The sequence below is a fragment of the Streptacidiphilus fuscans genome (genome assembly GCF_015690355.1).
Lineage (GTDB): Bacteria > Actinomycetota > Actinomycetes > Streptomycetales > Streptomycetaceae > Streptacidiphilus > Streptacidiphilus fuscans.
Genome location: NZ_JADPRT010000005.1, coordinates 371,771 through 427,636 on the forward strand (window position 1 = coordinate 371,771; position 55,866 = coordinate 427,636).

Here is a 55,866-nt window from a genome sequence, read left to right on the forward strand (position 1 = left end):
TGCTCGCGCAGAGCACCGGGTGCGGCGTGCTGGTCAACCTCGGTGGCGACCTGGCCGCCGCCGGTCCCGCGCCCGAGGGCGGCTGGCGGGTCGCCGTCGCCGACGACCACCGAGCACCGCGGCCCGACTCCCCCATCGTGGCCGTGGAGAGCGGCGGACTGGCCACCTCCGGCACCGCCGTCCGTGCCTGGACGCGCGACGGCCGCCGGACGCACCACATCGTCGATCCGCGTACCGGCCGCAACCCGCAGCCGTGCTGGCGGACCGTCACGGTCGCGGCCCGGTCCTGCGTCGCCGCCAACACCGCCGCCACCGCGGCGCTGATCCTCGGCCGCGTGGCCCCCGAGAGGCTGCGTGAGGCCATGCTCCCCGCCCGTCTCGCCCACGAGAACGGCGACGTCGTCCGCGTCTGCGGCTGGCCCGCGGACGCGCCCGCTCCCCGGCGAGGTGCCGCATGAACCCCGCGCTGACCCTCGGACTCCACTCCGCTGGGCTCCACCAGGCGCTGCTGGCCGCGTCGTCGACCGCGCCGAGCCCGCTCTGGTACGCCACCCGCGCGGGCGGCACCATCGCGCTGGTGCTGCTGACGGCGACGCTGGCCCTCGGCATCGCCGTCGGTGGACGCCACGAGCCGCGCACCCTCGCCCGGTTCGAGGTGACCTCGCTGCACCGCAACCTGTCGGTGCTGACGCTGGTCTTCCTGGCGATCCACATCGTCACGGCGATCCTGGACAGCTTCGTCCACCTCGGCTGGTGGATCGCGCTGGTGCCGTTCACCTCCGGGTACCGCACGCTCTGGCTCGGGCTCGGCACGGTCGCGTTCGACCTGATGCTCGCGGTCGCGATCACCAGCGCGACCAGCGGCATCCGGCTGAAGATGGGCCAGCGGCGCTGGAAGGCCGTGCACTGGCTCGCCTACGGCTCCTGGCCGATCGCGGTGTTCCACGCCGCCGGAACGGGTACCGACACCACGGCCACGCTCCAACTCGCCCTCTACGCCGTGTGCCTGGCCGTCGTCATCGCCGCCGTCTGGTGGCGGCTGCACCGCGCCGGGCCCGCCCACCGCGCGCTGCGCCTGTGGACGGGCGTGGCCACGCTGGCGGTCCCGGTCGCCCTGGCCGCCTTCCTCCACGTCGGCCCGCTGGCACCCGGCTGGTCCCACCGCGCCGACGCGCCCGCACGTCCCGTCGCCACCACGCCTGCCGCCTCCGTAACGGAAGGAGCCGTGACCCGATGACCGCCGAAGCCACCTACGGCGCGTACGACTCCCCCGACGCCTACGACGAGACCCGCGCCCTACCGCTCGCCGACGGCTCCCGGCCCGGCCCGCACGGCACCAGGCTCCTCTCCGGCTGGTTCACCGACGGCCGCCCGGCCGACCTGACGGACCATCTGGACCGCTACGGTCCCCCGCCGATCGAGCGCGCCGCCGCCCGCAACGGGCACGAGTCCGCGCTGGTCCGCGCCGTCGAAGCGGCGGGCCTGACCGGACGCGGCGGCGCCGCGTTCCCCACCGCGATCAAGATGCGCGGCGTCGCGTCCGGGCGCGGCCCGGCCGTGGTCGTGGCCAACGGCATGGAGAGCGAGCCGGCCAGCTCCAAGGACCGGACGCTGCTCCAACTCGCCCCGCACCTCGTGCTGGACGGGATCGCGCTGGCCGCCCAGGCGGTCGGCGCGAACGAGGCCCACCTCTGCGTGGCCCGTCCCCGTACCGAGCAGATCCGCGAGCTGCGCGCCGCCCTCGCCGAACGCGAGCGGCGCGGCCTGGACCGGATCCCGGTGCAGCTGCACGAACTGCCGCACCACTACGTCTCCAGCGAGGAGACGTCCCTGGTCAACTGGCTGAACGGCGGCGACGCCCGGCCGATGTCCACCCCGCCGCGCCCGTTCGAGAAGGGCGTCGACAAGCGCCCCACGCTGATCGACAACGTGGAGACCCTCGCCCACCTGGCCCTGATCGCCCGCTACGGCGGCGACTGGTACCGGGAGGCGGGCGCGCCCGACGCGCCCGGCACCACCCTGGTCAGCCTCTCCGGCGCGGTCCGCCACCCCGGTGTCTACGAGGCCCCGATGGGATCCACCATCGGCCATCTGCTCAACCACGGCGGCGGCCCGAGCGGACCCCTGTCCGCGATCCTGGTCGGCGGCTTCTTCGGCAGCTGGCTCCCGGCCCGGACCGCCGCCGAGACCCGGTTCACCAAGGAAGACCTGGCCGCCCTCGGCGCAGGCCCCGGCGCTGGAATCCTGGTCGCGCTGCCGCACCAGTCCTGCGGGCTGGCCGAGACCGCCTCGATCCTCGCCTTCCTGGCCAACAACAGCGCCCAGCAGTGCGGCCCCTGCCGCTTCGGGATGCCCGCCGTCGCCGACGACTTCGCGACCCTGGCCTTCGGCCAGGCCGACCCGTCGGTGCTGATGCGGCTGGAGCAGCGCACCGGCCTGCTCGCCGGACGCGGCGCCTGCCGCCACCCCGACGGGGCCGCCCGCCTCGCCGCCACGGCGCTGTCGACCTTCGCCGCCGACGTGCAGAACCACCTGCGCTACGGCCCCTGCCCCGGAGCTGACCTGCCCCCGGTGCTCGACGTCCCGGACAGCCCGGTCCCCGACCCGGAGGAGTGGAAGTGAGCGTCATGCCGTTCACCCGGTCCCGTGAGCTGACCCTGCGGATCGACCGGATCGCCTGCGAGGGCCACGGCGCCTGCGCCGAACTGCTGCCGGAGCTGCTGTCGCTGGACGAGTGGGGCTACCCGATCGTCCACTCCGCAACGGTCCCTGCGGAGCTGTCGGCGCACGCCAAGCGGGCCGTCGCCGCCTGCCCGGTGCTAGCCCTGCGGATGGACCGCCCGACACGGTGATCAGGCTCGTCCGATAACCTGCCCGCGGCCGTCGGCAGGTGTGCCGCCGTCCGGCGGGACCCTGAACGAGTTCTTAGTCATCGATCATGCAGACTCTCCCCGGCAGGTCCGCCTCAGGCCCGTCCGGAAGGAACAACCGGTGACCACTGCAAGCGTCGCGCCGTCCCGCCAGGAGCAGCGGCAGTCACACGGCCCCGAGGGCAACGCCCGGCTGACCGGTGCCGTCGGGACCGTGCTGCTGGTGCTCTTCGCCGTGCAGGGCGTCACGATCCTGTCGCTGACGCAGCTGCTGCCGGTGCACTTCTTCTTCGGCATGCTGATCATCGGCCCCGTGCTGCTGAAGATCGGTACGACGGTCTACCGCGCCTTCCGCTACTACACCGGCGCTCCCGCGTTCCGCCGCCACGGCGCCCCGCACATCGCGCTGCGCCTGCTCGGCCCGCTGCAGATCCTGATGTCCGTGTCGCTGCTGACGACCGGCATGACGCTGGCACTGGTCGGTCCGGGCACGCTGGCCCAGCAGGTGCTCTTCCTGCACAAGGCCTCGTTCTGGCTCTGGGTCGGACTGACCTCGATCCACGTGCTGACCCACCTGTGGCGGCTGCCCCGCCTGGTCGGCTCGGAGCTGCGCCGCGACGCCGTCCCCGGCCGGGGCCTGCGCTGGACGCTGCTGGCCTCCTCGCTGGCCACCGGCGCCCTGATCGCCCTCTGGGGCCAGCACCTGGTCACCAACTGGGGTCGCTGAGCTCTTACTGACGAAGGCCGCCCCCGCTCGACGCGGGGGCGGCCTTCGTGCGTCACCTGAATTCTGATGTCACCTGCTCAGGAGACCGTCAGCGGTGCCGACAGCGCGACGTCGTACGGCGTCGTGTCGTCGTTGTCGATCTGCACCTGGTAGGCGCCCGGCTGGACGGTCGGCGCGGCGGCCGAGTCGATGTCGCCCTGGCTCACCGCCAACTGCCGCAGGTCGAAGGTGATCTGGACGGTCTTCGACTGCCCGGCCGCCAGGTCGACCCGGGTGAAGCCGACCAGGCGCTGCGGCGGGGCGATGGTCTGGTCGCTGACCGGCTGCGCCACGTAGAGCGGCACGATGTCGGTCCCGTCCCGGCTGCCCGTGTTGCTCACCGTCACCGTGGCGGTGACCTGGCCGCCGCGCGCGGACGCCGTCGGCGTCACGTTCAGGCCCTTGACCGCGAAGCTGGTGTAGGAGAGGCCGTAGCCGAACGGGTAGAGCGGGTTGTAGGCGTGACCCGCACCCGAACCGGTGCCCGGGAGTTGGTCGAAGAACTTCGGCTCGTCACCGAGCGGCGAGGGCGCGGTGCCGTTGAAGTCGCCGCCCACGGTGGTCGCGTCCGAGGCCCAGGTGATCGGCAGCTTGCCGCTCGGGTCGATCGTGCCGAACAGCGCCTGCGCGACGGCCTGACCGGCCTCGGTGCTGCCCTGGAAGTCCATCAGCACGGCGTTGGCGTTCTCCGCCGGGCCGAGGCCCAGCGGGCGTCCGGCGATGACGACGACGATGACCGGCTTGCCGGTAGCCTCCAGCGCCGAGATCAGCGCCTTCTGGTCGTCGGCCAGCGCCGGGGCCGGGTTGTCGCCGAGCCCTTCGGCGTAGGCCTTCTCGCCGACGGCGACCACGTACGCGCTGGTGCTCGACGCGTCGGCGACGGCGGTCGCCTGGTCGGGGGCGTAGACGGCGTTCGGGTCCATCGACTTGATGCCGCCCAGCACGGTCGTCCCGGGCGGGATCTGGTTCGGGTCGCCCATGCAGCAGACGTGCCCGGCCCCGGCGACGCCCTGCCAGCTGACGCTCCATCCGCCGAGCTGGTTGGTCATCGAGTCGGCGCTGGGTCCGGTGACCACGATGTGGCTGCCGGAGGCCAGCGGCAGCGCGTTGTTCTGGTTGCGCAGCAGGACCAGCGACTCCTGGGCCGCCTTGAGTGTCTGGTCACGCCCGGAGGTCACGGCGGCATCGGCGGCCGACGCGTCCACGCAGGGGGCGTTCGCGTTGGTCAGACAGGGCAGGTCGAAGAGGCCCAGCTTGAACTTGAGCGTGAGGATCCGGCCGACGGCCTGGTCGATCCGCTGGTGGGAGATCCGACCGGTCTGCACGTCCTGGAGGATCGCCTGCTGCCACGTGGCCGGGTCGTTCACCTGCATGCTCATGTCCACACCGGCGTTGACCGCGTCGGCGATGGCGCCGGGCAGGTCGGCCGCGATGTGGTAGGTCGTCTGCAACGCGGTGACGTCCTGGTAGTCGCTGATCACCACCCCGCCGAAGTGCATCTGGCTCCGCAGGATGTCGGTGAGCAGGTAGTGCGAGGAGGTGGCCGGGACGCCGTTGATCGAACCCGAGTCGACCATCACGGTGTCCGCGCCCGCGTCGATGCCCGCCTGGTAGGAGGGCAGGATGGTGGACTGGAGGTAGTTCAGCGGCAGCAGCGCCTCGTCGCGGTCATGGCCGTTGATCGACTGCGAGTAGCCCGCGAAGTGCTTGACGGTCGCGCTGACCGGCAGCGATCCCTTCGGGCCGGGGGCCTGCATGCCGGTGATGTCCGCGGCGCCCATCGCCTCGGCCAGCGCCGGCTCCTCGGACCAGGTCTCGTACGTGCGGCCCCAGCGGGGGTCGCGGGCCAGGTCCTGGACGGGTGCGAAGTCCCAGTTCCAGCCGGTGGCCCGGAGCGCGTCCGCGGTGACCTGACCGCCCGCCTGGGCGAGCGAGGGGTCCCAGGTCGCGCCCATGCCGAGCGACTGCGGGAAGAGCGGCGCCTGGTACGGGTGCCCGAAGCCGTGCACCGCGTCGACCCCGAAGAGCAGCGGCAGGTGCAGCCGCGAGTGCTGGATCGCGTAACTCTGGATGATGTTGTACTCGTTGGCCCAGTCGTAGCCGGTGTTGCCGGTTCCGCCCTTGCCGGTGGTGTCGACCGGGTCGTTGGTGCCGCCCGCCAGCACGGAGCCGACGTTCTGGCCGACCAGGATCTTCTGCATGCAGGACGGGTTGGGCACGTTGAACCCGTTATCGGAGCAGGTGGCGCTGTTCGGGTCGGTCAGCGTCGTGACCAGCTGCTGGTCCATCTGCCCGACCTTCTCCGGCAGCGTCATGGCGTGCAGCAGCGCGTTCACGCGGGTGGCGACCGGCAGGGACCGGTCCAGCCACGCGGAGCCCGACGCCGAACCGGCCGCACCCGCGGCGGCGGAACTGGCGGACGCGGCGGACGCGTTGCCTCCTGCGGTGAGCAGCGGGACGGCCAGCGCGACCGCGGCGGTCGCCGTGGCAGCCGCCAGCAGTCGGGGATGTCGGGTGGCGCTGAACAGTTGGGCACTGAAGACGGAGGATCTGGTGATCGTCACGAGGACTCCTGGTTCGGGCCGTTCGGCTTCGATCGGAAGGGAGCGCTCACTCGCAGGCCGGCAGGCATGCCTCGTCACCGCGCGATGCGGGCATGCGTTCAACTGATGACGCCTCACATGGAGCCACTGATGCAGCACGAGCGTCAAGACTGCTTACTGCGTTGACTTCTTGAACGCATGCGCCGCCCCGGGCACAGCCGTCGTCATCTCGTCAAACACAGCGACGGCTCAGCCAAGCGCGTGTGCACGCCGCGCGATGCCGGGTGACCCGAGGTAGGGTCGCTTGCTTCCGTTTCCGCGAAAGGCCCGCAGGTGTCCGCAACCGCCCAGCCGCGTTCCGCTCCGGAGTCCTCCGCGCGGCTCCGCCCACGCACCGCGACCGACCTCGACGCCTGCGTGCGCGTCCTTTCGGAGGTCCACCGGCAGGACGGCTACCCGCAGGACTGGCCCGACCTCCCGGCGGCCTGGCTGACGCCACGTCGGATGCTGGCGGCCTGGGTGGCGACCGTCGAGCGCGATGCCGTCGAGCCCGGTACCGTCGAGCGCGGTGCCGTCGCGAGCAGCGCCGTCAACGGCGTTGGTGGCCTTGAGATCGCGGGACATGTCGCCCTCTCCGCGAGCGGGCCGGGCGACTCCGCACCCGCGCTGTGGAGCAGGGCGACCGGCCGTCCCGAGGCCGAGGCGGCCCTGGTCAAGCGACTCTTCGTCGGCCCCGCCGGGCGCGGACTCGGCGCGGGCGCGCTGCTGTTGGCGCAGGCCACCGACGAGGCGCGCCGTCGTGGTCTCCACCCGGTCCTCGACGTGGTGACCACCGGCACGTCCGCCGTCGCCCTGTACGAGCGCGCGGGCTGGTCGCTGCTCGGGACGGTCGAGCAGCAGTGGGAGCCGGGCCGGTACGTCCCGGTCCACTGCTACGCGGCACCGAGCCCCTGAAACAACTCCGCGATGCGCGCTGCCTCAGCCGCTGAACCCCAGGCGCTTCGCCGCCAGTGCGGTCAGGATCTCGTCCGCGCCGCCGCCGATGGCCAGGATGCGGACGTCGCGGTAGTGGCGCTCGATCTCCGACTCCCGCATGTAGCCCATGCCGCCGTGGAGCTGGAGCGCCTCGTGGACCACCCACTCCGCCGTCTCCACCGCCGTGTTCTTCGCGAAGCACGCCTCGGTCACCACGTCCTCGCCCCGGACATGACGTTCCGCCACATGGTGGGTGTAGACGCGGGCGACGTCGGTCCGCCGCGCCATCTCGGCGAGCGTGTGCTGGACGACCTGACGGGAGATCAGCGGACGGCCGAAGGTGTGCCGCATCCGGCACCAGTCGACGGCCAGGTCGAGCGCACGCCGGGCGTGCCCGTACGCCTGCGCCGCGAGCGCGAGCCGCTCGGTGACGAACTGCGTCGCGATCTGCACGAACCCGCTGTTCTCCGCCCCGACCAGGTTGGCCACGGGCACCCGCGCGTCGGCGAACGACAGCTCGGCCGTGTCCGAGCAACGCCAACCCATCTTGTCCAGCCGCCGGGTCACGGTGAAGCCGGGCGTACCGCGCTCCACCACCAGCAGCGAGATCCCGTGCGCGCCCGTTCCTCCGGTGCGGACCGCGGTGGTGACGAAGTCCGCCCGGCAGCCGGAGGTGATGAAGGTCTTGGCGCCGTTCACGACGTAGTGGTCGCCCTCGCGGCGCGCGGTGGTGCGGATCGACGCGACGTCGGACCCGGCGTCGGGCTCGGTGACGCCCAGCGACCCGATCGCCTCCCCCGCGAGCACCGGCCGTACCCAGCGGTCGAGTTGGGCCGGATCGCCCGCCGCGACGATGTGCGGCAGCGCGATGCCCCCGGTCAGCAACGAGGCCACCAGCCCGCCCGAACCGCCCGCGTGGAGCAGCTCCTCGGTGACGGCGAGGGCGTCGAGCAGGTCCCCGCCTCCACCGCCGAGCTCGACCGGCAACGCGACGCCGAGCAGCCCGAGCGCGGCGGCCTTGCGGTGGAGCTCGCGCGGGAGTTCGCCGTCCTGCTCCCAGCGGTCGAGCTCGGGCAGGACCTCGGTCTTGACGAAGCTCCGTACCAGCGCCCGCAGTTCGGTCCGCTCGACGGTCTCGCTCACGCGTCCTCCCCGGTTCCTGCGGCTGTGCCTGCTGGGCCGCCGCGTCCTGAGCTGCCGTGTCCTGAGCCGCCGCGTCCTGACCTGCCGTGTCCTGAGCTGCCGCGCCCGGCTCCGGGCGGTCCGGCGAACGCCTGGGCGATCCGTAGCCAGGTGGCGGCGTCCGGACCGACGGCGTGCAGATCGGTGTCGGCGAGCGCCCGGCGCTGGGTGACCAGCAGGCAGAAGTACAGCGCGCTGCCGCTCACCTGCTGGTCGGCGTCGTCCGGCCCGTAGCCCCAGACGCCCTCTCCGCCGCCCGGCGCGCGCAGCTCCACCCGGAACTCGGCGGCCGGCGGAGTCAACCCGTGCACGGCGAAGGCGAAGTCCCGCGTCCGGACGCCGAGCCGGGCGATGTGGCGCAGCCGGTTGGTCGGTTCGCGGACCAGGCCCAGTGCGTCATGCACGTCCTGGCTGTGCGCCCAGGTCTCCATCAGCCGCGCCGTGGCCATGGACGCCGCGCTCATCGGCGGCCCGTACCAGGGCAGTCGCAACTCCGGCGCGGCGGCGGACAGCGCCTGCGCAAGCTCCTCGCGCCCGGCACGCCATTGCGCCAGCAGCCGCTCGCGTGGCCGGGCGGCCCACTCCCGCGCACACGCGTCGACATACGCGTCACCGGCCTCCAACGCGCGGACGCGCTCCTCGGCGAAGGCCTCCGGGGTCCGGACGGCGAGCAGCGCCTTGGCGTCCGTCCAGGCCAGGTGGGCGATCTGGTGCGCGACGGTCCAGCCCTCGGCCGGGGTGGGCGTGGCCCAGTCGGTCTTCTCGTCGGCCACCACGGCGTCGAGGAGCCGCGACTCGGTGTCAAGATCGGCCAGGATCGGCCGTGGGTCCGCCATGGATCGTCTCCCATGCTGCGTTCCGGACAGCTCGCGGGTCGACCATGACACGGCGTCAGAAAAGAATCAATGATGCCTGATTGTTTTCAGCAGACCGGGCGAGTGCACACCGACACGATGGACGAGGTATCCGCCGTCCGAGTGGTTGCCGGAGCGCACCCGGCTCGTTGATCCGGGTATGAACACGGAAGCACTGGAAGCCGGGCCCGCAGTCGCAGGCGAAGAAACGTTCCAGCAGCCGCGACTGCAAGGCCGTGAACCGAAACCGGAGCTGGAGCCGGAGCTGGAGGCTGATCCCGAGCCGGAGGAGCCCATCTACGCCGACCTGTCCCGCGTCTGGGTGCGTGAGGGCCGGACCGTGCCCGGGGTCCCCGACCAGGAGTGGCACCACCTCGCCCGCGCCGCACCGCGCTTCTTCACCCCACCGCTCTCCTCGTCGGGCCTGCTTCCCGGCCCGCGCGGCGGGGCCTCCGGCCGCCATCGGCGCGATCCGGACAGCGCCGAGCAGCACGCGCGAAGCGAGCGAGAGGGTGATTGACGGTACGTCAACTCACCCGCCGAGCCCGCCACGCACCCGCCTCACGCACCGCCCTCCCCCGGCACCGCTCCCCACAGCGACGCGACAACCGCGCGCGTGGTCGCCCGGAAGAGCCGGTCCACGTCCGGTGGATCGGCGAAGGCCTGGGCCAGGCCGGGGTCCTGTTCGGCGGTCGCGTCGTCCCAGAGGTCCGGCTCGCCGGGATGCTGTGCCGGCGCGCGCTCTCGGTTGCGCTCCACCAGCACGAAGCCGACGACGTGGAACTGAACCGCCCGCACCGCCTCCGCCGCGGCGGCCCCGCGCAGCCCGGCCGCGTGCGCCTCGTGGGCCAGGGCGCGCTGCGCGGGGAGCATCATCCGCTCGGTGAGCCCGCGCTCGTGCACCAGCGCGATCAGGTGCGGGCGGGCGCGCAGCTTGCGGCGCAGCTCCAGGGCGACGGACTCGGCGCGCGCGGCGGGCGTGGCGCCCTCGGCGCGGATCCGGCCCATCTCCCGCACGGTCCGAGCGACCAACTCGTCCAGCAGCGCCTCGCGGTTGCCGACATGCCAGTAGATCGCGGTGACGGCGCAGCCGAGTTCGCCGGCGAGCCGGCGCATGGTGAGCGCCGCGGGCCCCTGGGCGCGGACGAGGTCCGCCGCGGCGTCCAGGACCGCGTCCTTGCTGAGCCTGCTGCCCCGATCGTTCACCACCACGCGCCCCACCCTCACTCTCGCCCCGATTGTGACGGACCATCACCTGATGCGCCATCAATTCTGCTGCTGCTCCAGCACCGCCGTGGCCGCCCTGCCCGCCTCGGCGACCCGCTCCAGGAACTCCGCGATCACGCGCAACTGCTCGGCGTCGTAGTCGGAGCAGATCTCGCGCACCGCGCCGTTCATGCCCGCGAACTGCTGGAACACCTCCCCGCCGCGCTGCGGCAAGGCCCGGACCAGCACGGCTCGCCGGTCCTCCGGCGCACGCTCCCGCACGATCCAGCCGTCCCGCTCCAGCCGGTCCAGGATCCCGGTGACGGTGGCCGGATGCAGGCCCGCCGTCCGGGCCAGTACGCCGGGGCCGATCGGTCCGAGGCGATTGATCAGGTCCAGGCAGTCCATGTCGACGTCGCGCAGCCCGAGCCGCCCGCTGACCCGGCGGTTCAGCTGTGCCAGCTGGATCCCGAGCTCGCGCAGGCTCTCGGTCACGTCACGACGGGCCACGCCGCGCCCTTCCGATCGAGATGTTTTGGAATCCATATGATATCGTCTCCATAGAGTACGGCGTACAAAGTAGACCCTACCCACGCTCACCCCAGGGAAGACGCCATGAAGCTCGTCATCGTCGCGGCGACCGGCGGCATCGGCCGCCAACTGCTCGCCCAGGCCCTCGCCGCCGGACACCAGGTCACCGCCGTGGTCCGCACCCCGTCCAAGCTCGACGCCGACGTCCCTGCGGTGGCCGTCGACCTGTCCCACCCGGATCCCGAGGCCCTGCGCACCGCCGTGACCGGCGCGGACGCGGTGCTCTCCGGGCTCGGCGCGCGCACCAAGGCCGACCACGGCGTCGCCACCCGTGGCACGGCGGCGCTGGTCGACGCGATGCAGACCGTCGGTACGCAGCGCCTGGTCCTGGTCAGCGCCGCCCCGATCGGCACGGTCCCGTCCCCGGCCCGGCCGAACCCGCCGCGCCACGACCCGGGCGACGGCTTCTTCATGCGGCATCTGCTCAACCCCCTGGTCAAGCAGGCGCTCAAGGGCCACTACGCCGACCTGGCCACCATGGAGGACGCCGTCCGCGCCTGCCCGCTCGACTGGACCGTCGTCCGGCCGCCGCAACTCACCGACGGCCCTCGCACCGGTGACTACCGCACCGCCCTCGGCCGCAACCTCAAGGGCGGCACCAAGATCTCCCGCGCCGACGTCGCCGACCTGATGCTCCGCACCCTCACACAGCCGGGGTTCGAGAGGCAGGTTGTCGGAATCGCCTACTGAGGCACCGTCATCCGGCCGTAGCATCGCCGGATGACCGACTCCCCCGACACCCGCACCCCGATGACTCAGGCCCCCGGCACCCCGAGCCCGGTCACCCGCGATGTGCTGATGACCCTGGACGAGGCCCGCGGCCGTCTGCTGGCCCGCCTCGACGGGCTGAGCGACGCCGAGTACCTCTGGCAGCCCGTCCCCGACTGTCTGACCGTCCGCCCCTCCGGCGACGACGGCCGCTTCCGCGCGGATCCGCGTCCGGGCCGGGACGTCTCGCCCGCGCCGTTCAGCACCGTCGCCTGGCGCATCTGGCACATCGGCGCGGACTGCCTGCGCGGCTACGACCGGTTCTTCGAGGGCGGCGTCGTGGACAGCGCCGTGGACGACAGCCGCTGGGACTGGCCCGGCACGGCCGCCGAGGGCGTCGCCCTGATGACCGAGGACTGGGCCCGGTTCCGGGCCCGCGTCGCCGCCGTGGGCGACGCGAGGCTGGTCGAGCCGATAGGGCCGATCGCGGGCCCCTACGGCACAGAGAGCTACCTCGCTCTCGCCCTGCACGCACTGGACGAGGTCGCGCACCACGGCGCCGAAGTGGCCGTGCTGCGCGACCTCTACCTCCACGGGATGCGCTGATCCTTACTGGTCACATCGCCTGACTGCCCGTCAGCGATGCGAGGTGTACTGCACCACCTGCTGGTAGGTCGGGCGGTTCTGCCACCCCATGTTGGGGTCGGTGACGCCGCCCAGCGGGCGCTGGACGATGGAGTCGGCGCACCACTGGTCGCCCGCCGCACAGGTGCTGTCGCCGGGGTAGACCTGGGAGGCCGGCTCCGCCGCCGCCTGCTGCAGCGTCATCAGCAGCAGCTGCCGGCACTGGGCCAGGTCGCCGCCGCCGCAGTACGGGCGGGCCAGCGCGTCGGCCGGGTGCTGGCCGAGGACGGTGCGCAGGTCCAGGTCGACGTAGGACCACCAGCCGAACTGGAACGACGAACCCTTGTGCGGGATCGACTCGTTGGCGTCCACCGGACCGTCGGACGGGCCGGTCTGGCCGCCCGAGGGCGACTCGTTGATCTGCAGCGCAACGATCATCGCGTTGAACAGGTCCTGGCCCATGTCGGGCTGGAACTCCGCCTGCACGAACAGCGGCCACCAGGCGTCGAAGGTCTGGATCGCCGAGGCGTCCGCGTAGGTGTGGCTGCCCGCCGACGTCTCCCTGCGCTGCGCGCCGTCCGCCAGCCACGCCTGCAACTGGGCGACCAGGGCCTGCTGGGCCGGGTCGGTGACCGGCTGGCTGTTGATGACCGCGAGCAGTTCGGGCAGCACGTCCTCACCGCGCAGGTCCGTCACGGCCGCGTTCTCCATCGCCTGAGCCAGCGACGCACGGGTGATCTTCTTGCCCTGCTTGGCTCCGGCGACCAGCGCCTGCACCCGGCTGTCGAGCAGGTTGGCCCGGTGGACCGGCCCGTCACCGAAGTTGGCGGACGCGTAGCCGGGGGCCTGCTTGTTGTTCCAGGACACGTAGTAGCCCTGGTCGACGCTCTGCGGGTGCTGCGCGGGCGGGGTGTACGCGGCCGTGTACGCCGCCCCGTCGAAGTCCTGCCAGGCGTACTGCGGTTCGGCCCAGCTGGGCAGGTCGGCCGCGACGGTCGCCGGACGCACCGGGTTCAGGCCGGAGTTGTAGTAGGCCGTGTGCGCGTCGTCGACGTAGAACCAGTTGAAGGTGAAGTCGATGTGCTGCGCGGCCTGTTGGAAGGTCTGCGGGGAGTCCACCGCGCTCGGGTCGTTGAGCATCTGGAAGCCGATGATCGAGTCGGCCTCGTGCATGTACGTCGAGCGCAGCGAGGTGTACGCGACCGGAACGCCGTGGACCGTCGCCCGTGAGGTGACCAGGCCGTACGCCGTCCGGTACATGATGAGCTTGTACGACCCGGCGGGCGTGCTGTCGGCGAGCGTCGGGCTCCAGGAGTCGTCGCGCTCCAGCGGGGTCATCGGCGTGCAGACGCCGTTGTCCTCGTACGCCATCGAGTCCTTGGTGGCCGGCGTCCCGTCGGTGTTGCAGAGCTTGACCGCGTAGGTGTCGGTGATGTCCTGGCCGGCGCTGGTGGCGCTCCACGAGTAGTCCTGGCCGCGACCGAGCTCGACGTAGAAGCTCAACCCGGCGAAGGACGCGCCTCGGGCGCTGATCCCGGGCCCCTGGATCTCCTCCAGCATCAGCAGCTGCGGCGCGAAGTAGCCGGTCTGCGGACCGAAGACGGCGACCGGGTGCCCGTCGTCGGTGTACTTGCCGGAGACGACAAGGGCGTTGGACATGCCGTGCTTGGCGGTCAGCAGGTTGCCCGGCAGCACGCCCTGGTCGAACACCCCGGCCAGCGACCGCAGTTGCTTGGGCGCCTTGGCCGCCTGCGCCTTGTCCTCGGCCTTCACGGCAGCCTTCGCCGCGGACTGGGCCGAAGTCTGCGCCGCTGTCTGCGCTGCGGTCCGCGCCGCCGTCGGGGTGCCGGCGCTGCTCGCGCTCGACGCCGCCGATCCGGTCGGGTCGAAGACGAGCTGCTGCGGGGTGACCGAACCCGGGTCCGGCATCGCCACACCCTGCGGATTCGCGGGATCCTGGCCGTAGTTGTAGCTCTGGCCGTCGTGCAGCGTGGTCACCGCGCTCGACGCCTCGCGCTCACGGAACGAGTTCCAGACCTGGTCGCCCTCGGTGAGCCCGTACTTGGCGTCGGCGGCCTCCTTGACCAGCGCGGACTGGAGCTGGTTGCCGCCGCCCGAGCCGAACAGCGCGCCGATCACCGAGGACAGCGCCACCAGGTCGGTCAGCTGGAACGGCTGGATCGAACCCGCGTTGGTGATCGCGTTGACCTGGCCCGTCAGGTCGTACTCGCCGGGGAAGGTACGGGAGTTGTAGGCCTGCGTGATGTACGCGTTGATCCCGTCCACGTACGCCTGCGCGTCGGCCAGCGCCTGCTTGCCGGCCGGGCCCTCGTTGGCCACCGCGTCGATCTGCTGCTGCAGTTCGCTCTCGGTGTAGGGCGCGGCCTGCCAGAAGCTCTGCTCCAGCTGCCGGTTGGCGAGCGCCCCGCCCGCGAAGCTGCTCAGCTCCCCGCGTCCGACGTGCCGGAACAGGTCCATCACCCACAGCCGGTCCTGCGCGGCGGCGTAGCCCGCGCCGTACTCGGTGCCGTAGCGCGTGGTCCCGTAGATGTGCGGCGTGCCGGTCGACTTGTCGCGGACGATGGTGACGTCGCTGCGCGGCTGGATGCTGCTCTCGACCTGACTCGGCGGGACGCCGAAGGACGAGTCGTTGAAGTAGTTGCCGAGGTCCGCGTCGGTCAGCCCGGTGTAGTCGTTCACCAGCGCGGCGTAGGGAGCGAGTTGGTCGTCCGTGTGGGCGGGCCGGGTGCCGAAGGCGCGGTTGCCGAGGATGTCCATCAGCGTCGCGTTGCCGTTCTCCCCCGGCGGCAGGATGTCGTTGCACTGCCCGCCGCAGTAGTCGTACGGGACGCTCGCCGCGGAGGTGCGCTGGGCCGTGTTCGGCACGGCCGTCGAGCTCCCCGCCGATCTGGCCACGGCTCCGGACGGCAACGCCAGCGCCGCAGCGGTGACCAGCACGGCCACCGCGGCGACGGGTCGCGACCGCAGGAGGAATCGCCGCATGTCCGCTCCCTTTCCTTGCAGGCTGACGGCCGATCCGGGTGATCAGGCCGCTTGAGTGCCCTGACAGTAGGTCAGTTACTGACCGGTCAGGAAGGTGTCGGACCGCAGTATTTTTCCTGCTCATGCCAGGCGGTCGGCACCCCTTCCGCGCCGAAACGGCCTCCGACTTGGACAAACGACCTACTTCACCACGGCGCGACGGAACGAACAGTTACCCCGTCGTGACCCTTCCCCCTTCGCGCCGTTCGGAGTAACACCGTTACAGAGCCCGCCGAGCGGCGAGGTACTGAGCGAAGGGACGGCACGCCATGGCACGCGTACGGTACGGCCCGCGCACCGAGGCCGAGATGCAGGCAGCACGGGACGCCCGCTCCGTCCTCCCCGACATCTGGTCCACCGGCGTGGTGGCCGTCTGGGAGACGGACCCTGACGTGGTGGCACAGGTGCTGCCCGCACCGCTCAAGCCCGCCGAACGTCCGCTGGTCCGGGTCAACATCAGTCAGGTGGACATCTTCGGTTCGCCGCTGGGCGCCGGGTCGTTCGCCGTCGCCGCGCAGCACGGCGCGCAGAGCGGCTGGTACCCGCTGGTGATGCCGATGACCACCGAGCGCGCGCTGACCGGCGGCCGGGAGGTCTTCGGCGAGCCGAAGAAGCTGGGCGAGGTGAGCGTCGCGCGCGAGAGCGACACCGTCCTGGCCCGACTCGCCCGCCACGGCGTCGACTTCGTCGAGGTACGCGGCCGGGTCACCACCGCGCTGCCGCTCCCGGAGGAGACCGAGAAGGTCGACTTCTACCTCAAGTTCCTCCCCGCCGTCGACGGCGACGGCTTTGACCTGGACCCGGTGCTGGTCCACTGCACCCGCCGCGAGCGCGTCCGCAAGCTGGAGGCCGTCGACGGCGAGGTGATCCTGCGCGAGTCCGCCTTCGACCCGGTCGCCGACCTGCCGGTGCGGCGGCTGCTGGAGATCACCATCGGCGAGAAGACGTCCGACCAGCGCGGACGCGTCGTCGAACGCGTCAGCCCGCAGGCGCTGCTGCCCTTCGTCCACCAGCGCTACGACGACCCGGCGCAGGTCCTCGACTCGGTCACCCCACCCGACGCCGCCTCGCGCTCGGTCGCTTCACCCGACGCCGCGGCAGCTCCGACCTCCGCCGGGGAGGCCTGAATGGAGCTGACACCGGGTCAGGTCGCCGTCGTCACCGGCGCCGCCGGCGGCATCGGGCTGGCGATGGCCCAGCGCTTCGCCGCCGAGGGCCTGCGCGTGGTCCTCGCCGACGTCGAGGAGGCCGCGCTGGACAAGGCCGTGGCCGGACTGCGCGAACAGGGCGCGGAAGCGCTGGGACAGCTCACCGACGTCTCCGAGCGTGACAGCGTCGAGGCGCTGGCCGAGGCCACGTACGAGGCCTACGGCGCGGTGCACGTGCTGTGCAACAACGCGGGCGTCGGCTCCGGCGCCGAGGGCCGGATGTGGGAGCACGAGCCGAACGACTGGAAGTGGGCCTTCGCCGTCAACATCTGGGGCGTCTTCCACGGCGTCCAGGCCTTCGTGCCGCGCATGCTGGCGGGCGGCGTGCCCGGACACGTCGTCAACACCTCCTCCGGCGACGGCGGCATCGCGCCGCTGCCGACCGCGTCCGTCTACGCGGTGACCAAGTCGGCCGTGGTCACCATGACCGAGTCGCTCTACGCCCACCTGCGCGCGGAGGGTGCGCCGATCGGCGCGTCCGTCCTCTTCCCCGGCCCGCACATGCTGCGCACCGGCCTGTGGGAGTCGCACCGCAACCGCCCCGACCGCTACGCCAAGCAGCGTCCCCGGAAGACCCCCTACCGCAGCCTGGCCCAGTGGGAGGCGGCGATGGAGGCCGCCGGGCAGACGATCGAGTTCACGCCCGTCGAGGACGTGGCCGGGGTCGTCGTGGACGGCATCCGCGCGGACCGGTTCTGGATGCTGCCGCCGAGCGAGCACAGCGACCGTCAGATCCGGGCCCGCTCGCAGTCGATGCTCGACCGCAGCAACCCGGCCTACCTGGAGAAGTTCGTCCTCGGCGACGACTGAGCAGCCCTGCCCTTGGAGGGAGAGGACGACCATGACCCATGACATCGAGCACATCGAGGGGTACGAAGACCCCTATCTGATCATCTCCTCGGACTGCCACGCCGGACTGCCGACCGAGGAGTACCGCCCCTATCTGGAGACGGCGCACCACCGCGCCTTCGACGAGTTCCTCGCCCAGGGGGAGGCGCGCCGCGAGGAGGCGACCCGGCTCGGCGTCCGCAACGAGGCCTTCGCGCAGAAGTGGTTCGAGGACCACGAGGAGGGCCTGCGCGGCGGCTGGGACGCCGCCCAGCGCGACAAGGAGCTGGACGGCGACGGCGTCGCGGGCGAGGTGGTGTTCCCGGACGCGGACGCCGTCGACTCGCGCACCGCCGCGCCGTTCGGCGTCGGGCTCGGACTCAGCGGCGACCAGGACCCCGTGCTCGGCATGGCGGGGGCACGCGCCCACAACCGCTGGCTGGCCGAGTTCGTGCGCGCGGGCGGCAGCCCCGAACGCCGGTGCGGCGTGGCCCTGTTGCCGATCACCGGCGACCCGGACACGGTCGTCGCCGAGGTCCGCCGCGCCCACGCGGACGGGCTGGGCGCGGTCATGATCCCGGCCATGTGGGTGGACCAGGCGCCCTACCACGACCGGCGCTACGACCCGGTGTGGGCTGTCTGCGAGGAGCTGCGGATGCCGGTGGTCACCCACTCCGGCGCGGCCCCGCGCCACGAGTACGGCGACCATCTGGGCATCTACGTCACCGAGGTGACGTTCTGGCCGTCCCGACCGCTCTGGTTCCTGCTCTGGTCGGGCGTCTTCGAGCGGTTCCCCGGGCTGCGGTTCGGCGTCGCCGAGTCCGGCTGCTGGTGGCTGCCCAACCTGCTCTGGTTCATGGACCGGCTGTACCTGGGCGCGCACGGCGGCAAGAAGCTGTCCCCGTTCTCCGAGCTGACCATGGCCCCGAGCGCCTACGTCGACCGCAACTGCTTCATCGCCGCCACCAACACCAAGCGCCGCGAGCTGGCCCACCGCTACGAGATCGGCGTGGACAACATCTGCTGGGGCAGCGACTTCCCGCACCCCGAGGGCACCTGGCCCAACACCCGGCAGTGGATGCGCACCACCTTCCACGACATCCCGATCGCCGAGACCCGGCGGATGCTGGGCGGCAGCTGCGCCGAGGTCTTCGGCTTCGACACCGCCGCGCTGGCCCCGATCGCCCGCCGGATCGGCCCGACCCCGGCCGAACTCGGCCAACCCGAGGACCAGTCCGCCGTCGAGGCAGCCTGGGCCCCGGCCAAGGCGGTCGGCCGCCACTGGCTGACCGGCCACGACTTCCCGTTCCTCGGCACCGCCGCCCCGACGGAGGGGAGGACGCTGTGACCCCTCCCGGCCCCACGCCGCCCGAGCGCTACACCGTCGTCTCCGCCGACTGCCACGCGGGCGCGGACCTGCTCGACTACCGTCCCTACCTGCCCAGTTCGCGCCACGAGGAGTTCGACGCCTGGGCCGCGAGCTACGTCAACCCGTTCACCGACCTGATGGCCCCCGAGGCCGCCCGCAACTGGGACTCCGACCGCCGGCTCGCCGAACTTGAGCAGGACGGCATCGTCGCCGAGGTCGTCTTCCCCAACACCGTCCCGCCGTTCTTCCCCAGCGCCTCGCTGAGCGCCGTCCAGCCCACGGCCGAGGAGTACGACCTGCGCTGGGCCGGGCTCCAGGCCCACAACCGCTGGATGGTGGACTTCTGCGCCCAGGCCCCGGGGCGCCGGGCCGGAACCTTCCAGATCCTGCTGAACGACGTCGACGCGGCCGTGGCCGAGGTGCGCCGCTGCCACGCCGCCGGGCTGACGGGCGGTCTGCTGCTGCCGGGCGTGCCGCCGGGCTCGCCGGTGCCGGAGCTCTGGTCGGACGTCTACGAGCCGCTCTGGGCGGTCTGCGCCGAGCTGGGCGTCCCGGTCAACCACCATGCGGGCTCGGCCAGCCCGGAGCTGCGCGAGGAGCCGGCGGCGCGGGCGGTCTTCATGGTGGAGACCACCTGGTTCTCACACCGGGCGCTGTGGCACCTCGCCTTCGCCGGGGTCTTCCAGCGGCATCCGCAGCTGCGGCTGGTGCTCACCGAACAGGGCTCCGGCTGGATCCCTGGCGTGCTGGACATGCTGGAGTACTACCACCGGCGGCTGGTCGGGGCCGCCGCCTCATCGGGCTCTGCGGCTCGGGCGGCGACGGCGGAGTCCAAGTTCGGCGCGGGACTGGCCGAGCTGACGGGAGACGGCCCGAGCGCCGCCTGGGAGCGCAACTGCTTCGTCGGCGCGAGCTTCATGCGCAGCCACGAGGTCCCGCTGCGCGACCGGATCGGCCTCGACAAGATCATGTGGGGCAGCGACTTCCCGCACGACGAGGGCACCTACCCGTACACGACGGAGGCGCTGCGCGTCGCCTTCGCGGGCGTGCCCTACGACGAGGTCGCCGCGATGGTCGGCGGCAACGCCGCACGGGTCTACGGCTTCGACCTCCCGGCACTGGACGCACTCGCGGCCAAGGTCGGCCCGCTGGTCGACGACATCGCCCGCCCGCTGACCGAGACCCCGCCGGGCGCGACCAGTCCTGCCTTCGCCAAGGGTTCGTCCGTGCGGGTGTGGTGACGGTTGTTCAGTCCGTACGGTCTGTTCAGTCGGTGCGGTCCGTTCAGTCCGTCGGGACCAGGGCGGCGGCCGGTGCGAGCGCCTCGGTGGCGCGGTCGGCCGGCTGCCAGCCCGGGCCCCGGAACAGGTAACCGAGCCGGTCGCGCCACCCTCGGGCCGTGGCGAGGTCCCGGCCGATCGAGAGGTACTCGTGCGTCGCCACCCGCAACGGGTTGAACGTCGCGATGTTCTTGGTCAGCCCGTAGACCGGCTGGGTGCCCTCCTCGGTGAAGGACCCGAAGAGCCGGTCCCAGACGATCAGGATGCCGCCGAAGTTCCGGTCCAGGTAGCCACCCTGGGACGCGTGGTGCACCCGGTGGTGAGAGGGCGTGTTGAACAGCAGCTCGACCGGCTTCCCGAGCTTGCCGATCCGCTCCGTGTGGATCCAGAACTGGTACACCAGGCTGACGGACGAGCAGAACGCCACCGCCGCGGGCGAGACGCCCAGCGCGATCATCGGCAGGTAGAAGACGCCGAAGGTGAGGTCCGTCCACGGCTGCCGCAACGCCGTCGACAGGTTGTAGTGCCGACTGGAGTGGTGCACCACGTGCTGCGCCCACAGCACCCGCACCCGGTGCTGGCTGCGGTGCGACCAGTAGTAGAAGAAGTCCTGCGCCAGCAGCATCAACGGCACCGTCGTCCACCAGTGGACACCGACCCGCAGCGGCGTCAGCGCGTAGACGAGGGTGTAGAGCGCGAACGTCGGGATCTTCCAGAGCAGGTTGGTGAAGAGGCTGCCCAGTCCCATGCTGATGCTGGTCACGCTGTCCCTGGTCGCGTAGCCCTGCTCGTCCTCGTCCGGATGGACCAGGAACGAGACAATCTCGATGATCGTCAGCAGCAGGAACGCGGGGATGGACCACAGCACGGGATCGGGCAGATTCGGCATGCGGGCAGCGTAGAGGCGCCGACCTGCGCTGAACAGAGGTCGTTACCGGTCGGTATCAGGCTTCGCGCCGCTGCTGGCCTGGACCTAACTCTCTCCGTCGCCCTGGCCCTCGCCCTCGCCCTCGACGAGCAGGCGCGCGTAGTTCGCCATCGACCGCTGGTAGCGCGGAAGATGGGGCGCGAGCGCGCCGACCGCCAGGGACACGGCCTCGCGACCCCGGCCCACGTCGACCAGGCAGAGCGCGAGCGTCGCGGCGACGGCGTCGTTCAGCACGGCCGCGTCCGGGTCGTGGTTCTGCCGCTCGGCGGTCAGCCACTCGACGGCCTCGTCGACGCGGCCGATGTTCCGCAACGAGCTCGACATCTGCACCACCGCGCGACGCCGCCGCATCCCGGACAGGCCGCCCTCCAGCGCCTCCCGGTAGAGCGGCACGGCCTTGTCCGAGTGTCCGGTCGAGTCCCAGGCACAGGCCCGCTCGAACGGCGCGACCGGATCGCCGTCGGGCAGTTCGTCGGCGAGCCTGTCGATCCGCTCCCGGAACTCCGCCTCGGCCTCGCGCTCGTAGTAGCCGTCGATCTCGGCCCATGCCTCGGCGCTGCGGCGTTCCCAGTCGTTCCGGTCCAGCGCACCCATGTCGATCTTGTCGGTCATGCCCGGAAGCCTCGCACAGCCGCGGCCGGCCGCGCGAAACGTTTCGCGGTTTCGAGGCTCCAGGGTTTCTGCGATTCCGGATCTTCCCACCCATGCGCAGGGCCGTCTACTCTCTGGTAACCCGCAGGCGACCTGAGAGGCAGACCGTGCCCGACCCCCGACCAGCCGAGCCCGCACTGGGCCGCCGTATGGCCGGCTACCTGGTCTTCTCCGCCCTGTATCTGGTGCTCACCCTGTTCGGCACGCGTCTGCTGGGCGGCCTCGCCGAGGACCTGACGAAGCCACTGCTGATGCCCCTGCTGGCGCTCGCCATCCGGCCGCGCGCACCGAAACTGCTGCTCGGCGCGCTGCTCGCCTCCTGCCTGGGCGACACCATGCTGCTCTTCGGCGGCGCCTGGTTCCTCGTCGGCATGGGCGGGTTCGCCGCCGCGCACGTCTGCTACATCACTCTTTTCCGCCGCAGTCTGCCCCGCCTCAGGTCCCGGCGGGGCGGTGGGCTGCGCCGAGGTGGGCGACGCGCGGTGGCGGCGATCGGCTGCTACGCCGTCGCCTGGGCCACCCTGATCACGCTGCTCTGGCCGGATCTGGCCCCCGGCCTGCGCATCCCCGTCGCCTGCTACAGCCTGCTGCTGGCCGGCACCGCGACGACGTCACTCGCCGCGGGCATTCGGACCGGCGTGGGCGGCGGACTCTTCCTGCTCTCCGACTCCCTGATCGCGACCGGTCTGGCGAACTGGCCGCAGCTGCCCGCCGCCGACTTCTGGATCATGCTGACCTACCTGGTAGGCCAGTACCTGCTGGCGACGGGCTCGCTCGGTTCAGCTACGCCGGACGGTCAGAGCGACAGATCCACCACGACCGGGGCGTGGTCCGAGGTGCCCTTGCCCTTGCGCGCCTCGCGGTCGACGTAGGAGTCGCTGACCGCCCCGACGAACGGCTTGTTGCCGTAGACCAGGTCGATCCTTATCCCGTAGTTCTTCGGGAAGCTCAACTGGCGGTAGTCCCAGTAGGTGTACGGGTGGTCGTACTTGAGCGGCCGCGGGAACACGTCCGCCAGACCGACCTCCTGCAGGTCCGTCAACGCGGCCCGCTCGGCCGCCGTCACATGCGTCGCGCCCTCGAACTTGGCGATGTCCCAGACGTCCGCGTCGGTCGGCGCGATGTTGTAGTCGCCGAGCACGGCGAACGGCCGGTCGCCCGCCGCGTCCGCGACCACGGCGTCGCGCAGGGCGCCGAGCCACCGCAGCTTGTAGGCGTAGTGCGGGTGGTCGACCTCACGGCCGTTCGGCACGTAGACCGACCAGACCCGGACCGGCCCGCAGGTGGCGGCGATGGCCCGCGCCTCGATCTCCGGCTCGGCCGGGAGCAGCGTGTCCTCCGCGGCGGCGGCCGGGTCGAGGTAACCGGGCTGACCGGGCAGGTCGCGGACGACGTCCTCGATGCCGATCTTCGAGAGGATCGCCACGCCGTTCCACCGGCCCGTGCCGTGCGCGGCGGCCTCGTAGCCGAGCTCGGCGACGGCGTCGTACGGGAAGGCGTCGGTGGCGCACTTCAGCTCCTGCAGACAGACGACGTCCGGCTGCGCCGAACGGAGCCACTCCAGCAGCTTCTCCAGCCGGGCGTTGACGGAGTTGATGTTCCACGTGGCGATGCGAACGGTCATGGCCACAACCTACCGTCCGCCACCGACAGCACCGCTCAGGCAGACCCATGCTCCTCCCACGGCCGGGTCGGGCCGACTACAGCCCCCGCGGCAGGAGCGACGCCAGGAACTCTCCCTCCAGCGGGTTGCCGTAATCGCGCGAGGAGACGATGAGGCCGTCCACCACCCGGATCACGTTGATGAAGCCCAACGTGAACGCCGTGCCGTCTGACGTCGTCCGGCCGTGGACGCGGAACTCAACGATGACGACCTCGGGATCGGCGGTCTCGTGCAGTGCCACGCCGTCGACCGCGTCGAAGCTCCAGAGTCCCTCGACGGCCTTCATCCGGGCGCGCAGGGTCTCACTCCCCTCGGTCCGGCCGGGGAAGCCGGGCCGGACAAACGGCATCTCGACGACGACGTCCGGCGCGTAGAGATCGGCGAGGTCGTCACGACTCCCCTCGACCGTCGTACGCAGCAGCAGTTCGACGGTCTCACGGGCGGTGCGGTGCTGGTTCGACATGGTTCTCTCCTCATCAGGGTGATCAAGACGCTCGGAACTCAGGGCGCGTGAAAATCAGGGCGCATGGAAATCGGGGCGCACGGAACTCCGGGCACACGGAACCAGGGCTGGGTCGTAGAATCGGAACGACCGCCCCGCTTCGACTTTACGGAACGCACGCCCCGCTTGTCCACGGAAGTTCCGGACCGGCGCGGCACGGAAGAGGAGTCCCCCATGGCCGAGACCCGTCCACTGCGCGCCGACGCGCGCCGCAACCGCGCCAAGGTGCTGGCTGCGGCGAACGAGGTCTTCGCCGCCGAAGGCCTGGCCGTGCCACTGGACGAGATCGCCCGCCGAGCGGGAGTGGGCGCGGGCACGGTCTACCGGCACTTCCCCACCAAGGAGGCCCTCTTCGAGGCCGTCGTCACCGACCGGATCGAGTCGCTGACCGCTGTGGGGCGCGACGAACTGGCGTCGGCGGACGTCAGTAACCCCGGCTCGACGGGCGACGCCTTCTTCCGCTTCCTCGACGTGATGGTGACCGACGCTGGCAGCAAGATGGACCTCGCCGACGCGCTCACGGGCGCCGGGGTCGACCTTCAGGAGTCCACACTCGCCGTGGCCGCCGACCTGCGTGCGGTGCTCACCGAGCTGCTCGGGCGGGCGCAGTCCGCGGGCACGGTCCGCGCCGACATCGACCTCGCCGACCTGCACGCCCTCGTCATCGGCGCGGTCGCGGCGGAGCGCTCCCGAGCGGAGCACCGTGGCCTCGCCAAGCAGGTCATCTACGACGGACTGCGCGTCACCGCGCCGCGGCCGGCCGGGTCGTAGTCACCCCCGCCCGTACTCCTCCTCCGCGCGCCAGAAGTGCACGTAGCCCACCACGCCGGCGACGACCGCCCATCCGAGGGCCAGCAGCCAGATGTGGTGGGTCAGGCTGCTGGCACGGACGGAGTCCATCAGCGCGTACCGCATCAGCTCGTTGAAGACCAGCGCCGGGTTGAGGTTGAGCAGGGTCCGGACGGCGTGGGGGACGTGCGCGCCGACGGTCTGGACGCTCCAGAAGACGCCGGACATGTACATCCACGTCCGGATCACGAACGGCATGAGCTGGGAGAGGTCCGTCGTCTTGGAGCCCCAGCGCGCCAGCAGCATCGCCAGCCCCGCGTTGAAGACCGTCTGCAGCAGCAGGGTGGGCAGGACGAGCAACCACTTCAGGGTCAGCGGCTCGCCCGTGGACAGGATGATGAAGGCCAGCACCACCATCGAGACCACCAGCTCCTGGAGCTGAACGATGGTCAGGGCCAGCGGCAGGCAGGCGCGGGGGAACTGCAGCGCCCGGATCAGCCCCAGATTGCCCGAGATCGCCCGCGTCCCGGCGAGCACCGCCGACTGGGTGAACTGGAAGGTGAAGATGCCGGTGCACAGGTAGGCGATGTAGTTCTGGATGCCCCGGTTGGTCTGCAGCAGCATGCCGAAGACCAGGTAGTAGACGGCCGCGTTGAGCAGCGGCGTGATCACCTGCCAGACCTGGCCCAGCCGCGCCGAGGTGTAGTTGGCCGTCAACCGCGCCGTGGCGAAGGCCAGCACGAAGTGGCGGCGTGACCACAACTGCCTGCTGTACTCGACCAGCGGCGGCCGTTTTCCGCTCAGCGCCAGGCCGTACTTCGCGGCGAGCTCGCCCGGGGTCAGCCCCGCGTCGGGATCGTCCGGACGGTCCGCGTCGAGCGTCGCGCTGACGACTCGTTCGCTCACCCCCCGACACTCTCACGCGCCACGCCAGGTCGCCCGGCACGAGGGCCGTTACGGTGGCTGGCGCGGCACCGTCCCCGCTTCAGGGCCGTTCGCGAGTCAGAGCCGCACGTGGGCCAGATCGATAGTGGCGATCGACGGCTCGGTGAGCGAGCCGAGGTAGAGGCGGCCGTCGCGCTCCGCCACGCCGGTGACGGCACGGAAGGCAGGAGTCGGACCTTGCAGGTCGTGGACCACCCGTCCGGCCGTGTCGACCGCGATCACCCAGACGGTGGACTTCGGCCCCGGCAGCAGCGCCTCCGGGACGCGCCAGAGCGCCCGCCGCGCCGCCGGATGCATGCGGTGCAGCGTGTCCAGCAGCGGGTCGCGCGGCGCGACCATGGCGATCCAGAGCAGTCCGTGGGTGCCCGCGCCGAGGTTGTCGGGGAAACCGGGCAGGTCGATCAGGGTGTCCCGGGTGCCCGCCCGCTCGCCCGTCAGCCAATACCGCGACACCCGGTACGCGCCGGTCTCGGCGACGGCCAGGTACGACTCGTCCGGACCGAACGCGAGCCCGTTGGGGAATTGCAGCCCGTCCAGCAGCACTTCCGGCTCGGCGTGCTGCTCTCCGTCCTTCCGTCCAGCGCTGTCTTTCCGTCCAGCGCTGTCTTCCCGTCCAGCGCCGCCTTGCGAGGGACGCAGCCGCAGCAGGCGACCGGTGCCCGAGTGCTCCAGCAGGTCACCGCGCCAGTTGTCGATGACGAAACGGCGGCTGGACTCGGTGAAGTAGATGGTCCCGTCAGCGGCCTGGACCACGTTGCTGACCAGCTTCAGCGGGACGCCGCCGATCCCGTCGGCCAGCGTCTCGACGGTTCCCTTCTCGGGGTCCACCCGGAGCAGCCGCCCGCCGCGGGCGTCGCAGACGAGGACCCGTCCGTCGGGCAGCGCTTCGAGGCCGGCCGGGCGACCCGGGGCGATGTCGGCGAGCGTCATCGCCTCGCGCCCGTCCGGGCTGAGCCGCAGCAACCGCCCGTCGGCGACGCCGCAGAGCACCCGTCCCTGGACGTCGACCACCACGTCCTCCGGTCCGAGCCCGGACAGCGGGATCAGGTCCACGGGCGGCAGCGACCGCTGGTGCTTCCACGCCCGCGCGCGCCCGCTCCGACGCGGCGGCGTCCAGACCTCGGGACGGATCGGCGGCCGATGGGCCATGGCGGCGAACCCCCTGCCAGAGTCTCAGCACCCGGCTCCACGGCACGCGCGCTGCTGAGGCCTCATCATGCCGCGCGGGGAGCCCGGAAGGAACCACCGCAGGTCAGGCGGCATATGCGCCGAGCACTGCGTCGAGGCGTTCGTAGCCCTCGACCACGCCGCGCTCCATCCCGCTGGCCAGGATGCCGTCCCGGGCGGCGAAGGAGTCGGCCACGGAGAGGATGGTGACGCGGGTGCGGTCGTCACCGAGGTCCTCGAACGTCGCCGTGCCGAGGGTGACCCCGTCCGGAACGCCCTCGTAGGTGAAGGTCTGGACGATGCGCGTCTCGGGCCGCACCTCGTGGAACGACCCGTAGAAGGACGCGACCTCCTGGCCGTCGCGCAGCTGGCGGTAGCGGTAGTTGCCACCGGTACGCAGGTCCCAGGTGTCGAACTTGGTGGTGAGGTCCTTGGGACCGAGCCACTGGCCGACCAGCTCGGGCTCGATCCAGGCCCGGAAGACCCGGGCTCGCGGCGCGTCGAACTCGCGGGTGATGCGGATGGTCGGCACCTCCGGGTCGGCCTCGATGACGGTCTCGGGAACCGGTCGTGCGGTCATGGCGATGCAACTCCTTCGTCGAATGGATCTGCCTGTTCTGCCTGCGCTGCCTGATCCTTCTTCGCTGCGCGGTGCGGCTGCGTCGGGGCCTCGACCTCGACGTCCATGGTGGCGAGGACGGCGTCCAGGCGGCGGAAGCGCTCCTCGGCGCTGCGCCGGTAGCGGTCGACCCAGGCCGTCATCTCCTTGAGAACGGCGGTCTCCAGATGGCACGGGCGGCGCTGCGCCTCGCGGCTCCGGCTGATCAGCCCGGCCTCCTCCAACACCTTCAGGTGCTTGGAGACCGCCTGAAGCGACATTGCGAACGGCTCGGCCAACTGGCCGGGTGTAGCGTCGCCGAGCGACAGCCGGGCCACTATGTCCCGTCTGGTCGGATCGGCGAGCGCGGTGAACGCCCGGGAGAGCTGGTCGTCGGCCACTGCTGTCCTCCAGCTGCTTCCGCGGCTTCTCGGCTCACCGCCGCTTACTCAACCGATTGGTTGAGAACAACGCTACACCACTCCCCACGCTTGTCAACCGATTGGTTGAGAAAGATGCCAGGGCAGCGGCTCGCTACGCCGAAGGGCGCTCGACTTCCGACTCTCCCCCTGCTTCGACGTTGGCGGCGAGGCGACCGAGAAGATCGGAGAGCAGGGCGCGCTCCAGATCCGTCAGACCGTCATTGAGCCGCTCGTCGAAGACCATCGCCGCCTCACGCATCCGCAGGAACGCCGCCTCGCCCTCCTCCGTGAGGCTCACGACGTGGATGCGGCGGTTGTCCGGATCGCGATGGCGGGAAACCAGGCCACGCTTGTCGAGCGCATTGAGATGGTGCGTAACCGTGGCCTCACGCAGCCCGACGGCCTGGGCCAGCTCACGCTGGGTGCCCGGACGCCCGATCTTGAGGTTGAGCAGGATCAGCCACACCGGCAGCGATCCGCCTGCCTGCTCCAGCGCGTCGTCGAAGGCTCGGCTCACCACGCGGGCCGCCTGCCCGAGTTGGAGCCCGGTGGGCGTACGCATCGGGGGCGTCGGACGGGGCGGCTTCGGGCTCTCCATGGCGCGAGCCTAGCAGGATGCATAGATGCCGAACCCTTTGACTTCTAAGCATTAGAGGTCTATGTTTCTCGGCGAAGGCAGCACAAGACACTTCGAGAGTCCTCACACCGCGAGGGACCGAGCGAGAGAGCCGAGAGGGAACCGACCGTGAACGCACTGCAGAACCGCGTCGCCCTGGTCACCGGCAGCTCCCGGGGCATCGGGGCAGCCATCGCCGAACGCTTCGCCGCCGAGGGCGCCCGCGTGGTCATCCACGGACGCGACGCCGAGGCGCTCGAAGCCGTCCGAGCCAAACTCGCCGCCGCCGGGGCGGAGGTGCTGGCGGTGTCCGCCGATCTGACCCGGTTCGACGAGATCGAGGCGTTGCGCGCCCAGGTTGAGGCCTCCTTCGGCCCCGTGGACGTCCTCGTCACCAACGCCGGAGGCAATCCGGTGCCGCCCGGCCCGATCGAGCTGATCAGCGAGGAGGGCTGGCGCGCCAGCATCGATGCCAACCTCACCAGCACGTTTCTCACCGTCAAGAGCTTCCTGCCGGGCATGAAGCAGCGCGGCCACGGCAGCATCGTCACCCTGTCGTCCGCAGCAGCCCGCCGTCCGACGGCGCACTCCCCCGCCCCCTACGCGGCAGCCAAAGCGGGTGTCGAACTGCTCACCCAGTCCCTCTCCCTGCAGGCCGGCCCGCACGGCGTTCGGGTCAACTGCATCGCCCCGGAGACGATCCTGACGGAGCGCAACCAGCGCCAGATCCCCGCCGAGGTCCAGCGCACCATGGTCGACGCCCACCCGGTCCGCCGCCTCGGCACGCCGGAGGACGTCGCCGAGGCCGCGCTCTTCCTCGCCGCGGAGTCGGCGTCCTGGATCAGCGGCGTGGTCCTGGATGTGGCGGGAGGCTCAGTCCTGGCATAGGGGCTCGGCCCGGCTCAAGGCTCAGTCCTGGCGTGAGCGTTCGAGGTGCTGCTCGCGGGTGATCGCGAGGACGACGACGGACTGCCCGTGTGAGGGGACGACCGCGTCCTCCGCGTAGCGCAGCCCGAGCTTCTCCATCACCCGCCCCGAGCGCTCGTTGTCCGGGTGCCGGATGCTGACGACCCGGTCGAGGCCGACCACCGCGAACGCGTGGTCGAGCAGCGGCATCGCCGCCTCCGTGGCGTAGCCGCGCCCCCAGAAGGCCCGCCGGAACCGCCAGCCGATTTCGACAGCGGGCAAGATCTGCGGCAGGAACCGGGGTACCGCGAGAGTGACCCAGCCGGCGTACTCACCGCCGTCGCGGGTGATCACCGACAGCATGCCGTAGCCGTTCTCCGCCCACCCCTGCCGCGCACGGGCGACGATTCCGGCCGTCGATTCGCGATCCGCCGGCCCGACGTTGCCGTCGCCGATGTAGCGCATGACGTCGGGGTCGGTGTTCATCTCCAGCAACGGCTCGATGTCGGCCTCGGTCGGGGGTCGGAGCAGGAGTCGGGCGGTGGTCAGCGTCGTCGGAGCGATCTTCTCGGGCATGGTGACACCCTCTCAGCGTCCAGGGTCCGGGCGCGAGGGCGTCAGGCCGCAGCGGACTCCACGGTCACCCCGAGGTGCTCGCGCAGTGCCTGACGGCCCGTGTCCGTAAGGGCCAAGGCCCGGGAGGTGCCGATTCGGGTGAGCCAGTCGGCGGCGAGCGCATGGCTGCAGAGCGCGGCGCCCACCGCGCCTGCCAGGTGAGGACGGCGCTCGGTCCAGTCCAGGCACGCGCGCACCAACGGTCGGCGGGAGCCGGTCGGCAGGACGACTCCGACCTCGTCCAGCCAGGCCGCGCCCGCCGCGGTCAGGCGCGACTCCCGCCCCAGATCCAGCAGCCCTTGTTCGACCATCGCGTCGGCGATCGTCAGAGCCACCTCTCCGGCCAGGTGGTCGTAGCAGACACGAGCCCGCGCGAGAGCCCGCTGCCGCCCTGAGGCCGACAGCGACCGCGGCGGCTGGACCCGGCGCGGGGCCAGCTCCGCAAGGCTCTCCAACAGCGCGGCCACTCGCGGATCGGCCAACCGGAGATACCGGTGCCGCCCCTACCGCTCCTCGACCAGCAGCCCGCCCCGCACGAGCAGGTTGAGATGCTCCGTCGCCGTAGACGCCGCGACCCCGGCACCGCGCGCCAACTCGTTCGCGGTCCAGGCACGCCCGTCCAGCAGAGCCAGGCAGAACGCGGCCCGCGTCCCGTCAGCCAGCAGCTTGGCCACCTCGGCCACGTCCACGCCCATGTCGTCGTGGCCTGCATGTCGTCGGGCTTCCATATATCCCATTGTCGCCACCGTCGCTTCGGCGCCCACCGAAACGTCGGCGGCCTACGGCGAAGGAACTGCAGGCGCGCGTGGGTGTGGGCGTGCCGATGGGCCGCTTCCCGGGGTGGGTGGCGGCTGGTCGGCGGGGTGGGGGTGGCTAGTTGTGGTGGGGGTAGCGGGTGTTGGGTGGGGGTGGGGTGTCCGGTGGTGGGACGGCGTTGGGTCGGCCGTTCCGCATTTCGAGTTCCCAGCCGGTCTGGTGGAGATCGGTGTGGTGCTCGTTGCAGAGCAGGGCGAGGTTGCCCAGGCTCGTTTCGCCGCCGTCCGCCCAGTGGACGACGTGGTGGGCTTCGCACCAGGTCGGTGGCCGGTCGCAGCCGGGCCACACGCAGTGCCGGTCCCGCGCGACGACCGCATCCCGCAGATGCGCCGGGACGGTGCGGGTCGCCCGGCCGATCGAGACCGGCTTGTCCTGCCCACGCGTCAGGATCACGCGCAGCTGACAGTCACACGACTCCTTCCGCGCCTGCCAAGCGGGAAGCTGGTAACCCCGGGTCGTGGTCGCCGCAGCCTTCGGCCGCAGCAGCCCCGAAAGCTCATCGCCGTCGTCGGTGGCGAGTGCGGGGTGGGTGGGGCAGGACTCCCGGAGGGCGTCGAGGTCGGCGATCAGGGTCAGGTGCGGACGCTGCCCACCCGTCGTCGGCAACCTGTCCGAACCCAGCGCGAGGTCAGTGACGGTTTCGAGGGCGTCGCCCATGCGCTCACTGTGGGTCCGGGTCTCGCCCTCGACCGGGGTACCCATCGCCGCCTCCAGCGCGACCCGCAGCTTCTCCCCCGCCACCGGCGAGAGTTCACCGGACAGGACCCAGAACGGCCGGTCACTGGTCCCGGTCGCGGACAGCTTGACCCAGGACTGGAACACCGCCGGAACTTCGCCCGCGTCGGTGTCCTGCTCGGGGACCAAGTGGGCGTGGATCTGCTTCGCCGCCTGACGCACATGCGCCAGGTGCAGCTTCGGGGTCTGCTCGACCATCAACACCTCCGCCGCACGACGCGCGGCGGTGTCCTCGATCGGGGCCAGCTCCTTCGCGAGGATCTCCACCTGGTCCGTCGACAGCGTGCCTTCCGCTTGGGCCTGACGGATCGTCGGAAGCTTGTCCAGATCCCGCGCCAGACTCACCAACCGGTTCGCGTGACCCTGGCCCATCTGCGCGTGCGTCCGCAGGAAGCCCTTCGTCGACCGACACCGCACCGCCGTCGCACCGCCCACGCGGTCGAACACCGCCAGACGACGCAACTTCTGCGCATCCAACATCTCCGACAACCGCTCAAGAGCCAGGAACTGCTCCGCGAGGTAATCCACACCCGCGTCCAACAACGCGCCATCGTCCTCGTCCGCGAGCGCCGTCAACAGGTCACGCGCGCACCCGGGAAGAGTCCGCAACGGATCCACGAACCGCGCCTGACGCGAGGAGAAGGGAGTGCCCGAAGCGAAGCGGGAACCCGCCGCATCCTGCGGCAAACCCAGCCAGTCATCACCAGCAGGAGACGGAGAAGGAACAGAAGGGGGAATTGAAGGGAGCCGGGGATCCGAACCAGACGACGAACCCTGGGACTCCGGGGAAACACCCCACCCATGGACGCCATCACCGTCATCACACCCGCCCCCGAACATCGAGGCGTCCATAGAACAATTATGACACCCCGACTACCCCACACCAAGCCCCAACCGTCACCCACAGGAGTGAAAAACCCCAGCTCAGACAGGCCGCGGCCCCGTCCACCCATCCCCACCCGCACAACAAAAAACCGGGATGCTTGGCATCCCGGCAAAAGGCCCGTATATTGGAAAATCCGTGTCGTAATCGCCATGCGTACTCGCAAAGCAATGCCCACGGATCAGTACAGCTTCACTATATCCGAGCGGGAGCAGAATTGTCAAACGTGCCGAACGAAGAAATGCGCCGCGAGCAGGATTTCCTCGACCGGCTCCGCGCGCGCGTCGTCGCACTCGAGACGGCGGCCGGCGAGGCCGTCAGCGCCGCGCTTCGGCAGGACGTGATCTCCGCCCAGTCGCGGCTGGAGCGGGACGTGATGGTGGCGGAGCAGTCGGGGCTGCTCGCGGCGTTCGCGTCCGGTGAGGAGGGGCTGTGCTTCGGCCGGCTGGTGTTCCAGGACGGGGGTGATCACCACATCGGACGGATCGGGATCCGGGCGGACGACGACGAGCGGACGCCGCTGGTGGTCGACTGGCGGGCCGACATGGCGCGGCCGTTCTACCTCGCCACCGGGCACACGCCGATGGGGCTGCGCCGCAGGCGGCACATCACGACGCATCGCAACCAGGTGACCGCGCTGCACGACGAGATCCTCGACCTGGAGGACACGGAGCGCTCGGGGTACGAGGGCTCCGACGCCGATGCGGTGCTGCTGTCCGCGCTGGACGCGGCCCGTACCGGGCGGATGCACGACATCGTGCAGACCATCCAGGCCGACCAGGACCGGATCATCCGCGCGCCGCACCAGGGCGTCATGGTCGTCGAGGGCGGACCGGGGACCGGAAAGACGGCCGTGGCGCTGCACCGCGCCGCCTATCTCCTCTATGCGCAGCGCGAGTTGCTCGCCCGACGGGCCGTGCTGATCGTCGGGCCGAACGCCGCGTTCCTCAGCTACATCGGGCAGGTGCTCCCCTCCCTGGGCGAGACCGGCGTGCTGCTTGCGACGCCGGCCGAGCTCTACCCGGGCGTGGTCGCGACCGGGAGGGACACACCGCTCGCCGCCGCCGTCAAGGGCGGTGCGGCCATGGCGGACGCACTCGCCGCGCACCTGCGGGACCTGCAACGACTGCCTGAGCAGGCCGCGTTGGTGATCGAGCACGAGGACGGAGTGCTGCTGCTGGACCGCCAGATCGCCGCCGCCGCGCGCGAGCGCGCCAGGGCGGCGCAGCTGCCGCACAACCTGGCCCGGCCGCACTTCGCCTTCTCGGTGATCGACCAGCTCACCGCGCAGCTCGTCGAGCGGATCGGCGCGGACCCCTACGGCGGGCCGAACCTGCTCGGGCCGGACGACCAGGCGCAGTTGGGCAAGGCCGTGGCCACCAGCCCCGCCGTGCATGCCGCGATCGAGGAGCTGTGGCCGCTGCTGACACCGGAGCAGCTGGTCGCGGACTTCCTCGCCGACCCGACCCACCTCCCGCACCACGAGGCCGAGGCGATCCGGCGACCGGACCCGTCCGCGTCCGTCCCGCCGCAGGAGCCGGACTGGACGCCGGCCGACGTGGCGCTGCTGGACGAGGCCGCGGAGCTGCTGGGCGACGACGACTCGGCGCGGCGTGCGGCCGAGGAGGCGCGGCGGCAACAGGCGATCGCGTACGCGCAGGGCGTGCTCGACCTCTCCTACGGCTCGCGGACGCTGGAGTTCGAGGACAAGGACGAGGAGGACTCGGAGGTGCTGGCCGCGCACGACCTGATCGACGCGGAGCGGCTGGCCGACCGGCAGGAGGAGCTGGACCACCGCAGTGCGGCGGAGCGCGCGGCGGCGGACCGGACGTGGGCGTTCGGGCACATCATCGTCGACGAGGCGCAGGAGCTGTCGCCGATGCTGTGGCGGCTGTTGATGCGACGCTGCCCGACCCGGTCGATGACCCTGGTCGGTGACCCGGCGCAGACCTCCGAGCCGGGCGGCTGCGGCAGTTGGGACGCGGCGCTGACGCCGCACGTCGGGGACCGGTGGCAGCGGGTGGTGCTGGACGTCAACTACCGCACCCCGGCGGAGATCATGGACGTGGCCGCGCGGATCCCGCAGGCGACGGACCCGGCGTACACGCCGCCGCGCTCCGTCCGGTCCACGGGTGTGCCGCCGCGCGCGGAGCACGTCGCGGACACGGCGGCGCTGCCTGCGGCGGTGGCGCGTGTGGTCGCGGAGGAGCAGCGGGCGCTGACCGGCACCGAGCGCCGTCTGGCCGTGATCGCCACTCCCGAGCACCACGCCACGCTGCTCGCGGAGTTGCCCATGGCGTCGGCCGCGACCGGGTCGCTGGAGGTGACGCCGGACCTGACCCAGCCCGTGGTGCTGCTGACTCCTGGGCAGGCCAAGGGGCTGGAGTTCGACGCGGTGGTCGTGGTCGAGCCGGACGGCTTCGGGGCGAACGAGCTGTATGTGGCGCTGACCCGTGCCACGCAGCGGCTCGCCGTCGTCCATGCCGACACGCTTCCGCACGCTCTCGCGCCGGCCCTGACGGAGCCGACGCGGACGCGGGCGGCGATCTGACAGGAGCGACCGTCCGACCCGGGCCGCAGTCCAACGCGGGCCACAGTCCAGCGCGGGGCCGGTGACACGCCGTGTGCAGAGTATTCACGATCGGGCAACGGTGTGGTGACCCGGAGTTCGCGACGGTCGATCATGATCGTGGTGAGTCCGGGCGCAAGACCCGTTCGAGGACGCGGAGGGCACCCAGCTGGTGGCCGGGAACCGGTGACCAGTGACGGCTGACCGGCGACCCGCAGCCGGTCACGTTACGCTGCCCACGGCGGGCCGGGGCCTCGGCCTCGGCCCGCTTCTCGTCCCTGTCGATCACCCTCGCGAGGCCCCTGCATGACGACGACGCCCGGCACCGCCACTCCTTGGCTGCGCATCACCACCCCGCGCCCGAACGCCCGACTGCGGCTGGTGTGTCTGCATCCGGCCGGGGCTGGGCCGATGTTCTTCCGCACCTGGGACGCCGCGCTGCCGGAGGACGTCGAGGTCGCGGCGGTCCAACTGCCCGGGCGGGAGAGCCGGTTCGCCGAGAAGCCGGTGCAGGACTTCGAGCAGGCGGTCGCCGCCCTGCACGCGGCGCTGCGTCCGGTGCTCACCGGGTCCACTCCGTACGCGCTGTTCGGACACAGCATGGGCGCGCTGCTCGCGTACGGGCTGGCGGTCGCGGCGCGGCGCCATGGTGACCCGGAGCCGGTCCGACTCTTCTTCAGCGGGTCCGCCGGCCCGGGTGTGCCGCGTCGCCACAAGGGGCGGCACGCCTGGACCGACGCGGAGATCGTCGCCGACCTGCGGGCGATGGGCGGCACTCCCGAGGAGGTGCTGGCCGACCGGGAGTTGCTGGAGCTGATCCTGCCGCCGCTGCGCGCCGACTACGCGCTGTGCGACACCTTCGAGTCCGCGCCGACGGCAGCGGCCTTCGGCGCGGCGCGCGTCCTGACCTGCCCGGTCTCGATCCTGGGCGGCGAGGACGACGACTACAGCGCCGCGGACCTGGCCCGTTGGTCCGCGGTGACGAGCGGGCCGTCGGTCCAACGGGTCTTCCCCGGCGGGCACTTCTTCCTCACGTCCCCCTCCGCCGACGCGGTCCACGCCGCGGTCCGCACGGATCTGGGACTCTGAGCCCGGGCTCTGAACCCAGGCTCTGAACCCGGGCTCTGGCCCGGCTCGACGGATATCGTGCGTGTCGGTCCTGGCCGAGGCGCGTTGAACGGTTCATGAGCAAGCGAAGCTGCCGTGTCCGGCACGGAAGGATGACCGGAATCCGGGGTCAGGCGCTGGGGCTGGTGGTCGCATCCGTTGTGGCCGCGCTCAGCGGCTGCGCGGCACAGGGAAGTTGGACGCTAGGCCAACCGCCTGCGGCAGCCGGTGGCCCGAGCGGGATGCCCACCCCTGCCGTCTCTCCTGGGTCGTCCCACTCACCCGGCACGGCTGCGTCGCCGCGCGGACGGCTCGTGGTACGGGACCGACCGACACCGGCGGCTTCGGCCACCGCGTCCGCCACCCCCACCCAGACCGGCAACGACGAAAGCAGCGGCAACGGCCGGGGATCCGCCGCGTCGGCACGGCAGCGGCACGTCCGGCCCACGACCCATGCCATGGACGGCGGGTCACGTCACAGGGTCTCGGGGATGCCGCCCTTGCAGAGCGGGCGTCAGTCGTGCACCGAACTCGCCAAGGAAGTCGGGCTGCCTGAGAGCCTGGCTGCCCAGTGCCACGCGATCTACGGATGAATGAGTGAGCGGACCGCCCATACGCAGCAGCACGACGCCCCGTGGTCACGGAGCCTTGCTGCTCCGTGACCACGGGACCTGGGTGGACCCTAGACGGCGCCCACTGTGCCCACTGTCCTGCCCGTCCCGACCGTCCCGACCGTCCCGGCGGCGACCGTGCGGCCGCCCTCGCGGACCGCGAAGCCGAGGCCGGGCTCCAGCGGAACCGGCTGACCGAGCGTCACCTCGACGTCGACAGTGTCGCCCGGCATCGCCAGCGGCACGCCGTCCGGCAGCACGAGGTCGCCGACGACGTCACCGGTGCGCAGGTAGAACTGCGGCCGGTAGCCGCTGGTGATCGGCGTGCGGCGACCCCCGTCCGCCGTGCTCAGCAGGTGCAGCCGGGCGGTGAACGAGTCGTGCACCGCGGCGGTGCCCGCCGCCGCGACCACCTGACCGCGGCGCACCTCGCCGCGCTGGACGCCGCGCAGCAGCAGCGCGACGTTGTCACCCGCCTCCGCGCTGTCCATGGTCCGGCCGAAGGTCTCCACTCCGGTGACCACCGAGACCACCTCCGAGCCGTAGCCCAGCACGTCCACCCGGTCGCCCATCCTGATCCGACCACGCTCGACCGCCCCGGTCACGACGGTGCCGCGGCCGGTGATGGTCAGCACGTTCTCGATCGGCATGAGGAACGGCACGTCGGTGTAGCGGACGGGCGTCGGCACGTACGCGTCGACCGCGTCGAGCAGCCCCAGCAGCGCGGCCGACCACTGCGGGTCGCCCTCCAGGGCGCGCAGCCCGGAGACCCGGACGACCGGCAGTCCCTCGCCGTCGTAGCCGTGGGCGGTGAGCAGCTCGCGGACCTCCAACTCGACCAGGTCGAGCAGCTCCGGGTCCCCGGCGTCGGCCTTGTTGAGCGCCACCACCACGTGCTCGACGCCGACCTGACGGGCAAGGAGCACGTGCTCGGCGGTCTGGGGCATGACGCCGTCGTGGGCGGACACGACCAGGATCGCGCCGTCCAGCTGCGCCGCGCCCGTGATCATGTTCTTGACGAAGTCGGCGTGGCCCGGCATGTCCACGTGGGCGTAGTGACGGGTGGCCGTCTCGTACTCGACGTGGGAGATGTTGATGGTGATGCCGCGCGCGGCCTCCTCCGGGGCGCGGTCGATGCGGTCGAACGGCACGTAGCTGCCGCCGCCGCGCTCGGCCAGCACCTTGGTGATGGCGGCGGTGAGGGTGGTCTTGCCGTGGTCGACGTGACCCATGGTGCCGATGTTCAGGTGCGGCTTGGTCCGCACGAAGGCCTGCTTGGCCATGGTGATTCTGCTCCGGAAGTCTTGTGTGACAAGCGATCTGACGGGACCTCAGCGTCGGGCCGACCTTCCCCGACTGAGGTCCCGGGGACGCGTCCCGGAGAAGGTCAGCTTCGCGCGCCGCCTGCGGCTGCGACTGCAGTTGCGGTTGCAGTTGCAGTTGCGGCCACGACTGCCGGAATGAGGGCAGCGGCCATCGCACCCGCGACTGCGGGGAACTGGGCGATGGGCTGCGGGAACATGCGGATCATCCTGCCGGTGGAACCCACTCGGGCGCCAACGGTTTTCCACGTGCTCCTACGCGTCAGGAGTCACCGGACCGCAGGAGCGAGCGCGGCCAGGCGTGGGATCAGGGTGGTTGCCGTGCCGCCGAGGACGGCGCTGCGTTCTGCGGCGGTGAGCTCGGCGCTGGCCTCGATCCGGCCGCGGTTGGCGACGGCGAGGTCGCGGCGCAGGTAGGGGTAGTCGGAGCCGAAGACGACGTGGTCGATGCCCACGACGTCGCGCAGCATCCGCAGCACCGGGTCGCTCCAGGACAGGGCGGTGTCCCAGTACAGGCGGCGGAACGTGTCCGCCGCCGTGCCGCGGGCCTCGGCTTCGGGGACGACGTCCATCTCGTCGACGATGCCGAACCGACCGGCCAGGTACGGCACGGTGCCGCCCGCGTGGGAGAGGACGTACTTCACATCAGGGGTGCGGGCGAAGGTGTTGCTGTAGTGCAGCCGGGCGACGGCGCGTGTGGTGTCCGCCGGGAAGTCGACGAGTGAGTCGGGCAGGCCGAGCGCATGGGCGACCGGGTCGGGCGACGGATTGGGGTGCACGAACACCACCGCCGAGCGGCGCTGCAGTTCGTCGAAGAGCGGGTCGAAACGCGGGTCGCCGAGGTAGACGCCTTGGGTGTTGCTGAACAGCACGACGCCGTCCAGCCCCAGGACGTCGAAGGCGTAGGCCAGTTCGTTCAGCGCGCCGTCGGCGTCCGGCAGCGGGAGGCAGGCGAAGCCGCCGAACCGGTCGGGGCGGTCGCGGATCAGCTCTGCTGCCAGTTCGTTGCACCGCCGGGCCAACGCCCGTGCTGCGGCGTCATCGCCGGTGTGCACCCCGGGGGTGCTGACGGAGGTGACGGCGACGTCGATGCCTGCGTCGTCCAGGAACGACAGCGTGCTCGCCCGCGACCACGGCGGCGGCGCGATGCCGCCCACCGGGTGGTCGCCCTCGTTGGTCGCCCGCCAGAAGAAGTCGGGCAGGATGTGGTGGTGGATGTCGACCGTGAACGTCACGGCAATCTCCCTGGTCAGCGTGGTGGACGATCAGCTTGGCCTAACGACGGTGTGAGGGAGTGTCAGTCGGCGTAGACGCGCCGGTGGATGTGCTCGGCCAGCATGATCGTGGTGACGTTGGTGACCGTGGAGGGCACCTCCGGGATGATCGAGGCGTCCACGACGCGCAGCCCGCTGACGCCCTTGACCGCGCCGACCGAGTCGACGACGGCCCAGGGGTCGTGCGGGCCGCCCATCGGGGCGGTCGAGGTGGGGTGCCCGTAGACGGCGACGTTGGCGGCGATGGCCTCGGCCAGGGCCGCGTCGTCGGCCACAGCATCGCCGGGGGCCAACTCGCCTGCGACGAACGGCGCGAAGACATGGTTGCGGGCGATCTCGCGGCCGATCTTGACGGCCTCCAGCAGGCGGCGGGCGTCGCGGGCGGTGCCGAGGTAGTTGGGATCGATGAGCGGTGCGGCGTGGGGGTCGCGGCTCGCCAGTGTGAGCGTTCCGGTCGACTCGGGCAGCGTGAGCGCGGCCATCAGCACGATCGCTCCTCCGGTCGGGCTGAAGGAGCCGGGCATCAGGTGGGTCGCGGTCACCTGGATGTCCAGTTCGTCGCCGACGGCCTCGCTGGACGCCGTCCACAGCAGGGAGCCGACCGCCGGGGTCATCTCCAGGTGATCGGGGGCCAGGGCGTAGGCGTTGACGAAGGCGGGCTGGTCCTGGAGTCGCCGCCCGACGGGCAGGTCGGCGACGACGGGGATGCCCAGCGCGGTCAGGTCGTCGGCAGGGCCGATGCCGGAGCGCAGCAGGATCGCCGGGCTGCCGTAGGTGCCACCGGAGAGGATCACCTCGCGGGCCCGGAACACCGTGCCGTCCGCGGCGACGACGCCGGTGGCGGTGGTGCCGCCCACGCTGTCCGAGCCACCCGAGCTGTCCGAGCCGTCGAACAGGACCCGGTCGACGGTGATGTCGCCGCGCACGGTGAGGTTGGGGCGACGCAGCACCTCGGCGGTCAGGTAGACGAGCCCGGTGTTCTGGCGGACGCCGTCGACGACGTTGACCGGGTAGCCGTCGGCGCCGTTCTGCTCCGCGCCGTTGAAGTCGCGCACCCGCTTGTACCCGTGGGCCACCGACGCCTCGACGAAGCCGAGCAGGGACGGCGTCAGTTCCGCGTCCGCGCGCTGGCGGATCGGCAGCGGGCCGGTCCGTCCGTGGTGGGCGTCGTCACCGGTGGGCGTTTTCTCCAGCATCCGGAACACCGGCAGCACGTCGTCGTAGGACCAGCCCTCGGCGCCGTGCGCGCCCCACTTGGCCAGGTCGGCGGCGCGCGCCCGGACGGCGACGCCCGCGTTCACGGCGGAGCTGCCGCCGAGCACCTTGCCGCGCGGCGTAGCGAGCTGCGGCAACCGGTCGGTGCCCCGGGAGGAGTAGCCCCAGTCGTGCTCCGGGTCGGCGACCCGGTCCGCGTCCAGCAGCGCGGCCGGGTACGCGTCGGGCGCGTACGCCCGCCCGGCCTCCAGCAGCAGCACCTTTCGGGCGGGGTCCTCGCTGAGTCGTGCCGCGAGCACGGCACCGGCGGAACCGCCGCCGACGACAACGACGTCGGCGATCTCCATGGCGTCGGACATCTCAACCTCCAGGTGGATACGCGTATTGACGGATCATCACTTCTTGGCGAGGGCGAGCTGTGTCGAGAGAAACCGTCCGATCCGATCCAGGGCGGCTGCGGCCTCATCAAGGACCGGCAGCTTCACTTGACACTTCAACTATACGCACTCGACTTGAATGTTCAAGTCATCCGCCATGCGAAGAGAGAACGCGGCCGGGCTGTCTCCGGCCGCCCTCCAGGCCGCAGGCTGCGCTCAACCCAGCAGCAGGCTGTTGAGCTGGGAGTGGTTCAGGCTCGTCTCCACCTGCTCCGGGTAGCTGCCGGTGGTCAGCAGCGCCTTCGCGAGGCGGGCGGTGTGGGCGTAGGCGGACTCGGCGATGGCCGCGCCCGCGCTGACCCGGGCCGCGCCGGCGGCGGCGAGGGCAGGGACCGGGAGGGTGCCCGGGGCCACGCTGACGTTGAGCGGGACCTTCACGGCCTCCACGACGGAGGAGATGGTCTCGGCGCTCAGCGCGCCCAGCAGGAAGACGCCGTCCGCGCCCGCCTCGGTGTAGGCGGCGGCGCGGGTGACGACCTCGCGGAACCAGTCCTCCGGGTCGGGGTCCTGCATCCGGAACACGTCGATCCGGGCGTTGATGTAGAGCGGCACTCCGGCGGCGTCCACCGCGCGCCGGGCAGCGGCGATCCGGGCCGCGCTCGCGGGGACCGGGCCGAGCGAGTCCTCCAGGTTGACGCCGACCACACCGGCCGCGAGCACGCCGCGGACGGTCTCGGCGACGCCCTCGGGGTCGTCGGCGTAGCCGCGCTCGATGTCGGCGCTGACCGGGATGTCGACGGCTCCGGCGATCCGCGCGATCGCGGCGATCCCCGTCGCGCGGTCCAGGTGGCCGCCGTCGCCGAAGCCGAGGCTCCAGGCCACTCCCGCGCTCGTGGTGGCCACTGCCTTCGCGCCCGCCTTGGCCACCAGCGCCGCGGACGCGGCGTCCCAGGCGTTCGGCAGGACCAGCGGGCGGCCCGGGACGTGCAGGGCACGGAACGCCCGCGCCTTCTCGACCAGAACCGCGGTGTCCGTGTCAGTAGTCGTCGCCATGCGGTCATCAGATCACAGATCGAGGGCCCGGAGAGGGCCACTCGCGATCTTCCACCCGGCTCGATCCGCCGTCTCCCCGGCCGTCTCCCCGGCCGTCTCCCGGCGGGAGCCTGAGCGCGCACGCGCGAACGTCCCGCGCCCGGGGCCGCCGGTGGGCGGCGCGGGCGCGGGACGTCCTTGGCCCCGCAGGTCACGGCGTGTAGGACCGCGCCGTAACGCACTGCGTCAGCACCTCGACACGTCAACAGGTGAACGTGTCAACGCCTCAGTGAACTCGGCTCAGTTGCGGCCGAATCAGTTGCGGCCAGATCAGTTCGGCCGGCTCAGTTGTGGCCGAGGCGCTTCTCCTTCTTGTGGGACGGCATGCGCATCCCACCCTCCGGCATCGGCGACATCATCATCGGCTCGCCGGCGTGGGCCTTGTCGTCCATCATCGCGGCCTTGCCGTGGTGCTGCCGGTCCTGCATCTGCCGGTCCTGCACGGCCTGCGGCGCGTGCGCGCCGTGGGCCGAGGCGACCGGCTTCTGCTGGCCGGACTTCTGCTTGCGGGGCTGGTTCTTGACCTTCGACATGGTGTGTACTCCCGAATGGGGTGAGGCGCCGTGCCCGGCGCACATGGGACCGGGCAATGAAGCGGCGCGCGCTCACCACGATTACAGGGGCCACCGCGCTCCGCATCCCGAACGGATGCGGAGCGTCACCTTCGCAGGTCAGGGCCGCTAAATCAGGGGCGAACAGGGTGAATCGGCGCTGGGCGCGCTCAACTCCCTGACACCTGGGCGAGGTAGGCGGCCGCGGCCTCCGGGGTGAAGAACCAGTTCGGGAAGTCCTCGGGGCTGTCGAAGCCGTTGGCGAACCGGTGGGCGACGGCGGGGAGTTGACCGGCGGCGCCGATCAACTGGAGCACGTGCTCGGGCGGCGGGGCCAGCATCGCGTTGGTCCACGCCGTGACCGGCTCGCCGGTCTGCGCCCAGAAGGTGTCGAAGGCGCCCTGGAGGAACTCGCGGTCGAACGGCCGGTCACCGTGGGCGCGGATCGACGCGAGGTAGCTCGCGGCGCACTTGGAGGCGGTGTTGGAGCCCTGACCGGTGATCGGGTCGTTGGTGACGACCGCGTCGGAGACACCCAACACCAGTGCGCCGCTGGGCAGTTCGCCGACCGCGTGGCGCACGGTCGGGGTGAGGCGACCGGCCAGGGTGGCGCGCTCGTCGGTGAGTTCGACGCCGCCGCGGGTGCGCTCGTACTCCCACGGGACGTAGGTGCGCATCAGGTCGAGGATCGTGTCGAGCTGCTGCTGCGGGGCGAGCGGCGCGCCGCCCTCCGACTGGAAGACGTCGACCGGGCCGCCAGGGACGCCCTCCCAGAAGAGGATGTCGCACGCGCCGGAGAGGGTCAGCGCCGGGATGACGAAGAGCTCGCCGACGCCGGGCACCAGGTTGCAGCGCACGGCGGCGAAGTCGTGCTCCGGGCGCGGGCCGAGGCCGTGGACATAGGCGAGGGCGAGCGAGCGCTGCGGGGCGGTGTACGGCGAGCGCGCCGCGTCCCGACCGAGCAGGGCGGAGAGGTCGCCCTTGCCCGTGGCGAGCAGGATCAGGTCGTAGTTCGCGGCGACGGCGTCGAGGGAGGCCGCGGTGACCGTCTCCACGACGACCTTGCCGCCGCGCTCCGCGAACAGCTCCAGCCAGCGCGGCATCTTGATCCGCTGGTCCACCGAACGGCCGGGCGCGTCGAGGCGGGCGACCCAGTCGATCACCCGGGCCGCCTCGGGGCCGCTGACGGAGACGCCGAGCCCCTCGACGGCGGGGGCCTCGTCGGCCCACAGGTCCAGGCCGAGCGCGGCCTCGTGGGCGAGAGCGCCGCCGAACATGCACTGCGTCGACAACACCCGCCCCTCGCGGACCTGTTCGGCGGTCCGGTCGGTGGTCACGGTGACGTCGTGGCCGTCGGCCTGGAGGCCGAGGGCGAGTTGCAGTCCGGCCTGGCCGGCGCCGACGACGAGTATGTTCGCCACGAAAAGGCTCCTGATCGCGGGTGTGGTGGGACGGTCTCGGGTCCAGCGGCGCACTCGGGCGTACTGGCGCGTACTGATCAGTACGAGTACGGCTGCTGAGCAAAAGTCAGACACCCTGCTGATGCAGGGTGTCTGAGATTCGTCGTCACCTTATCCGGTGCCTGTTCGAGCGGAACCCGCCCGGCCGATTTCGTCAGTCGTGACCGTGGTCAGCGAGGCGGCCGGCCGGGATCGGGGTCACCTCCCGCTGAGCGCCGAGTGCTGTTCCGCGCCGCGGTGCCGGTGGCCCGGGACCAGGTCGTGCGCGGCGGCCAGCGGGGACTGTCCGCGGCTGCGCTTCGCGCTCGCGGAGTGGTGGGCGAACGGCGTGGCCGTCGGCCCGGCGGCGGGCATGCCCGTCGGTGTGGAGACCGGCGCCATGCCGCCGGGCATGGCCGTCGTCTCCGGCATGGCCATCATTCCCTTGCGTCGCAGCAGATCCTCCGCGTCGCGACGCAGCTTCTTGGACTGGTGAGCCGCCATGACGGTGCTCCCTCCTGCCCTGCACGTATGGGATGGTTCGTCCATTTTAGAGAGATTTCGAGTCCACGCCGCGCGGTAGATGTTTTACGAGTAAAACACCTGCTAATATTTATCCCATGGTCGGCTTCCCCTCCCTCCCCCTGCGCGGAACACTCCGTCTGCGGCCCGCCGTCGGGCCGTGGCACCGTCCTGCCCTGAGCGTCGCGGTCGCGACGCTGCTGCCGGACCTGCTGCTGCTCGCCCTCGGGCGGCTCGACCTGGTGCTGTACACCTCCGCCGGGACGATGTGCGCGCTGTACACGCACGCCCTCCCGTACCGGGAGCGGGCACGCGCGCTGGCCTGGGTGGTGCTGGGGATGGCGGGGACCGTGGGCGTCGCGCTGACCGCAGCCGCGACGGTGCGGTCGACCGTCGTGCTGATCGCGCTCGCGGCATTGCTCGCGGGCGTGCACAAGCTGCTCTGCGACGCCACGCGGCTCGGGCCGCCCGGCAATGTGATCTTCACCTTCGTCGGCGCGTCGGCGTTCTTCGTGCCGCAGCGGCTCGGCCAGATCCCGGCGCATCTGGGGCTGGTGCTCGTGGGCGGTGCGGTCGCCTGGGCGGTGTGCCTGGCTCCGGCGCTGGTCAAGCCGCACGGTCCGGCGCTGACGCTGGGCGTCCCCCGTGCGCCGCAGGGCCTGCGCAGCCTGCTGCCGCTGGCGGTCAGGGTCGGCGTGGGGTGCGCGCTGGCCGGGTGGGCCTCGCTCGCGGCGGGGGTCGGCCACCCGTACTGGGCCGTGGTGACGGCGGCGGCCGTCCATCGCGCCAACACGAGCGTCTCCTGGCAGCGCGCGCTGCAGCGGACCGTCGGCAGCCTGCTCGGGCTGGTGCTGTTCACCGCGACCGTGCCGCTCAGCCGGGCCTCCGGCTACGGCGCACTGGTCGCGCTGCTGCTGATCGCCGGCTGCCAGATCGGCGCGGAGGCGACGATCACCCGCAACTACTGGGTGGCGCAGGTCTTCGTGACGCCGATGGCGCTGCTGCTGGTCTCGATCGGCGACCTGGCCGGCTCCGGATCCGCCGAGCCCGTGGGCACGCTGGTCGGCGACCGCTGGCTGGACACCGTGCTCGGCGCGGCCTTCGGCATCCTCAGCGCGGTCCTGGTCACCAACCGCCGCGCCAGCGACCGGCTGGCCCAGGCGCTGCGGCACGCCGAGGCGGCGGTCGCCGCCGCGCCGCAGGTCGGCCGGGTCCGGCTGGCCGACTCCCTGCACGAGCTGCGTGAGTCCGCCGACGGTCATGCGGGAGAGTGGTGGCAGCGACCGATCGCGATCGAGGAGGTACAGCGCGTGGAACGCGAGGGACACCGGGTGCTCGCCCTGCTGGGAGAACGGGAGTCCGCCGATGTCCGAGCCGCCTGAGCTGCCTCAGCTGCCCGAGCTGCCTGATCTCGCTGAGCCGGCTGAACCGGCTGAACTGGCTGAGCCCGCACGTCCCGCCGAGACGCACCGCGACGGCGGCGAGGACATCGTCACCGGCGTCATGCGGCAGTGGCGGGCGGTCCACCCCGACCTGGACGTCGAGCCGATGGGCCTGGTCGGCAGGATCAACCGGTGCGCCGCGCTGCTCCAACAGGCCTCCGACGACCAGCTGCGACACGAGGAGCTGACCCGCGCCGAGTTCGACCTGCTCGGCACGCTGCGCCGCTCGGGCCGAGCCCTGACCCCCGGCGAGCTGGTCCGCGAGACCTTCGCGTCGGGCGCGGCGGTCACCAAGCGGCTGCGCCGACTTGAGGACCGCGGCCTGGTCGAGCGCCGCTCGGACGGCCGGGACCGCCGCGTCGCCCGCCTGACGCTGACGGAGGCCGGTCAGGAGCTGACGGACCGCGTTCTGCCCGCCCAACTCGCGTTCGAGCGCTCGCTGTTCTCGGGCCTGCCGGCCACCGAACGTGCCGAGCTCGCGGACGGCCTGGCCGACCTGCTGCTCCTGCTGGAGGGCCGCCTCGCCCGCACGCTGGGCTGAGCCTGCCGGGCCGCGTCCAGACCCTAGACGTCGACGGCTGCGCGGGGCGCTCCGCGCACGACCAGGGCGTCGAGCAGGTCGCGGGTGGCCGTGGCGACGGCCTCGACGGCCTCGTCGAAGGCCTCGCGGTTGTGCGCGGCGGGGGCGCGGAAGCCGGAGACCTTGCGCACGTACTGCAGCGCGGCGGCGTGGATGTCGGCGTCCTGCGGATCAGGGGTGACCGGGGCGCGGAGGGTCTTGATCGATCGGCACATACATCCAGCGTAGGACGCTTGACTGACAGCGCGGAGCAGCGTGCGGGTGGGGCGTGGGCGGCCTACAGTGCAGGGGTAGGACGACGCGTAGGCACGGGCCAGGAGGTACCAGATGTCCCAATCCGAGGATGAGTCGCGACCGACCCCGGACCGGCTGCTCCACACCGGGGCCGAGCATCCCGTCGATCCCGAGGACATGGTCCGCGCCAGCGGCCGGGAACCGACGCCGGAGCTGATCGAGAAGGCCCGCAAGGCCCTCGAGGAGGAGGGCCCCGCGGCGGTCGAGCGCCTGCTGCCCTGACCGTGCCCGTGACGCACCAGGTGCGGCGGGCGATCGCTTCGGTCGCACACCGCCGCACCTCGGTCACAGCCGCGCACCTCCGATGCGCTGCGCCCCTCTGACGTCTGACGCCTCACAGCGACCCCGGCCATCCACGCCGGGCTGTGCAGCGCATCCGCCGCCTACGCCGCGCTGAAGCGGATCGCCACCGGGCGGCCTCGGGTCGACCCTGCCGGGCGCGTCTGCGCGTGCCGCTTGACCAGGCCCCGGTTGGCCGCGCTGTGCAGCACGAAGCGCAGCCAGTCCGCGTCCGCCCCGATCAGCGCGGCGATCTCCGGGGCGCTCCAGTGCCGCTGCGGCTCGCCTGCCAGCACCTCCATCGCGCGGTCCAGATGGCGTCCCGGCCGCTCCCGTGACGCGGCGCTCTCCGCTCCGCCTCCGCTCGACCGCTCCCCGGCCCCGCCCGAGGCGGTCCGCGCCGATCGGGTCGGCCCACGCATCGGCCCGCGACCTGGCGCGGGGACCCGTGGCCGGGCCAGCAGCGCCGCATGCGGCTCGTCCTCGGCCGGCTCGTGCCCGTCGAGCAGGGCTTGCAGCCGGTCCTGCGCGCCCACAATGCGCGTCAGTTCCCGGACGATGCTGTCCAGTTGCTCCAGTCGGAGCTGCTCGATCCGCACCCTGTCCTCGAAGATGGCCAAGCAGCTGACCGGATCGGCCACCATGTCGGCAGGCGTCAGATCCGCGATCACGGCCGTGACGCTAGCGGCCCACCAAGGCACGGGGCCAGCGGGCCCGGGTCCTTCCACTCGAACGAAGGAAAAGGCGAAACCTTGGTGGGGACAGCCCCCTGCCGAATCCACCGGCCAGCGGGAGAGTCACGGCGGCGGTCCCTGCATGAGCATCGAAGGCGTTCCCACACGAACTTCTGACGTCACGTCATGAGAGATCACTTCATGGGACGTCTCGTGAGACGTCACCGTCTGAAAGGACGCCGCGATGCCCCAGAGCGCCACCCTGCACCAGGTCCCGACCGCCCCCTCCCCCGCCGGACTGCCTCCGGGCCCCGTCCGTGCGGCATTCGCGTTGTGGGTGACGGCCGTTGCCGCCGGGGCCTTCGAAACGGTCCTGGCGATCGGCAGGATGCTCGCGGACGGCACCGGCTCCGCCGGGGAGATCGCCGTGGGGCTGGCGATACGCCTTCCGGTGTTCGTGGCCGCACTGCTGATTGTGCGTCAGATGCGTACCGGCCGTGACTGGGCCCGCATCGTGTTGGCGATCGGGCTCGGCGTGGTCGGCACGGCGTCGATGGTGGTCGGACCGGTCCAGGCCCTGGCGCATGGCCGTTCGCTGGGCTGGGAGCTGGCGCATGCCACGCCGCTGGACTTCGTCTTCGCCGCCAGCCGGACCGTCCACGTGTCCTCGGTGCTCGCGGCCGTCGTGCTGATGTTCCTGCCGGCCGCCAACGGCTACTTCCCACGCGGTCGGCTCGGTCGTCGCGACCGACGCGGCTGACCCGAGCGGCTTCGCGGCCGGAAACGCCAACAGCCGCCCGATCGTTGCGAAACCTCCCCAAAGGGCACGCTTCGCCTGCAATCCCCGCTGTTAGCGTGACTGGCCGTCCATACCGACGGAGGAGAGCCGCCAAGTGACCCATCCCTATCCCGAGGACGACGGACCGCGGATCGATGCCGGACGCCTGTGGGGCGGCGGAATCGCGACGGCCGTGGTGGCGGGACTGCTCACCGAGGTCGGCATCCTGATCGCGCGTGGCATGCTCCACCTCGCCATCCTCGCCCCGCAGGGCGAGGGCATGTGGGGCGACGCCAGCACCACCAGCTACGCGGTGGCCGCAGGTGTCGTCGCCCTGGTCGCGACCGGCCTGCTGCACTTCCTGCTGTCGACCACGCCGAGCGCCACGGTCTTCTTCGGCTGGATCATGGCCCTGTTGACCGTCGTCGCCGTCATCATGCCGTTGAAGGTCGTCGGCACCAGTACCGAGGTCATCGCCACCACCGTGCTCAACCTCATCCTCGGCGTCGTGGTCACCTTGCTGCTGATCAGCGCGGCCCGGGGTGCCCAGACGACCGCGCGACGCCGCCCGTACCCGCAGCCGCAGGGCTACCCCCAGTCGCAGCCCCAGCCCCAGTCGCACGCGCAGCGGTACGACGCACGCGACTGGTGACCGCGGTCCTCCTCATTCGGGCCGGTCGGCTCCGGTGGGGAGGGGTAGTTCGGCTTCGAGGCGGGCGAGTTCGGCCTCGGTGAGCAGCCGGGAGCGGATCAGGAAGCGGACGCCCTCCGGGGCCTCGACCGAGAAGCCGCTGCCACGGCCCGGCACGACGTCGACCGTCAGGTGGGTGTGCTGCCAGTAGGCGAACTGGTCGGCGCTCATCCAGAACGGGGTCTCGTCGTCGACGACGCCGAGCATCACGTCCTGGCCGCCGACGCGGAACTCCCCGCGCGGGTAGCACATCGGCGAACTGCCGTCGCAGCAGCCGCCGGACTGGTGGAACATCAGCGGGCCGTGCTGCCGGGCCAGCCGTCGCAGGAGTGCGGTGGCCGGCTCGGTCAGCTCCACCCGCGTGGTGCGCGGGCCGGCTGTCATCAGAAGAAGCCGAGCTTCTTGTCGGAGTAGCTGACCAGCAGGTTCTTGGTCTGCTGGTAGTGGTCGAGCATCATCGCGTGGTTCTCGCGTCCGATGCCGGACTTCTTGTACCCGCCGAAGGCGGCACCCGCCGGGTAGGCGTGGTAGCAGTTGGTCCAGACGCGGCCCGCCTTGATGGCCCGGCCGAAGCGGAAGGCGGCGTTTCCGTCACGGGACCAGACGCCCGCGCCGAGGCCGTAGAGGGTGTCGTTGGCGATCCGCAGCGCCTCGTCCTCGGTGTCGAAGGTGGTGACGGAGACGACCGGGCCGAAGATCTCCTCCTGGAAGATCCGCATGTCGTTGCGGCCCTTGAAGACCGTCGGCTCGATGTAGTAACCGCCCTCCAGCCCGGGGACCTTGCGCGGTCCGCCGCCGGTCAGCACCTGCGCGCCCTCCCGCACGCCGATGTCCAGGTAGGAGAGGATCTTCTCGTACTGGTCGTTGCTGGCCTGGGCGCCGATCATCGTCGCCGGGTCGAGCGGGTCGCCGCCCACGATCGCCTCGGTGCGGCGCAGGCAGCGCGCCATGAACTCGTCGTAGATCGAGGAGTGGACCAGCGCCCGCGACGGGCAGGTGCAGACCTCGCCCTGGTTGAGCGCGAACATCACGAAGCCCTCGACGGCCTTGTCCAGGAAGTCGTCGTCCTGCGCCGTCACGTCGGGCAGGAAGATGTTCGGGCTCTTGCCGCCCAGCTCCAGCGTCACCGGGATGATGTTCTCCGACGCGTACTGCATGATCAGCCGGCCGGTGGTGGTCTCGCCGGTGAAGGCGACCTTGGCCACCCGCGGGCTGGACGCCAGCGGCTTGCCCGCCTCGACGCCGTAGCCGTTGACGATGTTGACGACGCCGGGCGGCAGCAGGTCGGCGATCAGTTCCATCACCACCAGGATGCTGACCGGGGTCTGCTCGGCGGGCTTGATGACCACGCAGTTCCCGGCCGCGAGCGCGGGGGCGAGCTTCCACGCCGCCATCAGGATCGGGAAGTTCCACGGGATGATCTGCCCGACCACGCCCAGCGGCTCGCGGAGGTGGTACGCGACGGTGTCCTCGTCGATCTGGGTGATGCTGCCCTCCTGCGCTCGGATCACGCCCGCGAAGTAGCGGAAGTGGTCGACGGCGAGGGGGATGTCGGCGGCCAGCGACTCGCGCACCGGCTTGCCGTTCTCCCAGGTCTCGACGACGGCGAGGCGTTCGAGGTGCTGCTCGATCCGGTCCGCGATCCGGTTCAGCGTCAGCGCCCGCTCGGTCGCGGTCGTCCGCCCCCACGACTCGGCCGCGGCGTGGGCGGCGTCCAGCGCGCCCTCGATGTCCGGCGCGGTGGAGCGCGCGACCTGACAGAACGTCTCACCGGTCACCGGCGTGGGGTTGTCGAAATACTGGCCCTCTGCCGGAGCGACCCAGTCGCCGCCGATGAAGTTGTCGTAGCGCGGCTTGAAACTGACGATGCTGCCCTCGGTCCCGGGCTGGGCATAGACCATCGCGTCCTCCTCGTCGAGTACGTCCGGCGGGTCCGGTGAGTCGGCGCACACTCTGGCTGACGGAGGTTGGCAAAAGGTTGGCGTGCCGTCCTCCGCGTCGCGGTCCGGCTGTCCCCGGCGAGGGGTCAAGGGGTCGGATGTTCACTGGAAATTCCCTCCGCAAATTGCAGAAAACACTTGCAGAAGCCTTGACGCCGTCGTCGGCAGGGCGGGAGTGTCATGGTCCGGCGCGCCGTGCCCGGGATGCGCGGCGCCTCGGCCTGACCAGGAGGCTTCCCCGCCGATGAGCCTGAGCCATCGAATGACCAGCTACCGAAGAAGCACCACGGCCCTGCGCCGGTTGGCCGCGCTCGCCGCCGCGCTCGCGCTGCTCGGCGGCGGGGCCGTGACGCGGTCCGCGCCCGCGCACGCGGACACGCCCGCCGAGGTGAGCCTGGCCGGAACGTTCGACACCGCCATCGGGTGCTCGACCACCTGGCAACCCGACTGCGCGCAGGCGCAGATGACGCTCGCGGCCGACGGCCGGTGGAAGGCGTCGCTTACCCTGCCCGCCGGAAGTTACTCGTACAAGGCCGCCATCGACGACGCATGGACCGTCAACTACGGTGCGGGCGGCGCGCCCGGCGGGGCGAACATCGACATCACCGTCCCCACCGGCGGCGAGACGGTCGCGTTCGTCTACGACCCGGACACCCATGTCGTCACCGACAGCTCCGCGATGCCGGTGGTCACGGCCACCGGCGACTGGCAGACCGCGACGGGCTGCGGCGCGACCTGGGACGCCACGTGCGCGGCGACCACCATGACGGATCCCGACGGCAACGGCGTCTCCACCTTCACCACCACCGCGATCCCGGCCGGGACCTGGAACACCAAGGTGACGCTCGGGCAGTCGTGGACCACCAACTACGGTGCGGGCGGGGCGGCCAACGGCGCGAACATCCCCTTCACCGTGCCCGCGAACGGTGACACCACGACCTTCTCCTACAACGAGTCCACCCACCTGCTGACCGTGGTGAGCAACGCGGGCGGCACCGCGCCGCTGGACACGCTGGGCGCGCTGTACACGTCGGCCGCGACGACGTTCCGTATCTGGTCGCCGGACAGTTCGAACGTCACGCTCAGCGTCGGCGGCAGCAACTACACACTGAGCCCGGCGTCGCTCGCGGGCTACTCCTCGGTCTACCAGACGGTCGTCTCCGGGAACCTGCTCGACCAGGACTACCAGTTCTATGTCAACGGCGTTGCCGTGCCGGACCCGTACGCGCAGATGGTGGTGCCCAACACCACCGAGGGCGTCGTGGTGGACACGGCCGCGGTGACGCCGACGGACGGGGGCTGGGATCCGCGGCCCGCGCTGGTCAACCGGACGGACGCGGTCGTCTACGAGTTGAGCGTCCACGACTACACGATCGACCCGAGTTCGGGCGTCGACGCCGCCAAGCGCGGCAAGTTCCTCGGCCTGGTCGAGAACGGCACGACCTACGACGGCGTCAGCACCGGCATCGACCACCTGAAGCAGCTGGGCGTCACCGCGGTCCAGATCATGCCCTCCTTCGACTTCGGCAGCACGGTGCCCAACTGGGGCTACGACCCCGTGAACTACAACGTGCCCGAGGAGCAGTACTCGCAGTTCACCGCGCCGGAGGACCGGATCCGCGAGTTCAAGGACATGGTCAACGCGTTCCACAAGAACGGCATCCGCGTGATCATGGACGTGGTCTACAACCACACCTACACGAAGAACGTCTTCGGCAACATCACCGGCAAGTACTACACGCCGACCGACCTTTCGGGCACGGGCGACTCGATCGACGACGGCAACCCGATGGTCAGTCAGATGATCCAGGACTCGCTGGAGCACTGGGTCCGCGACTACAACGTCGACGGCTTCCGGTTCGACCTGGCGGGCGTCCACTACTACAACAACGTCTACACCTGGGCCAACTACCTGGAGACCACCTATCCCGACCGCGACCTGATGCTCTACGGCGAGCCGTGGAACGGCGGGGCCAGCGACCCGAACGAGCCGCAGAAGGTGCGCTACGGCAACATGCCCGCGCTGGCGCCGGTGCACTTCGGGGCGTTCAACGGCGTCTACCGGGACGCGATCCGGGGCGGGACCGACGACAACGTCTTCGGGTACATGGGCAACAACGGCAACCCGTCCGCCATCGCGTTCGGGATGACCGGCTCACCCACGGACGCCGACAGCACCACGCCCGTCTCCTCCAACCTGTGGACGCCGGCGTTCGCGCTCAACCCCGAGCAGACGATGAACTACGTCTCCATCCACGACAACCTCAACCTCTACGACAAGATCACCTACTCGGGAGCGAGCGGCGGCGCGACGGGCGCCGCCGGTGCGATCGACCGTCTCGCGGTCGGCACGATCCTCACCTCCCAGGGCGTTCCGGTCATCGCCGAGGGCGACGAGTTCCTCCGCTCCAAGGTGGTGAACGGCGACTACACGACGGCGATGAACTCCTACAACGCCCCGGACACGGTCAACGCGATCCACTGGGGCGACCTGGTCACCAACGCCTCGATCGACAGCTACTACCAGGCCGCGATCGCTCTGCGGAAGGCCACGCCGTCGCTGCGGCTGACGACCTGGTCCGCCGTCAAGAACCAGATCGCGACGCAGGTCAACGGCTCGGTGGTGATCGCCGAGATCAGCGACAACCCGGCCGCGCCGACGACGTACGACACCGTCGTGGTGGTCAACCCCACCACCAGCGCCTACAACGTCACGCTGCCGAGCGGGAGTTGGACCAAAGTGCTCAACTCCGCCGGGGCGACGTCCACGACGGGGAACACGTCGTGCGACCCGCAGGCGGTGACGGTCTTCACCGCGAGCTGACGCAGGAGCGGACTCGGGCCGTGGCAGGGCCGCCCTCGCGGACAGCGGGGGCGGCCCTGCCACGCGGGAGCGATCACCGCTGAGCAGGGCCCCATCGGCTAGCCTCCGGTCGAAGTCCTCGTCGGCGGCCCGGCGGTCGGATACAGCGGCTGGGCCGGTGGGCGCTGCGGGTCGTAGTACAACAGTCCGTACTCATCGGTGACACGATGAACGAGGTCGGGCTCTGGAGGAGCGGGCCAGATCGCCAGGTAGTGCTCCTCCACCCACGTGAAGACCGTGTCCTCCGCGTGGCCGCGATCCCGGCCTATGGACTGGACGCGCACCCGATACCAGCCGGGCCCGGCGTGTGCGAGGTTGCCCGCCTCGCGGACGGCGCGGCCACCCCACGGCTCCAGCCACAGTTCACCGCTGGAGCTGTAGAGGCTCACCTCCACGGCGCTCTCCCACTCCGGCCCGGGCGCGGGCGGAGCGCCTTCGAGTCCCTCGACGGTCAACCGGATCACGCCGGAGTGCGTGCCGGAAAGTGCGGTGAGGCGCTCGGGGCTGCCTACCGCCAGGGTGTTGCCGCTGGAGAGCCGTTGGACTTCGTCCAGGTCCTCGTAGTCGTAGTCGGCGCCGCAGAGGTAGTACTGGTGGTACGAAACGTGCATGGTGTCGCTGGTCCATCGCATGCCGGCCATCCTGCCGCGCGGCACTGACACTCTCCACGCGCTTCCGCTCGTTGATCCTCAACTGGTTCAGACGTTGCTGGGTCGTAATTGGTCTGGACCTATTGACGCCCCCTCAGGTCGTCCGCTTCACTGGGGCGCAACCCGGGGGGTGTACATGCCATGCAGCCCGCCGGGCTCCCCCTCACCTCGCCGAGAAGGAAGCACCGCCATGCCTCCACTCACCACACGCGCGCGGTTATGGTTCGCCGCGATGGCCGCGGCGGCCGTCGTCGTCGCGCTCTCCTCGCTGCTGCTCGGGCCGCCCGCCAGCGCTGACGCGTCCGTCGCGCGTGCCGACGCGGCGAGTTCGCTGCCCGCGTGCCCGTTCTGGGCCTCCGGGATCACGCCGCCGCCGCGCACCGTCACCCCCTGGGTGCCACCGCTGCAGACCGCGTCCGCCGTCGACTTCTCCTCGCGACCGGCCGCGCCCACGATCAGCGGGACGCTGACGAACGGTCAGGTCACCATCACCGTCAACCCGGTGCCCAACGCGGTCGCCTACAAGGTGTGGCGCGACGGCGTGGACGTCGGCTACATCAGCTACTGGGGCCAGACCGGTCCGCTGACCGTCACCGACACCTCGCCCTGTCAGGGCGCGTACTACGACGTCGTGGCGATGTACGACACCAGCAACTCGGACGCCTCGCTCGGCCAGCTCTCCGTCCCGTACTGGCTCGGCGCGGACGGGACGCTCGCGCCGGGTGCGGGTGACGTGGCGGTGGGGACGCAGATCTCGATGATGGTCACGTCCTACGACAACACCGGCCAGACCGCGTCCGGCCTCAACGCCCAACTGGGCGTCTGTGCAACGGATCCACGGGTGATCCCGTGGGGCACCTATTTCACGATTCCGGGATACGGGACCTGCTATGCCGCAGATCTCGGCACCTGGATCCAGAACGACACGGTCGACGTCTGGCTGCCCGGCGACCAGGCGAACAACTGGGGCGTGCAGGACCGGACGGTCACGGTGATCGCCGATCCGTACGCGAGCGGAGGCGGCTCACCGAGCCCGTCGGCATCCGCATCCGCATCGGCCTCGGCCTCGGCCTCGGCGACACCCAGCCCGTCCGTGAGCCCGTCCGTGAGCGCCTCCGCGTCGCCGTCGGCCAGTGCATCGCCGTCCGCCAGCACGTCACCGACGCCCACGCCCTCGCCGACGTCGAGCGGTGCGGCGACCTGCTCCCCGGCGTGGGACGCGTCCACCACGTACCAGACCGGCGCCGCCGTCTCCTACAACGGCGAGAACTACACCGCCACGTACCTCTCCACCGACGCCGTCCCCGGAGCCCC

Annotated in this window: 54 protein-coding genes and 1 pseudogene (2 of these 55 only partly in view); 25 read left to right on the top strand and 30 right to left on the bottom strand. The window is 71.4% G+C overall.

What is annotated here, in order from left to right; translation table 11 throughout:
- The 5 genes from I2501_RS14945 to I2501_RS14965 form a co-directional block, all read left to right on the top strand.
- On the top strand, positions 1 to 458 hold the final stretch of the coding sequence (locus I2501_RS14945) for an FAD:protein FMN transferase (protein WP_215909628.1). Its footprint begins 493 nt before the window's first position; the window shows 458 of its 951 coding nt (coding positions 494-951); its start codon lies off the left edge, out of view; the stop codon is at positions 456 to 458.
- Entirely contained in the window at positions 455 to 1,237 is a 783-nt protein-coding gene (locus I2501_RS14950) for a ferric reductase-like transmembrane domain-containing protein (protein WP_196194470.1), read from the top strand. The genes I2501_RS14945 and I2501_RS14950 overlap by 4 nt, the downstream gene beginning before the upstream one ends.
- Complete coding sequence (locus I2501_RS14955) at positions 1,234 to 2,622, top strand: NADH-ubiquinone oxidoreductase-F iron-sulfur binding region domain-containing protein (protein ID WP_196194471.1); 1,389 nt, start codon at positions 1,234 to 1,236, stop codon at positions 2,620 to 2,622. The genes I2501_RS14950 and I2501_RS14955 overlap by 4 nt, the downstream gene beginning before the upstream one ends.
- Positions 2,623 to 2,627: 5 nt before the next feature.
- A complete protein-coding gene (locus I2501_RS14960; protein WP_196194654.1) occupies positions 2,628 to 2,852 on the top strand; it encodes a ferredoxin in 225 nt (74 codons plus the stop codon).
- A gap of 139 nt (positions 2,853 to 2,991) precedes the next feature.
- Positions 2,992 to 3,597, top strand: a complete 606-nt coding sequence (locus tag I2501_RS14965) for a hypothetical protein (protein WP_196194472.1) — start codon at positions 2,992 to 2,994, stop codon at positions 3,595 to 3,597.
- Between the two features lie 77 nt (positions 3,598 to 3,674).
- On the opposite strand, the gene I2501_RS14970 is transcribed toward I2501_RS14965, so the two are convergent.
- Positions 3,675 to 6,200 carry a glycoside hydrolase family 3 N-terminal domain-containing protein gene (locus I2501_RS14970; protein WP_215909629.1) on the bottom strand — a complete coding sequence of 842 codons (2,526 nt, stop codon included), beginning with the start codon at positions 6,198 to 6,200 and terminating at the stop codon, positions 3,675 to 3,677.
- A gap of 312 nt (positions 6,201 to 6,512) precedes the next feature.
- Here I2501_RS14970 and I2501_RS14975 point away from each other — a divergent pair, with 312 nt between their 5' ends.
- Positions 6,513 to 7,133 carry a GNAT family N-acetyltransferase gene (locus I2501_RS14975; RefSeq protein ID WP_196194473.1) on the top strand — a complete coding sequence of 207 codons (621 nt, stop codon included), beginning with the start codon at positions 6,513 to 6,515 and terminating at the stop codon, positions 7,131 to 7,133.
- Between the two features lie 24 nt (positions 7,134 to 7,157).
- Here the strand turns inward: I2501_RS14975 and I2501_RS14980 are convergent, their stop codons facing one another.
- On the bottom strand, positions 7,158 to 8,297 hold the full coding sequence (locus I2501_RS14980) for an acyl-CoA dehydrogenase family protein (protein ID WP_196194474.1): 1,140 nt from the start codon (positions 8,295 to 8,297) through the stop codon (positions 7,158 to 7,160).
- The gene (locus tag I2501_RS14985; protein ID WP_196194475.1) at positions 8,294 to 9,172 is read right to left on the bottom strand and encodes a TIGR03084 family metal-binding protein; all 879 of its coding nucleotides are present in this window, start codon (positions 9,170 to 9,172) and stop codon (positions 8,294 to 8,296) included. The genes I2501_RS14980 and I2501_RS14985 overlap by 4 nt, the downstream gene beginning before the upstream one ends.
- 178 nt (positions 9,173 to 9,350) lie before the next feature.
- Between I2501_RS14985 and I2501_RS14990 the strand changes: the two genes are divergently transcribed.
- Positions 9,351 to 9,710 (top strand): hypothetical protein, encoded by a 360-nt coding sequence (locus I2501_RS14990; protein ID WP_236046344.1) that lies wholly within the window; start codon positions 9,351 to 9,353, stop codon positions 9,708 to 9,710.
- A 41-nt stretch (positions 9,711 to 9,751) separates the two neighbouring features.
- On the opposite strand, the gene I2501_RS14995 is transcribed toward I2501_RS14990, so the two are convergent.
- Both I2501_RS14995 and I2501_RS15000 read right to left on the bottom strand, forming a co-directional pair.
- Positions 9,752 to 10,402 (bottom strand): TetR/AcrR family transcriptional regulator, encoded by a 651-nt coding sequence (locus I2501_RS14995; protein WP_328806374.1) that lies wholly within the window; start codon positions 10,400 to 10,402, stop codon positions 9,752 to 9,754.
- 54 nt (positions 10,403 to 10,456) lie between these two features.
- Positions 10,457 to 10,906 (bottom strand): MarR family winged helix-turn-helix transcriptional regulator, encoded by a 450-nt coding sequence (locus I2501_RS15000; RefSeq protein WP_328806375.1) that lies wholly within the window; start codon positions 10,904 to 10,906, stop codon positions 10,457 to 10,459.
- Between the two features lie 105 nt (positions 10,907 to 11,011).
- Here I2501_RS15000 and I2501_RS15005 point away from each other — a divergent pair, with 105 nt between their 5' ends.
- Both I2501_RS15005 and I2501_RS15010 read left to right on the top strand, forming a co-directional pair.
- Positions 11,012 to 11,677, top strand: a complete 666-nt coding sequence (locus I2501_RS15005) for an NAD(P)-dependent oxidoreductase (protein ID WP_196194477.1) — start codon at positions 11,012 to 11,014, stop codon at positions 11,675 to 11,677.
- A 30-nt stretch (positions 11,678 to 11,707) separates the two neighbouring features.
- Complete coding sequence (locus I2501_RS15010) at positions 11,708 to 12,301, top strand: DinB family protein (protein WP_236046345.1); 594 nt, start codon at positions 11,708 to 11,710, stop codon at positions 12,299 to 12,301.
- A 30-nt stretch (positions 12,302 to 12,331) separates the two neighbouring features.
- Here I2501_RS15010 and I2501_RS15015 read toward each other — a convergent pair whose 3' ends face one another.
- Positions 12,332 to 15,322, bottom strand: a complete 2,991-nt coding sequence (locus tag I2501_RS15015; RefSeq protein ID WP_196194478.1) for a penicillin acylase family protein — start codon at positions 15,320 to 15,322, stop codon at positions 12,332 to 12,334.
- 308 nt (positions 15,323 to 15,630) lie between these two features.
- On the opposite strand from I2501_RS15015, the gene I2501_RS15020 reads away from it, so the two are divergent.
- From I2501_RS15020 to I2501_RS15035, 4 genes are read left to right on the top strand one after another with little or no spacing between them, the layout of a single operon-like run.
- Positions 15,631 to 16,488 (top strand): acetoacetate decarboxylase family protein, encoded by an 858-nt coding sequence (locus I2501_RS15020; protein ID WP_196194479.1) that lies wholly within the window; start codon positions 15,631 to 15,633, stop codon positions 16,486 to 16,488.
- Complete coding sequence (locus tag I2501_RS15025) at positions 16,489 to 17,379, top strand: SDR family NAD(P)-dependent oxidoreductase (protein ID WP_196194480.1); 891 nt, start codon at positions 16,489 to 16,491, stop codon at positions 17,377 to 17,379. It abuts the gene before it with no gap.
- Positions 17,380 to 17,410: 31 nt separating this feature from the next.
- Positions 17,411 to 18,745 carry an amidohydrolase family protein gene (locus I2501_RS15030; RefSeq protein ID WP_196194481.1) on the top strand — a complete coding sequence of 445 codons (1,335 nt, stop codon included), beginning with the start codon at positions 17,411 to 17,413 and terminating at the stop codon, positions 18,743 to 18,745.
- Positions 18,742 to 20,007 (top strand): amidohydrolase family protein, encoded by a 1,266-nt coding sequence (locus I2501_RS15035; RefSeq protein WP_196194482.1) that lies wholly within the window; start codon positions 18,742 to 18,744, stop codon positions 20,005 to 20,007. The genes I2501_RS15030 and I2501_RS15035 overlap by 4 nt, the downstream gene beginning before the upstream one ends.
- Before the next feature lie 43 nt (positions 20,008 to 20,050).
- On the opposite strand, the gene I2501_RS15040 is transcribed toward I2501_RS15035, so the two are convergent.
- Together I2501_RS15040 and I2501_RS15045 are read right to left on the bottom strand one after the other, a co-directional pair.
- Positions 20,051 to 20,935, bottom strand: a complete 885-nt coding sequence (locus I2501_RS15040; protein ID WP_196194483.1) for a sterol desaturase family protein — start codon at positions 20,933 to 20,935, stop codon at positions 20,051 to 20,053.
- 84 nt (positions 20,936 to 21,019) lie between these two features.
- Positions 21,020 to 21,586 (bottom strand): tetratricopeptide repeat protein, encoded by a 567-nt coding sequence (locus I2501_RS15045; RefSeq protein ID WP_236046347.1) that lies wholly within the window; start codon positions 21,584 to 21,586, stop codon positions 21,020 to 21,022.
- 146 nt (positions 21,587 to 21,732) lie between these two features.
- Between I2501_RS15045 and I2501_RS15050 the strand changes: the two genes are divergently transcribed.
- Positions 21,733 to 22,497: a lysoplasmalogenase gene (locus tag I2501_RS15050; protein WP_328806376.1), complete on the top strand. Its 765-nt coding sequence runs from the start codon at positions 21,733 to 21,735 to the stop codon at positions 22,495 to 22,497.
- Here the strand turns inward: I2501_RS15050 and I2501_RS15055 are convergent.
- Positions 22,422 to 23,249: an exodeoxyribonuclease III gene (locus I2501_RS15055; protein ID WP_196194484.1), complete on the bottom strand. Its 828-nt coding sequence runs from the start codon at positions 23,247 to 23,249 to the stop codon at positions 22,422 to 22,424. The genes I2501_RS15050 and I2501_RS15055 overlap by 76 nt on opposite strands.
- Positions 23,250 to 23,325: 76 nt before the next feature.
- Positions 23,326 to 23,751: a nuclear transport factor 2 family protein gene (locus tag I2501_RS15060; protein ID WP_196194485.1), complete on the bottom strand. Its 426-nt coding sequence runs from the start codon at positions 23,749 to 23,751 to the stop codon at positions 23,326 to 23,328.
- A 213-nt stretch (positions 23,752 to 23,964) separates the two neighbouring features.
- On the opposite strand from I2501_RS15060, the gene I2501_RS15065 reads away from it, so the two are divergent.
- Positions 23,965 to 24,561, top strand: coding sequence for a TetR/AcrR family transcriptional regulator (locus I2501_RS15065; protein ID WP_196194486.1), 597 nt, complete (start codon positions 23,965 to 23,967; stop codon positions 24,559 to 24,561).
- Here the strand turns inward: I2501_RS15065 and I2501_RS15070 are convergent, their stop codons facing one another.
- The 5 genes from I2501_RS15070 to I2501_RS15090 form a co-directional block, all read right to left on the bottom strand.
- Positions 24,562 to 25,485, bottom strand: coding sequence for an ABC transporter permease (locus I2501_RS15070; RefSeq protein ID WP_196194487.1), 924 nt, complete (start codon positions 25,483 to 25,485; stop codon positions 24,562 to 24,564).
- A 96-nt stretch (positions 25,486 to 25,581) separates the two neighbouring features.
- Entirely contained in the window at positions 25,582 to 26,673 is a 1,092-nt protein-coding gene (locus I2501_RS15075; RefSeq protein ID WP_196194488.1) for an SMP-30/gluconolactonase/LRE family protein, read from the bottom strand.
- Positions 26,674 to 26,776: 103 nt separating this feature from the next.
- Complete coding sequence (locus tag I2501_RS15080; RefSeq protein ID WP_196194489.1) at positions 26,777 to 27,271, bottom strand: SRPBCC family protein; 495 nt, start codon at positions 27,269 to 27,271, stop codon at positions 26,777 to 26,779.
- Positions 27,268 to 27,690, bottom strand: coding sequence for an ArsR/SmtB family transcription factor (locus tag I2501_RS15085; RefSeq protein WP_196194490.1), 423 nt, complete (start codon positions 27,688 to 27,690; stop codon positions 27,268 to 27,270). The genes I2501_RS15080 and I2501_RS15085 overlap by 4 nt, the downstream gene beginning before the upstream one ends.
- Before the next feature lie 133 nt (positions 27,691 to 27,823).
- A complete protein-coding gene (locus I2501_RS15090; RefSeq protein ID WP_196194491.1) occupies positions 27,824 to 28,309 on the bottom strand; it encodes a MarR family winged helix-turn-helix transcriptional regulator in 486 nt (161 codons plus the stop codon).
- A 147-nt stretch (positions 28,310 to 28,456) separates the two neighbouring features.
- Here I2501_RS15090 and I2501_RS15095 point away from each other — a divergent pair, with 147 nt between their 5' ends.
- Positions 28,457 to 29,215, top strand: a complete 759-nt coding sequence (locus I2501_RS15095; protein WP_196194492.1) for an SDR family NAD(P)-dependent oxidoreductase — start codon at positions 28,457 to 28,459, stop codon at positions 29,213 to 29,215.
- 21 nt (positions 29,216 to 29,236) lie between these two features.
- Here the strand turns inward: I2501_RS15095 and I2501_RS15100 are convergent, their stop codons facing one another.
- From I2501_RS15100 to I2501_RS15110, 3 genes and pseudogenes are all read right to left on the bottom strand, one after another.
- Complete coding sequence (locus I2501_RS15100; protein WP_196194493.1) at positions 29,237 to 29,809, bottom strand: GNAT family N-acetyltransferase; 573 nt, start codon at positions 29,807 to 29,809, stop codon at positions 29,237 to 29,239.
- A 41-nt stretch (positions 29,810 to 29,850) separates the two neighbouring features.
- Positions 29,851 to 30,576: pseudogene (locus I2501_RS15105) on the bottom strand (ArsR/SmtB family transcription factor).
- A 145-nt stretch (positions 30,577 to 30,721) separates the two neighbouring features.
- Positions 30,722 to 32,017, bottom strand: a complete 1,296-nt coding sequence (locus I2501_RS15110; protein WP_196194494.1) for an HNH endonuclease signature motif containing protein — start codon at positions 32,015 to 32,017, stop codon at positions 30,722 to 30,724.
- Positions 32,018 to 32,523: 506 nt separating this feature from the next.
- Here I2501_RS15110 and I2501_RS15115 point away from each other — a divergent pair.
- Complete coding sequence (locus tag I2501_RS15115; protein ID WP_196194661.1) at positions 32,524 to 34,833, top strand: HelD family protein; 2,310 nt, start codon at positions 32,524 to 32,526, stop codon at positions 34,831 to 34,833.
- 324 nt (positions 34,834 to 35,157) lie between these two features.
- Positions 35,158 to 35,940: a thioesterase II family protein gene (locus tag I2501_RS15120; RefSeq protein ID WP_196194495.1), complete on the top strand. Its 783-nt coding sequence runs from the start codon at positions 35,158 to 35,160 to the stop codon at positions 35,938 to 35,940.
- 700 nt (positions 35,941 to 36,640) lie between these two features.
- Here the strand turns inward: I2501_RS15120 and tuf are convergent.
- The 7 genes from tuf to I2501_RS15155 form a co-directional block, all read right to left on the bottom strand.
- Positions 36,641 to 37,852 carry an elongation factor Tu gene (gene tuf / locus I2501_RS15125; protein ID WP_196194496.1) on the bottom strand — a complete coding sequence of 404 codons (1,212 nt, stop codon included), beginning with the start codon at positions 37,850 to 37,852 and terminating at the stop codon, positions 36,641 to 36,643.
- Between the two features lie 308 nt (positions 37,853 to 38,160).
- A complete protein-coding gene (locus I2501_RS15130; protein WP_196194497.1) occupies positions 38,161 to 39,126 on the bottom strand; it encodes an amidohydrolase family protein in 966 nt (321 codons plus the stop codon).
- Positions 39,127 to 39,188: 62 nt separating this feature from the next.
- Complete coding sequence (locus I2501_RS15135; protein WP_196194498.1) at positions 39,189 to 40,739, bottom strand: GMC family oxidoreductase; 1,551 nt, start codon at positions 40,737 to 40,739, stop codon at positions 39,189 to 39,191.
- Between the two features lie 234 nt (positions 40,740 to 40,973).
- Positions 40,974 to 41,810 (bottom strand): isocitrate lyase/PEP mutase family protein, encoded by an 837-nt coding sequence (locus I2501_RS15140; protein WP_196194499.1) that lies wholly within the window; start codon positions 41,808 to 41,810, stop codon positions 40,974 to 40,976.
- A gap of 323 nt (positions 41,811 to 42,133) precedes the next feature.
- Positions 42,134 to 42,382 (bottom strand): hypothetical protein, encoded by a 249-nt coding sequence (locus tag I2501_RS15145; protein ID WP_196194500.1) that lies wholly within the window; start codon positions 42,380 to 42,382, stop codon positions 42,134 to 42,136.
- Between the two features lie 188 nt (positions 42,383 to 42,570).
- Entirely contained in the window at positions 42,571 to 43,821 is a 1,251-nt protein-coding gene (locus tag I2501_RS15150; protein ID WP_196194501.1) for a styrene monooxygenase/indole monooxygenase family protein, read from the bottom strand.
- A gap of 237 nt (positions 43,822 to 44,058) precedes the next feature.
- Entirely contained in the window at positions 44,059 to 44,343 is a 285-nt protein-coding gene (locus tag I2501_RS15155) for a hypothetical protein (RefSeq protein WP_196194502.1), read from the bottom strand.
- A 116-nt stretch (positions 44,344 to 44,459) separates the two neighbouring features.
- Here I2501_RS15155 and I2501_RS15160 point away from each other — a divergent pair, with 116 nt between their 5' ends.
- Both I2501_RS15160 and I2501_RS15165 read left to right on the top strand, forming a co-directional pair.
- Complete coding sequence (locus I2501_RS15160) at positions 44,460 to 45,743, top strand: FUSC family protein (protein ID WP_196194503.1); 1,284 nt, start codon at positions 44,460 to 44,462, stop codon at positions 45,741 to 45,743.
- Positions 45,727 to 46,344: a MarR family winged helix-turn-helix transcriptional regulator gene (locus I2501_RS15165; RefSeq protein ID WP_196194504.1), complete on the top strand. Its 618-nt coding sequence runs from the start codon at positions 45,727 to 45,729 to the stop codon at positions 46,342 to 46,344. The genes I2501_RS15160 and I2501_RS15165 overlap by 17 nt, the downstream gene beginning before the upstream one ends.
- A 23-nt stretch (positions 46,345 to 46,367) precedes the next feature.
- Here the strand turns inward: I2501_RS15165 and I2501_RS15170 are convergent, their stop codons facing one another.
- Positions 46,368 to 46,598 (bottom strand): DUF2277 domain-containing protein, encoded by a 231-nt coding sequence (locus I2501_RS15170; RefSeq protein WP_196194505.1) that lies wholly within the window; start codon positions 46,596 to 46,598, stop codon positions 46,368 to 46,370.
- Positions 46,599 to 46,710: 112 nt separating this feature from the next.
- Between I2501_RS15170 and I2501_RS15175 the strand changes: the two genes are divergently transcribed.
- Complete coding sequence (locus I2501_RS15175) at positions 46,711 to 46,899, top strand: hypothetical protein (protein WP_196194506.1); 189 nt, start codon at positions 46,711 to 46,713, stop codon at positions 46,897 to 46,899.
- Positions 46,900 to 47,060: 161 nt separating this feature from the next.
- On the opposite strand, the gene I2501_RS15180 is transcribed toward I2501_RS15175, so the two are convergent.
- A complete protein-coding gene (locus I2501_RS15180) occupies positions 47,061 to 47,627 on the bottom strand; it encodes a hypothetical protein (protein WP_196194507.1) in 567 nt (188 codons plus the stop codon).
- Between the two features lie 247 nt (positions 47,628 to 47,874).
- Here I2501_RS15180 and I2501_RS15185 point away from each other — a divergent pair, with 247 nt between their 5' ends.
- Both I2501_RS15185 and I2501_RS15190 read left to right on the top strand, forming a co-directional pair.
- Entirely contained in the window at positions 47,875 to 48,390 is a 516-nt protein-coding gene (locus I2501_RS15185) for a hypothetical protein (protein ID WP_196194508.1), read from the top strand.
- Positions 48,391 to 48,523: 133 nt separating this feature from the next.
- Complete coding sequence (locus I2501_RS15190) at positions 48,524 to 49,060, top strand: DUF6069 family protein (RefSeq protein WP_196194509.1); 537 nt, start codon at positions 48,524 to 48,526, stop codon at positions 49,058 to 49,060.
- A 12-nt stretch (positions 49,061 to 49,072) separates the two neighbouring features.
- Here I2501_RS15190 and I2501_RS15195 read toward each other — a convergent pair whose 3' ends face one another.
- Both I2501_RS15195 and adh read right to left on the bottom strand, forming a co-directional pair.
- Complete coding sequence (locus I2501_RS15195; protein ID WP_196194510.1) at positions 49,073 to 49,483, bottom strand: DUF779 domain-containing protein; 411 nt, start codon at positions 49,481 to 49,483, stop codon at positions 49,073 to 49,075.
- Positions 49,483 to 51,000 carry an aldehyde dehydrogenase gene (adh, locus tag I2501_RS15200; RefSeq protein ID WP_196194511.1) on the bottom strand — a complete coding sequence of 506 codons (1,518 nt, stop codon included), beginning with the start codon at positions 50,998 to 51,000 and terminating at the stop codon, positions 49,483 to 49,485. Before adh ends, I2501_RS15195 begins: the two co-directional genes overlap by 1 nt.
- A 301-nt stretch (positions 51,001 to 51,301) precedes the next feature.
- Here adh and I2501_RS15205 point away from each other — a divergent pair, with 301 nt between their 5' ends.
- Complete coding sequence (locus I2501_RS15205; RefSeq protein ID WP_196194512.1) at positions 51,302 to 53,863, top strand: pullulanase X25 domain-containing protein; 2,562 nt, start codon at positions 51,302 to 51,304, stop codon at positions 53,861 to 53,863.
- A 98-nt stretch (positions 53,864 to 53,961) separates the two neighbouring features.
- On the opposite strand, the gene I2501_RS15210 is transcribed toward I2501_RS15205, so the two are convergent.
- Positions 53,962 to 54,534, bottom strand: coding sequence for a hypothetical protein (locus I2501_RS15210; protein WP_196194513.1), 573 nt, complete (start codon positions 54,532 to 54,534; stop codon positions 53,962 to 53,964).
- A 250-nt stretch (positions 54,535 to 54,784) separates the two neighbouring features.
- On the opposite strand from I2501_RS15210, the gene I2501_RS15215 reads away from it, so the two are divergent.
- Positions 54,785 to 55,866: the 5' portion of a 3D domain-containing protein gene (locus I2501_RS15215; protein ID WP_215909630.1), read on the top strand. The gene runs 46 nt beyond the window's last position; 1,082 of the gene's 1,128 nt are visible here — the first part of the coding sequence; its start codon is at positions 54,785 to 54,787; its stop codon lies beyond the right edge, outside the window.

What these genes read in the sequence shown, in the direction of transcription:
- I2501_RS15025 (WP_196194480.1), top strand. Translation starts at nt 16,489, where the DNA reads ATGGAGCTGACACCGGGTCAGGTCGCCGTCGTCACCGGCGCCGCCGGC.
- I2501_RS15060 (WP_196194485.1), bottom strand. Translation starts at nt 23,751, where the DNA reads ATGTCGAACCAGCACCGCACCGCCCGTGAGACCGTCGAACTGCTGCTG.
- I2501_RS15120 (WP_196194495.1), top strand. Translation starts at nt 35,158, where the DNA reads ATGACGACGACGCCCGGCACCGCCACTCCTTGGCTGCGCATCACCACC.
- I2501_RS15135 (WP_196194498.1), bottom strand. Translation starts at nt 40,739, where the DNA reads ATGTCCGACGCCATGGAGATCGCCGACGTCGTTGTCGTCGGCGGCGGT.
- I2501_RS14950 (WP_196194470.1), top strand. Translation starts at nt 455, where the DNA reads ATGAACCCCGCGCTGACCCTCGGACTCCACTCCGCTGGGCTCCACCAG.
- I2501_RS15170 (WP_196194505.1), bottom strand. Translation starts at nt 46,598, where the DNA reads ATGTGCCGATCGATCAAGACCCTCCGCGCCCCGGTCACCCCTGATCCG.
- I2501_RS15155 (WP_196194502.1), bottom strand. Translation starts at nt 44,343, where the DNA reads ATGGCGGCTCACCAGTCCAAGAAGCTGCGTCGCGACGCGGAGGATCTG.
- I2501_RS15040 (WP_196194483.1), bottom strand. Translation starts at nt 20,935, where the DNA reads ATGCCGAATCTGCCCGATCCCGTGCTGTGGTCCATCCCCGCGTTCCTG.
- I2501_RS15055 (WP_196194484.1), bottom strand. Translation starts at nt 23,249, where the DNA reads ATGACCGTTCGCATCGCCACGTGGAACATCAACTCCGTCAACGCCCGG.
- I2501_RS15010 (WP_236046345.1), top strand. Translation starts at nt 11,708, where the DNA reads ATGACCGACTCCCCCGACACCCGCACCCCGATGACTCAGGCCCCCGGC.
- I2501_RS15160 (WP_196194503.1), top strand. Translation starts at nt 44,460, where the DNA reads ATGGTCGGCTTCCCCTCCCTCCCCCTGCGCGGAACACTCCGTCTGCGG.
- I2501_RS15030 (WP_196194481.1), top strand. Translation starts at nt 17,411, where the DNA reads ATGACCCATGACATCGAGCACATCGAGGGGTACGAAGACCCCTATCTG.
- I2501_RS15090 (WP_196194491.1), bottom strand. Translation starts at nt 28,309, where the DNA reads ATGGAGAGCCCGAAGCCGCCCCGTCCGACGCCCCCGATGCGTACGCCC.
- I2501_RS15075 (WP_196194488.1), bottom strand. Translation starts at nt 26,673, where the DNA reads ATGGCCCATCGGCCGCCGATCCGTCCCGAGGTCTGGACGCCGCCGCGT.
- I2501_RS15100 (WP_196194493.1), bottom strand. Translation starts at nt 29,809, where the DNA reads ATGCCCGAGAAGATCGCTCCGACGACGCTGACCACCGCCCGACTCCTG.
- I2501_RS15195 (WP_196194510.1), bottom strand. Translation starts at nt 49,483, where the DNA reads ATGACAGCCGGCCCGCGCACCACGCGGGTGGAGCTGACCGAGCCGGCC.
- I2501_RS15175 (WP_196194506.1), top strand. Translation starts at nt 46,711, where the DNA reads ATGTCCCAATCCGAGGATGAGTCGCGACCGACCCCGGACCGGCTGCTC.
- I2501_RS15065 (WP_196194486.1), top strand. Translation starts at nt 23,965, where the DNA reads ATGGCCGAGACCCGTCCACTGCGCGCCGACGCGCGCCGCAACCGCGCC.
- I2501_RS15080 (WP_196194489.1), bottom strand. Translation starts at nt 27,271, where the DNA reads ATGACCGCACGACCGGTTCCCGAGACCGTCATCGAGGCCGACCCGGAG.
- I2501_RS15185 (WP_196194508.1), top strand. Translation starts at nt 47,875, where the DNA reads ATGCCCCAGAGCGCCACCCTGCACCAGGTCCCGACCGCCCCCTCCCCC.
- I2501_RS14955 (WP_196194471.1), top strand. Translation starts at nt 1,234, where the DNA reads ATGACCGCCGAAGCCACCTACGGCGCGTACGACTCCCCCGACGCCTAC.
- I2501_RS15115 (WP_196194661.1), top strand. Translation starts at nt 32,524, where the DNA reads ATGCGCCGCGAGCAGGATTTCCTCGACCGGCTCCGCGCGCGCGTCGTC.
- I2501_RS15015 (WP_196194478.1), bottom strand. Translation starts at nt 15,322, where the DNA reads ATGCGGCGATTCCTCCTGCGGTCGCGACCCGTCGCCGCGGTGGCCGTG.
- adh (WP_196194511.1), bottom strand. Translation starts at nt 51,000, where the DNA reads ATGGTCTATGCCCAGCCCGGGACCGAGGGCAGCATCGTCAGTTTCAAG.
- I2501_RS15045 (WP_236046347.1), bottom strand. Translation starts at nt 21,586, where the DNA reads ATGACCGACAAGATCGACATGGGTGCGCTGGACCGGAACGACTGGGAA.
- I2501_RS15210 (WP_196194513.1), bottom strand. Translation starts at nt 54,534, where the DNA reads ATGCGATGGACCAGCGACACCATGCACGTTTCGTACCACCAGTACTAC.
- I2501_RS15165 (WP_196194504.1), top strand. Translation starts at nt 45,727, where the DNA reads ATGTCCGAGCCGCCTGAGCTGCCTCAGCTGCCCGAGCTGCCTGATCTC.
- I2501_RS14960 (WP_196194654.1), top strand. Translation starts at nt 2,628, where the DNA reads ATGCCGTTCACCCGGTCCCGTGAGCTGACCCTGCGGATCGACCGGATC.
- I2501_RS15140 (WP_196194499.1), bottom strand. Translation starts at nt 41,810, where the DNA reads ATGGCGACGACTACTGACACGGACACCGCGGTTCTGGTCGAGAAGGCG.
- I2501_RS15145 (WP_196194500.1), bottom strand. Translation starts at nt 42,382, where the DNA reads ATGTCGAAGGTCAAGAACCAGCCCCGCAAGCAGAAGTCCGGCCAGCAG.
- I2501_RS14990 (WP_236046344.1), top strand. Translation starts at nt 9,351, where the DNA reads ATGAACACGGAAGCACTGGAAGCCGGGCCCGCAGTCGCAGGCGAAGAA.
- I2501_RS15005 (WP_196194477.1), top strand. Translation starts at nt 11,012, where the DNA reads ATGAAGCTCGTCATCGTCGCGGCGACCGGCGGCATCGGCCGCCAACTG.
- tuf (WP_196194496.1), bottom strand. Translation starts at nt 37,852, where the DNA reads ATGGCCAAGCAGGCCTTCGTGCGGACCAAGCCGCACCTGAACATCGGC.
- I2501_RS14985 (WP_196194475.1), bottom strand. Translation starts at nt 9,172, where the DNA reads ATGGCGGACCCACGGCCGATCCTGGCCGATCTTGACACCGAGTCGCGG.
- I2501_RS15020 (WP_196194479.1), top strand. Translation starts at nt 15,631, where the DNA reads ATGGCACGCGTACGGTACGGCCCGCGCACCGAGGCCGAGATGCAGGCA.
- I2501_RS15205 (WP_196194512.1), top strand. Translation starts at nt 51,302, where the DNA reads ATGACCAGCTACCGAAGAAGCACCACGGCCCTGCGCCGGTTGGCCGCG.